The sequence below is a fragment of the Trabulsiella odontotermitis genome, assembly GCF_001297775.1.
Lineage (GTDB): Bacteria > Pseudomonadota > Gammaproteobacteria > Enterobacterales > Enterobacteriaceae > Trabulsiella > Trabulsiella odontotermitis.
The window spans coordinates 343,896-400,112 of the sequence record NZ_LIFX01000003.1 but is presented as its reverse complement, the minus strand read 5'-3'; the positions used below and the strand labels follow the sequence as shown (position 1 = coordinate 400,112).

Genomic DNA, 56,217 nt, shown 5'->3' with positions numbered 1-56,217 from the left:
GGCGACTGGTCACTCGGGCTTTCCGATAAAATTCTGTTCGGTAAAAACGACTACACGCTAAACGATGGCAGCAAACAGCAAATTGCAGGTATGGCGTCACATCTCGCCGCCACCGGCATTACGCATGCGCGCATGGACGGTCACACTGATAATTACGGCGAAGACAGTTACAACGAAGCGCTTTCTCTCAAACGCGCCAACATTGTGGCCGATGCGTGGGCCGAAGGCGCACACATTCCGCGCAGCAATCTGACCACCCGAGGGCTCGGCAAACAGTTCCCGGTCAGCAGCAACAAAACCGCACAGGGCCGCGCCGAAAACCGCCGCGTCGCCATTGTCATCAGCGAACCATAAAACGCAGAGACAAAAAAAGGGCCAGCCTTTCGGCCAGCCCTTTTTAAACAGGATGTCGCCTGAGCGAATCTTAGTTAAGGCGCTCTTTGATACGAGCCGCTTTACCAGTACGCTCACGCAGGTAGTACAGTTTAGCTTTACGAACGGCACCACGACGTTTAACAGCAATGCTGTCAACTACCGGTGAGTGAGTCTGGAAGACACGCTCAACACCTTCGCCGTTGGAAATCTTACGAACAGTGAATGCAGAGTGCAGACCGCGGTTACGAATAGCGATAACCACGCCCTCGAATGCCTGCAGACGTTTTTTGGAACCTTCAACAACCCATACTTTCACTTCCACGGTATCACCCGGACGGAAGGAAGGTACGTCCTGCTTCATCTGCTCTTGTTCAATTTGCTTAATAATGTTGCTCATAATTTAATCTCTTATCCTGGGTAAACTGATATTCGGGGGCGTTATGCCAACCCATCATGTTTATGTTGCTGTTGCGCGTGTTCCGTTTTGAACTCCGCCAGCAACTTTGCTTGCTCTTCAGTCAGAGCCAGGTTTTCCAGAAGTTCAGGTCTTCTAAGCCAGGTACGGCCCAGCGACTGTTTCAAACGCCAGCGACGAATCTCAGCGTGGTTGCCTGACAGTAACACTGCCGGGACTTCCATGCCTTCTAACACTTCAGGACGAGTATAGTGTGGACAGTCCAGTAATCCATCAGCAAAGGAATCTTCCGTTGCTGAAGCTTCATGCCCCAGTACCCCCGGAATGAACCGGGAAACCGAGTCAATCAGCGTCATTGCTGGTAACTCACCACCACTGAGAACGTAATCGCCGATAGACCATTCTTCGTCAATCTCGGTCTGGATTACGCGCTCATCTATCCCTTCGTAGCGACCACACACCAGAATCAGCTTTTGATTCGTGGCCAGTTCGCTGACGCCTGCTTGATCAAGCTTGCGCCCCTGAGGTGACAGATAGATCACCTTTGCGCCTTCACCTGCCGCGGCTTTTGCTGCATGAATGGCATCCCGTAAGGGTTGCACCATCATTAACATCCCCGGTCCGCCGCCGTAAGGACGATCGTCCACGGTACGGTGCCGGTCGTGCGTGAAGTCACGAGGACTCCAGTTCTGGATGCTCAGCAGGCCATTTTTTACTGCCCGGCCAGTTACCCCGTAGTCGGTAATCGCGCGGAACATTTCAGGAAACAGGCTGATTATGCCAATCCACATAGCGCCGTCTTTTACCGGTAATCCGGAGGTTTAAAAACCAGGATCCCAATCTACTTCAATCGTTTGAGTAGTGAGATCGACTTTCTTGATAACCTGCCCATCGAGGAACGGAACCAACCGCTCCTTGATACCAAACGCATCTTTCAGGTTTGCCTTAATGACGAGAACGTCATTCGACCCGGTTTCCATCATATCGATGACTTTACCGAGGTCGTAGCCTTCGGTGGTCACTACCTGGCAGCCCATCAGGTCTTTCCAGTAGTAGTCACCCTCTTCCAGCGGTGGCAACTGCGAGGAATCTACGACAATTTCACAATTGGTCAGCAGATTCGCGGCATCGCGATCGTCAATGCCTTTCAGCTTAATGACGATATCCTGATTGTGGTGACGCCAGCTTTCCAGCTCGACTTCTTGCCACTGACCCGCCTTCTGGATAAACCAGGGCTGATAGTCAAAAATGCTTTCGGCGTCTTCGGTGGAGGAAAACACTCTGAGCCAACCACGAATACCGTATGAAGACCCCATTTTCCCCAATACGATCGGTTCGACGGGTGCTTGTGCGGTGTGTTGCTTGCTCATCATGACCACCGTGACAGATTAAGCTGCTTTGTTTGCTGCTTTGATAAGCGCTGCAACGCGATCGGAAACAGTAGCGCCCTGGCCAACCCAGTGAGCGATACGATCCAGATTCAGACGAGTTCCTTCTTCCGCGCCAGAGGCGATCGGGTTGAAGAAACCAACGCGCTCAATGAAGCGACCGTTGCGTGCATTACGGCTGTCGGTGACAACAACCTGGTAGAACGGACGCTTTTTAGCGCCGTGACGTGCTAAACGAATAGTTACCATAACATCCTCTTGTGTGAATAAAACAACCGGGCCCCATCGAGGAACGGAGCCCGGTGTCATATTAAAAGCCCGAAAATTTTACTGATTTTTGGGAAAATTGCAATCAGCAGTTAATAAACCGTGATCTCAAGGGCCGTCGGCGGTGCAGGCCAGTTAACGTCCAGGGAAGCCGGGAGGCATCATCCCTTTCATATTCCGCATCATCTTCGCCATTCCGCCCTTCTTCATTTTCTTCATCATGCGCTGCATGTCGTCGAACTGTTTCAGCAGGCGGTTAACGTCCTGCACCTGCATACCGCAACCGGCAGCGATGCGGCGCTTACGGGAACCTTTGATGATTTCGGGTTTGGCGCGCTCTTTCATCGTCATGGAGTTAATAATCGCCTCCATCCGTACCAGCACTTTGTCGTCCATCTGCGCTTTTACGTTGTCCGGGATCTGCCCCATGCCGGGCAGTTTGCCCATCAGGCTCGCCATGCCGCCCATGTTTTTCATCTGACGCAGTTGCTCAAGGAAATCGGTCAGATCAAAGCCGTCGCCTTTTTTCAGCTTGCTCGCCAGCTTCTCCGCCTGCGCGCGGTCGACTTTGCTCTCGATATCTTCGATCAGCGACAGTACGTCGCCCATGCCAAGAATACGGGAGGCGATACGATCCGGGTGGAACGGCTCCAGCGCTTCGTTTTTCTCGCCAACGCCAAGGAATTTGATCGGCTTACCGGTGATGTGACGGATAGACAGCGCCGCACCGCCACGGGCGTCGCCGTCGACTTTGGTCAACACGACACCGGTCAGCGGCAGCGCTTCGTTGAACGCTTTCGCTGTGTTTGCGGCATCCTGGCCGGTCATGGCATCAACCACGAACAGCGTTTCTACCGGGTTGATCGATGCATGAACCTGCTTGATTTCATCCATCATCGCTTCATCGACGTGCAGGCGACCGGCGGTATCCACCAGCAGCACGTCGTAGAATTTCAGCTTCGCCTCTTTCAGCGCCGCGTTAACGATATCAACCGGTTTTTGCCCCACGTCCGAGGGGAAGAAATCCACGCTGACCTGCTGCGCCAGGGTTTCCAGCTGCTTGATCGCCGCCGGGCGATAAACGTCCGCAGAAACCACCAGCACTTTCTTTTTATGCTTCTCGTGAAGGAATTTACCCAGTTTCGCGACGCTGGTCGTTTTACCGGCCCCCTGCAGACCCGCCATCAGCACGACTGCCGGTGGCTGTGCCGCGAGGTTCAGGCTCTGGTTTTCCTCACCCATCGCCGCAACCAGTTCGTCACGAACGATTTTGACGAACTCCTGTCCTGGCGTCAGGCTTTTGTTGACCTCGTGACCCACCGCTTTTTCTTTCACGCGATTGATAAAGTCACGCACGACCGGCAGCGCAACGTCAGCTTCCAGCAGCGCCATGCGCACTTCGCGCAGGGTCTCTTTGATATTGTCTTCAGTAAGGCGTCCGCGACCGCTGATATTACGCAGCGTACGCGACAAACGATCGGTTAAATTATCAAACATTGTCTCTCGCCTGAGGTGGAAACGTTCAGTCGCTGATGCGACATAAAGCCAGAAATTTGCCGCAGTATAACACGACACATCCTGAGATGTGATGCAACGGTTGGAGCGGACGTCTCCTGACGGTATACTGATTCTCTTTCTTATCCAGCAAACCGTTGACACCTATATGCCTGTTTTTGCCTTGTTAGCTCTGGTCGCTTACTCTGTCAGCCTCGCGTTGATCATTCCCGGTTTGCTGCAAAAAAACAGCGGCTGGCGTCGCATGGCAATTATTTCCGCCGTTATCGCGCTCATCAGCCACGCCTTTGCCTTGCAGGCGCGCATATTCCCCGGTGGCGAAAGCGGACAGAATCTGAGCATTCTGAATGTCGGGTCGCTGGTCAGCCTGCTGATCTGCATCGTGATGACCATCGTCGCCTCGCGCAATCGCGGCTGGCTGCTGCTGCCGATTGTCTACGCCTTTGCCTTGATCAACCTGGCGTTAGCCACGTTCATGCCCAATGAGTTCATCACCCATCTTGAAGCCACGCCGGGCATGATGATCCACATCGGCCTGTCGCTGTTCGCCTATGCGACGCTCATCATTGCCGCGTTGTATGCCCTGCAGCTCGCCTGGATCGACTATCAGCTGAAAAACAAAAAGCTGGCATTCAGCAGCGAAATGCCACCGCTGATGAGCATTGAGCGAAAAATGTTTCACATCACCCAGGTCGGCGTCGTGCTGCTGACGCTCACGCTCTGCACTGGCCTGTTTTATATGCAGAATCTCTTCAGCATCGAAAATCTCGATAAGGCGGTCCTTTCCATCATCGCATGGTTTGTCTATATCGTATTGTTGTGGGGCCACTATCATGAAGGCTGGCGCGGTCGTCGCGTCGTCTGGTTTAACGTAGCGGGTGCCGGATTGCTGACGCTGGCCTATTTTGGCAGCCGTCTTATCCAACAATTCGCGGGTTAAGCGATAAAGGAATTCCGTCTTGGAACATATCTCAACCACTGCGCTGATCATCACACTGATCATCATGGTGGTCATTTCCGCCTATTTCTCCGGTTCTGAAACCGGCATGATGACGCTGAACCGCTACCGGCTGCGTCATCTGGCCAAGCAAGGCAACCGCCCGGCCAGGCGCGTCGAAAAGTTGCTGCGCAAACCCGATCGTCTCATCAGCCTGGTTCTGATTGGCAATAACCTGGTGAACATTCTGGCCTCGGCGCTCGGCACCATCGTCGGGATGCGCCTGTATGGCGATGCGGGTGTGGCGATCGCCACCGGGGTATTGACCTTTGTGGTGCTGGTATTCGCCGAAGTGTTGCCAAAAACCATCGCCGCGCTGTACCCGGAAAAGGTCGCCTTCCCGAGCAGTTTTCTGTTAGCGCCATTGCAGGTATTAATGATGCCGCTGGTCTGGCTGCTGAACACCATCACCCGCATGCTGATGCGCCTGATGGGGATCAAAGCCGATACGGTGATTAGCGGCGCGCTCAGTAAAGACGAACTGCGCACCATTGTTAACGAATCACGCTCGCAAATCTCCCGCCGTAATCAGGACATGCTGCTGTCGGTACTGGATCTGGAAAAAGTCAGCGTCAACGACATCATGGTGCCGCGTAATGAGATTGTCGGCATCGACATTAACGATGACTGGAAATCCATCGTCCGCCAGCTCACCCACTCCCCGCACGGGCGCATTGTGCTCTACCGCGATTCGCTGGACGACGCCATCAGCATGCTGCGCGTGCGGGAAGCCTACCGGCTGATGACCGAGAAAAAGGAGTTCACCAAAGAGGTGATGCTCCGCGCGGCAGATGAAATCTACTATGTGCCGGAAGGCACGCCGCTCAGCACACAACTGGTGAAATTTCAGCGGAATAAAAAGAAAGTGGGGCTGGTCGTTGATGAATATGGCGATATTCAGGGACTGGTCACTGTGGAAGACATTCTGGAAGAGATCGTCGGTGATTTCACCACTTCCATGTCGCCGTCGCTGGCGGAAGAAGTCACGCCGCAGAATGACGGCTCGGTGATTATCGACGGCAGCGCCAACGTGCGCGAACTCAACAAGGCGTTCAACTGGCGTATGCCGGAAGACGAAGCCCGCACCATCAACGGCATGATTCTGGAAGCGCTGGAAGAGATCCCGGCGGTCGGCACCCGCGTGCGCATTCATCAGTACGATATCGATATTCTCGACGTACAGGACAACATGATTAAGCAGGTGAAAGTAGTGCCGGTGAAATCGATTCGGGAGAGCGTGGCTGAATAAATGTAACAGGCCGGGTAAGGCGAAACCGCCACCCGGCCCTATGGCAGCGAATTACGCTTTCGCCTTCGCGACGGTCACCATCGCGGCGCGGATCGTACGACCGTTAAGGGTGTAACCTTTCTGCATCACGCCAAGCACGTTGCCCGGGGTAACGTCGTCAGATTCCACCATCGCAATCGCCTGATGCACGTTGGGATCCAGCGGTACGTTCGTTTCCGCGATGACGTCAATGCCAAATTTGCGTACCACATCCAGCATCGATTTCAGCGTCAGTTCAATACCTTCCACCATCGCGGACATCTCTGGATTAGCCCTGTCGGCCACTTCCAGCGCGCGATCGAGGCTGTCGATGACCGGCAGCAGCTCGTTGACGAATTTTTCCAGCGCAAACTTATGCGCCTTCTCAACGTCCAGTTCGGTACGACGACGCAGGTTTTCCATCTCTGCTTTGGCACGCAGCAGCGCGTCACGTTCACGATTCTGTGCTTCAGCAAGCTGAGCTTCCAGATTCGCAATTTGTTCATCGCGCGGATCCACCTGCTCAGCCGATGCATCAGGCTCTACGGCCTCAACCTCATCATGCTGTTCCTTGATAATTTCTTCCGGGGCTTGCCCGTCAGGCGTTTTCTGTTCTTTACTACTCATGAATTTCTCCGCGTTTTTTCGTATTCGTCTCGCTAACATCGCTTATTATGGGGATCAGTTTCCGGGATTCAAGGGAAGCGGGCATATTGTCATCATACATTTGGTACAAGGACTCGAGAAAATGAACAATCATTTCAAGTGTATTGGGATTGTAGGACATCCGCGTCACCCTACCGCGTTGACGACACATGAAATGCTGTACCGCTGGCTCAGTACTAAAGGGTATGACGTCATCATTGAGCAACAGATCGCACGTGAACTGCAACTGAAAGATGTCCGCACCGGTACGCTGGCGGAGATCGGCCAGCAGGCCGATCTGGCGGTGGTGGTCGGTGGCGATGGCAATATGCTGGGCGCGGCTCGTACGCTCGCACGTTACGATATCAAAGTAATTGGCATCAACCGCGGCAATCTCGGTTTTCTGACCGATCTCGACCCGGACAACGCCCATCAGCAACTCGCCGATGTGCTTGAAGGCCATTACATCAGCGAAAAACGTTTTTTGCTGGAAGCGCAGGTGTGTCAGCAGGACTGCCAGAAACGCATCAGTACCGCCATCAATGAAGTGGTGCTCCACCCCGGTAAAGTGGCGCACATGATTGAGTTCGAGGTGTATATCGATGAGACCTTTGCGTTTTCGCAACGCTCCGACGGTCTGATTATCTCGACGCCCACCGGCTCAACTGCCTACTCGCTTTCAGCGGGCGGCCCGATCCTGACGCCGCAACTTGATGCCATTACGCTGGTGCCGATGTTCCCGCATACCTTGTCGGCGCGACCGCTGGTTATTAACAGCAACAGCACGATTCGTCTGCGCTTTTCCCACCGCCGCAGCGACCTTGAAATCAGTTGCGACAGCCAGATAGCCCTGCCGATTCAGGAAGGTGAAGACGTGCTGATCCGCCGTTGCGACTATCATCTCAACCTGATCCACCCTAAAGATTACAGCTATTTCAACACATTAAGCACCAAACTGGGCTGGTCAAAAAAATTGTTCTGATTTTGAACAAGGGGCTTTACTGTATAAAAAACCTGTTTATACTGTATGAAAACACAGTTATGGTTTTTCATACAGGAAAACAACAATGCTGGCACAACTGACCATCAGTAATTTCGCCATCGTGCGTGAGCTTGAAATCGATTTTCAAAGCGGTATGACGGCAATCACCGGCGAGACCGGTGCAGGTAAATCCATTGCTATTGATGCCCTGGGGTTATGCCTGGGTGGGCGCGCCGAAGCGGATATGGTCCGCGCTGGCGCCAGTCGTGCCGACCTCTGCGCGCGCTTCTCCTTAAAAGACACCCCTGCCGCCCTGCGCTGGCTCGAAGAGAATCAACTCGACGACGGACGTGAGTGTTTACTTCGCCGCGTCATCAGCGCCGACGGGCGTTCACGCGGCTTCATCAACGGCACCGCGGTTCCCCTGTCGCAATTGCGGGAGCTGGGTCAGTTGCTGATTCAAATTCACGGCCAGCATGCACACCAGTTGCTCGTCAAGCCGGAACATCAGAAAGCGCTGCTGGACGGCTATGCCGGTGAGGCCACGCTGATTCAGCACATGAGCGACCGCTATCATCAATGGCATCAGAGCTGCCGCGATCTGGCGCAACATCAGCAGCAAAGCCAGGAACGCCTCGCCCGCGCGGAACTGCTGCAATACCAGTTGAAAGAACTCAACGAATTTCACCCACAGCCGGGCGAGTTCGAACAGATCGACGAAGAGTACAAACGTCTGGCGAATAGCGGCCAGTTACTGACCACCAGCCAGCACGCGCTGGCGATCCTTGCCGATGGCGAAGAGGTGAACCTTAACAGTCAGCTCTACGCGGCAAAACAGCTGGTCAGTGAACTGGTCGGCATGGACAGCAAACTCTCCGGTCTGCTCGATATGCTGGAAGAGGCGTCCATTCAGCTCAGCGAAGCCAGTGACGAACTGCGGCATTATTGCGACCGTCTGGATCTCGACCCGAACCGTCTGTTTGAACTTGAGCAGCGCCTTTCCCGCCAGATCTCACTGGCGCGTAAACACAATATCAGCCCGGAAGAACTGCCCGCGTTCCACCAGTCGCTGCTGGATGAACAACAACAGCTTGACGATCAGGCCGATTCACAGGAAACCCTGAGCCACGCCGTCGCGCAGCATCACCAGCAGGCGCTGGAAGCCGCCAAACAGCTGCATACACTGCGGCATAACAGTGCGCAGGAACTGGCGCAGCTGATCACCGAGAGCATGCACTCGCTGTCAATGCCGCACGGCCTGTTCACCATTGATGTCGAGTTTGATGAAAAACACCTCACGGCAGAAGGTGCCGATCGCATCGAATTCCGCGTCACCACCAACCCCGGGCAGCCGTTACAGCCGATTGCGAAAGTAGCTTCCGGCGGCGAACTGTCGCGCATTGCACTGGCGATTCAGGTGATCACCGCCCGTAAAATGGAAACCCCGGGGCTGATTTTCGATGAAGTCGATGTGGGCATCAGCGGCCCGACCGCCGCCGTGGTCGGAAAACTGCTGCGCCAGTTGGGTGAATCCACTCAGGTGATGTGTGTGACCCATCTGCCGCAGGTGGCAGGTTGCGGTCATCATCATTTCTACGTCAGCAAAGAAACCGACGGCGAAATGACGGAAACACACATGTTACCGCTCGATAAACGCGCGCGTTTGCAGGAGCTGGCACGTCTGCTCGGTGGTAGCGAAGTCACCCGCAACACCCTGGCAAATGCGAAAGAGTTGCTGGCAGCGTAAACTTTTTTTGCTTCTCAGAGTCTGAGTTCACAATAAAAACGCCGTTAGACCTGCCGGCAGAGGTTTTAAACTGACTAAAGGTCTATTATCATCGGCATATTACATATGAGCCGCGCGCTGCTCGGGCCCGAAAAGGAATCAAATCACTATGCGCTGTAAAATGCTGACTGCTGCCGCAGCCGTTCTTCTGATGATGACCGCAGGCTGTTCCACTCTGGAGCGAGTGGTTTACCGTCCTGACATCAACCAGGGTAACTATCTGGCACCTAACGACGTATCAAAAATTCGTGTCGGTATGACGCAACAGCAGGTTGCTTATGCTCTGGGTACACCGATGATGTCTGATCCGTTTGGCTCAAATACCTGGTTCTACGTGTTCCGCCAGCAGCCAGGTCATGAAAACCCGACTCAGCAAACGCTGACCTTAACCTTCAGCAGCGCAGGCGTGTTAACAAACATCGATAACAAACCTGCCCTGACCAGTCAGTAAGATTCAGAAATGCAAAAAGCGCTCATTGAGCGCTTTTTTTATGTTCGGTAAACCTGAGTTAAGCATTACTGCCCGGCGGATTTCTCTGCGCGCTGGCGGCGTAACTCTTTGGGATCAGCAATCAACGGGCGGTAAATTTCCACACGGTCGCCGTCGTGCACTTCGTCATGCAGCTTAACCGGTCGGCTAAAAATACCGGTTTTGTTTTTACTGAGATCGATATCCGTGCGCAGTTCAAGGAGCCCGCTGGCGATGATCGCCTGCTCTACTGTCGCCCCTTCATCCACCGTCACGCGCTGCAAATATTGCTTTTCCGGCAGCGCATAGGCGACTTCCACCGTAATCTTACCCGGCACTGTAAACCTCTTTTGCACGGACCGTGAATGCCTGCACCATATTGGCGGCCAGCTCTTTGAAGATGCGGCCAAACGCCAGCTCAATGAGCTTATTGGTGAACTCAAAATCGAGATGAAACTCAATTTTGCAGGCTTCCTGACTTAACGGCGTAAACTTCCAGCCCCCCATCAACGACTTAAACGGGCCATCGACGAGATGCATCAGGATACTTTGATTGTTGGTCAGCGTATTACGCGTTGTAAATGTTTTGCTGATCCCAGCCTTCGAAACGTCCACCGCCGCTGTCATCTGCGTCGGGCCAGATTCCAGCACGCGACTGCCGGTACAACCCGGTAAGAACGCAGGATAGGATTTCACATCATTCACAAGCTGATACATTTGTTCCGCGCTGTAAGGCACCAGTGCAGTCCGGCTAATCTGAGGCATAGCAATTTCCATGATCAAACACCGGCCAAATTGTAGCATTTATCCCGTGTTAAAAGCACGTTCAGCCTTAACTCGTGCTAAGATAGCGCATCACACCTCGCAGGAAAGATCGGGGTAAATCTGTATCAGAATAGCGATGACTTCAGGACATTATGACCAAGAAAAAAACCCACAAACCTGGATCAGCCACCATTGCGCTGAATAAACGCGCCCGTCACGAATACTTTATCGAAGATGAATTCGAAGCAGGCCTCGCATTACAGGGCTGGGAAGTGAAATCTCTGCGCGCAGGTAAAGCGAACATTGGCGACAGCTACGTGCTTCTTAAAGACGGTGAGGCTTACCTGTTTGGCGCTAACTTTACACCGCTGGCGGTGGCTTCCAGCCATTACGTCTGTGACCCAACCCGTACCCGCAAGTTGCTGCTGAATCAGCGTGAGCTGGATACGCTCTACGGCCGCGTTAACCGTGAAGGCTATACCGTCGTGGCGCTGTCACTGTACTGGAAAAACGCCTGGTGCAAAGTCAAAATCGGTGTCGCTAAAGGTAAGAAACAGCACGATAAACGTTCGGATATCAAAGAACGCGAATGGCAGGTGGATAAAGCCCGTATTATGAAACATGCCGGTCGCTAAAAAACACACATTTATTTTCCGGCTATCTCTATTTTGAGGGATAGCCACCTCTCCCTAACTAAAATTAATTAATAATACCTTCGCTCCAACGCTGTTTTTACACCTGCCATTTCTTCCCTGACGAATTGCATAATTCAGTGTTATTAAATATACGATATATCACCCGTCTGTTGTCAGTCATATTCTCGTCTTTATTTTGCACTGCCCGCTTTTTATTTCGATCGATGTCACAACACTAATCACATGCAGAATACAGGGATATACGGAAATAATTCAGTATAGTGATTAGCCGACACTGCCTGCAATGATGATAAATAATCCTTAAAAATCAAATCGTTAACTTATCCATAATATAATCAATAAGAATAATCCTTATTAATAAAGCGCGAATTCCACACTTATTTCACTGCTGCTTAACTCATCAGGTACCTTATTTAATTTCAGCTTCATTTGCGCTTTCTATATTTTCTGGCTATATCATTTTTAACCACCAATATTAAAAGAAAAATCTATGCCTCTGACACTCATATAGCGTTAGTTATTCATCACATAAATGCTTCAGCAAAATGCAAAAAACCACCCTGTTCCGGGCGGTCGCTCTCTTATTGCTATTTGCTTACCGAAGTGAATATCGCGCGTGTTGTTTTTACGGGCTTTTGCTCCTGAAAACACAGCAATAACAGAACCCAGCGTTCATCAGATTGGAGTGATAACGATGCGTCCAGTATCCATTATCTCTAAAGTGACCGGTGTCTCTCAACAGGTTGAATCCTCAGTCATTACTTTGAATTCGTCTTCGATCGTTAAACTCCGGCTTGAACGTTCGGATATCGCCAGTATTGCCCGTGCAAATCAGGACATGATCATCACCCTGCATTCTGGCGAGACGATCACCATCCGGAATTTTTACGCATCGTCAGAACTGGGGGGTAGCCAGCTGGTGCTGGAAGACTACCAGGGCGCACTCTGGTGGATACAGGATCCCGATACTGCACTCCAGTTTGAACCTATTGCCGATATCAACACCCTGCTCGTTACCGAATCCGGCAGCGAAGCCGGTGGTGCGTACTGGCCCTGGGTGCTGGGAGGCATCGCCGCCGCGGGTGGCGTGGCGGCGGTAGCGGCCACCAGCGGGGGTGGCTCGGATGACAGTGGTTCCGGTAATAGCGGTGGCGCCTCGGGTTCAGGTGACGCCAACGACACGACACCGCCCGATGCGCCGAAGAACATGAACGTCTCCAGCGAAGGGACAACAGTGACTGGCAACGCCGAGCCGGACAGTATGGTGGTCATTAAAAATGCTGAGGGTACGGTATTAGGCAGCGGCAGAACGGACAGCGACGGCAATTTCTCCATTGAGCTAAGTAAACCGCATGTGAGCGGTGAGCAACTGACCGCCACGGCGACCGACAACGCGGGCAACGACAGCCCGTCCGCCAACGTCAACGCACCTGACATTCCGTTTCCACAAACACCAGCCATCGACGGCGCGCAGGACGACGTCACCTCACAAACAGGTGAGTTAACGCAGAGCCAGTTTACGAACGATGCTCAGCCAGCGCTGTACGGCACCGCAACCGCGCTCTCCGTCGTTCACATTTATGACAATGGCACCGAAGTTGGTTCCGTCCGGGCGGACGCTGACGGCAACTGGAATTTTACGCCATCAACACCGCTGAGCGACGGCAGCCACGCCTTTACGGTTACCGCGACCAACGTGAAAGGGGAAAGCCAGCCTTCCGGTAGCTTTACGCTGACTATTGATATCGATGTACCGGATGCACCAGCCATCACCGCACTCACGGACGACGCGGGTTCTAGTACGGGTGCCATCACGGCGAATACCATCACCGACGACAACACCCCGACGCTTTCCGGTACTGGCGAAGCGGGCAATATCATCACGATTTATGACAATGGTCAGCCCATCGGCAGCGTCACAGCCGACAACCAGGGGAACTGGAGTTTCACGCCAGGGACAGCGGTAGCCGAGGGCACGCATCAGTTTGGCGTCTCGCAAACCGATAAAGCGGGTAATACCAGCCCGATAACCAATGGCGATACGTTCTACGTCTACACCACGGCGCCTGCCGTACCGACAATGAACACGGTTCAGGACAACGCAGGCAGTGTCACCGGCCCGCTGACAGACAATCAGCCCACCGATGATAACACCCCCACCTTCAGCGGCACCTCGCAGCCTGGCGTGACGATTCAGATTTACGATAACGGCACCGCCATTGGCTCAGTGGTCGCTGACAGCAATGGCGCCTGGAGCTTCACACCGCAGCCGCCGCTGGCGGAGGGAAGCCATGAAATCACTGCCACGGCAACCAACCCGCTCGGCGAAAGCGATCCCACAGACGAGTTCACGCTGATTGTCGATACTTTTTCCCCTGCCACGCCCGCGGGTTTCACCGTCACCGACGATGCTCCGGATACGGTCGGTCCGCTGCAGAACGGGCAGACGACCAATGACACGACGCCCACGCTGGCGGGGATCACCGAAGCCAGTGCCGTCATCAGGGTTTACGACAACAACGTACTGATCGGGCAAACCACGGCAGACGCGCAGGGCAACTGGAGCTTTACGCCCTCTCCCGGCCTGAGCCAGGGTTCGCATTCGCTGACAGTCACCGCGACCGATGTCAGCGGCAATGCCAGTCCGCCATCAGGCGCTTTCGTGGTGGTTATCGACACCACGCCGCCGCAGATGCCCACCATCACCCTGGTGACTGACGATATGCCTGGGGTTCTCGGTACCGTCGCGAATAACGGCCTGACCAATGACAATACGCCAATGATCAGCGGCTCTGGCGAACCGGGATCAGTAGTGAAACTCTATGATGGCGACACGCTACTCACCAGCATCACCGTAGGCATTTCAGGCACCTGGAGCTATCAGGTCACCACGCCACTGGACGATGGCGAACATCCGTTCACCGTGACTGCCAGCGACAGCAACGGCAACACCACCGCGTCCTCGGCAGCGTTTACGGTAACTATCGATACCGGCGCACCCGCAACGCCTGCCATTGATACGGTCAAAGACGACGCTGGCGCCACGCTGAATAACACGCAACTGACCGATGAAACACAACCGCAACTGAACGGTACCGGTGTCGCTGGCTCGACTATCACTGTTTACGACAACGGCACGCCCATCGGCACTGCCGTGGTCGATGGGGATGGTGCGTGGACCTTTACCCCGCAAACGCCGCTGGGTGACGGTTCGCATACCCTGACCGCCACCGCGACCGATCCGGCAGGTAACGAAAGCGGCGAAGCGAGCTTCACCTTAACGGTTGACGGCACCGCGCCGGACGCGCCGCTTATCGACTCGGCCACTGTGGTGGTTGGCGGCAATGGCGTGGCGCTGAACAGCGGCAACGCCACCAACGACCAGCGCCCCACGCTCTCAGGCGAAGGGGAAGTTGATTCTGTCATTACGATTTACAATAACGGCGATGAGATTGGCACAGCCATCGTCGGCAGTAACGGGCAATGGACTTTCCAGCCCCCCACCAATTTGCCGGAAGGCAACAACGTGCTGACAGCAACAGCGACCGACCCGGCAGGCAATACCGGAGACCTTTCCGGCAGCTACACCGTGGTGATCGATCTGACCGCGCCGGACAAACCAGCCATCCCGACGATCACCGATAATGCGGCGCCTGGCACCGGTAACGTGGGCAATAACGGCGCCACTAACGACACGACGCCCACCATCAGTGGCACCGGTGATGCCGGAAATCTGATCACCCTCTACAACGGCAACACGCCCATCGGATCAACGCAGGTCGACAGCAACGGCAACTGGAGTTTCACCCCCTCCCCGGCGCTGCCAGAGGACAGCTATACCCTGACGGTGAAAGAAACTGATCCGGCAGGCAATACCAGTGTGGCGTCAGACGCTATCACCTTTACCATCGACACTACGCCCCCTGCGGCGCCAGTCATTAGTAATGCTGATGACAACGTTGGTACACCCGCAACGATTACCAGCGGCGGTATAACCGACGACGCCACCCCGACGATAAACGGCACTGGTATCAATGGCAGTATCGTGACGCTGTACAACGGCACCACGCTGATTGGCGAAGCGACCGTCATCAACGGCGAGTGGTCGATTACCCCCACGACCCCGCTACAGGATGGCACCTGGACGCTGACCGCCGTGGCTCGTGATCCCGCCGGGAACAACAGCCCCGTCTCTGGCGACTTTACGCTGACCGTTAACACTGTACCGCTTGCTGCTCCGGAACTGATCGAGGTAGTGAGTCACGAAGAAACGACTTCCGACGTCCTGGCTGACGGGGCGTCAACCAACGACAATACACTCACTTTCAACGGTACTGGCACACCGGACAGCACGGTACTGATCTATGACACCGACACCACCACGCCGGTCGGCAGCGCCACGGTCGACCCGGACGGTACCTGGACATGGAGCAGTCCGGTATTAAGCGAAGGTGATCATACCTTCAGCTTTGGTGCGGAAAACAGCACCGGTAATACGGTGTCACCGTCAAATCCCATCATGCTGACCGTAGACACCACGCCCCCCGCATCTCCAACGGTGGGTACGGTTGATCCCAACGGCACGCTGGTGAGCGGAACCGCTGACGCAGGCAGCACCGTAATCATCACAGACAACGCCGGAACCGTGCTTGGCACCGGTGTGACAGGCAGTAACGGCAACTACAGTGTGACGATCTCCCCGGCGCAGGTGAACGGTGAGGCGCTGAACGCAACCGCCCAGGATCCGGCCGGCAATCAGAGCCAGCCGACTGGTTTCACCGCAGCCGACAATCCCGGAACCGTCCTGCCGCCGACACTGGTCATCACTGACGATATCGACCCGGTTTCCGGGACGCTCGTCAGCGGCGACAGCACCAACGATACGCTACCAACCCTCAGCGGTACCGCAGTGGCCAACGCCATCGTCACCATCTGGCTGGATGGCAGCAGACTGGATTCCGTCACCGCCGATGGTAACGGCAACTGGGAATACCAGCTCACAACGCCATTGAATGACGGTACACATCGCTTCGCCGTCAGCCAGACCGGCAGCGGCTCATCGCCGGACGTTACCATTACGGTAGATACGGCGGCACCGGGCGCGCCAGTGCTGGGCTCGGTCATTGACGATCAGTTGCCAGTCACCGGGGCGATCGCCAGTGGCGGCACCACTAACGATACGCATCCAACCCTGTCGGGTACCGCTGAGCCGGGATCGCTGCTGACAATTAACGATAACGGCACGGCCATTGGCTCTGTTGTGGTCGGCCCTGGCGGGAACTGGGTGTTCACACCGACGACGCCGCTCGGTGACGGGCCGCACAACATCACGCTGGTCGCGACCGACAGCGCAGGCAATGTCGGCGCTCCGTCGACCGGTTTTAACTTTAACGTCGATACGGCAGCGCCTGCCACGCCTGCGCTTCCCACCGTCACGGATGATACCGGCACCACACCGGTGACACTGACGACGGGCGATCCGACACGCGATACCATCCCGACGCTCAGCGGCACCACTGATGCCAACGCCACGGTGCAGATTTACGACAACGGCACGCTGATCGGCACGACCACCGCGGACGGCAGCGGCAACTGGAGCTACAGCGGCACCACCTTTGCTGATGGCAGCCATCCGATTACCATCAAAGTGACCGATCCGGCGGGCAACACCAGCGCCACTTCGCCGACCTTTACACTGGTGGTGGATACCACCGCGCCCGTAGCACCGACCATTACCTCGGTGGTGGACGATCGGCCTGGCGTCACCGGCCCGCTGACCAGTGGCCAGGTGACCAACGACACGCAACCGGCCTTAAGTGGCCGCGGCGAAGCAGGCGCCACACTGACTATCCTGGATGGCACGACGGTACTGGGCTCGGTCACCGTACAACCGGACGGCAGTTGGACCTTTACCCCCGGCACACCGCTGACGGGGGGCAACCACAGCTTTACCGTCACTGCCACGGATGCGGCAGGCAACACCAGCACGCCGTCCAGCGCCTTTACCGTGGTGGTCGATATCACCCCGCCAGCCGTGCCGGTGATTACCGGCGTGACGGACAACACCACACCCCACACTGGCGCGATAGCCGACGGCGGTACGACGAACGATACCCGCCCGGTGCTGAACGGCACAGGCGACGTTGGATCGATCATTACCATTTACAGCGATGGCGTGGCGCTCGGCTCTACCACCGTCGGCAGTGACGGCAACTGGACGTTCCGCCCGCCATCGGCGCTGAGCAATGGCGCTCATGATTTCACTCTGACCGCCACCGACACCGCAGGCAACACCAGCGGAACGTCAGCCGACTGGACCGTCCGGGTCGATACCACCGCACCCGCGGCGCCGGTGATCAGCAGCATTGTTGATAACACCGGTAGCGTCACCGGGCCCGTCACCGGCACCCAACCGACCAACGACACCACCCCGACGCTGAACGGGACGGCGGAAGCCAACGCCACCGTCACGATTTTCGATAACGGCACGCAGATTGGTCAGGTGCAGGCGGATGCCAACGGCAACTGGACCTTCACGCCAGGTACTGCTCTCGGTGAAGGCAACCACGCGTTCACCGCATCAGCCACCGACATCGCAGGCAATACCAGCACGCCTTCCGCGATAACCACTATCGCCATTGATACCACCGGACCTGCTGCGCCGGTCGTGCTGGCGGTAAACGATACGGCACGCAGGTGACCGGGACGGCGGAAGCAGGCAGTACGGTGACGATCACAGCTGCCGATGGCACTGTGCTGGGCACCACCACCGCTGACGGAACGGGCGCCTTTACGGCAACGATTACCCCGGCGCAGACCAACAGCGAAACGCTGTCAGCCACGGCAACTGACCGGGCAGGCAATAGCGGCGCCTCCACCAGCTTTACCGCACCGTCAACCGGGATCCCGGCCACACCGATCATCTCCAGCGTACTGGATGATGTCACGCCAGTAGCGGGCAGCGTGGCACGCGGCCAGAGCACCAACGATACCCTGCCTGAACTCCACGGGACCGCGCAGGCAGGCGTCATTGTTACCCTGTACGACAACGGAGCGCTGCTCGGCAGCACAACTGCCGATGCGCAAGGTAACTGGAGTTTTACGCCGTCAACCGCGCTGGATAACGGTGTGCACAGTTTCACCGTCACCGCCACCAACGTGAACGGCACCAGTGCACCCTCTCAGGCGTTTGGTATCAACGTGGACACCGTCGCCCCCGACGCGCCAACGGCGACGGTCAGTGCGGATGGCAGTTCAATCAGCGGTACCGCGGAAGCCAACAGTTCTGTGACCGTGACCCTGCCTGGCGGCGCTACCGTCACCGCAACCACCGACGGCAGCGGCAACTGGACGGCGAATCTGCCGACCCGACAGATTGACGGGGAAAGCCTCACCGTCACCGCGACCGATGGCGCGGGCAACGTCTCACCACCGTACACGGCTACCGCGCCTGACCTGCCGCTGGCGGCAAATGACAACGTCGTCAACCTGCCGCTGGTCACCGAGGCCGAAGTCACCACGCAGCATTACGATGATTACGGCGTCCTGCTGGTCGGCGCGCTGGGCAACGTGGCCTCGGTACTGGGGAATGACACCGCGCAGGTGGAATTCACCATCGCCGATGGCGGCAGCGGCAACGTCACCATCAACGCCGCAGGCACTGGCGTGGTGCTGTCGTTGTTAAGCTCCATGGAGATCCTGGTGCAGGTGTACGACACCAACCTGCAAATGTGGACCACCTACGCTGATTCCACCGATCCGCGCTTCCTCAACCTGCTGACGCTTGGCGCCTCCGGCGTCACGCTGAATCTGGAAGGCTTGCCGGGCGGCAGCTATCGCGTACTGAGCTATAACACCGATCTGCTGGCCACCGGCTCTTACACCAGCCTCGACGTGACGGTGAACCAGACCAGTGCCGGGACGATCACTGGCGGCACCAGCGAAACCGGCAACGTGATCACCGATGTCGATCCGAACAGCGGGCAGGATAACGCCCCGACTGGCACGGTGGTGACCTCCATCACCGATGCCAGCGGCGCGACTATCGCCGTGCCATCAGGCGGTATTGATGTGCAGGGGAACTACGGGACGCTGCATATCAATCAGGATGGCAGCTACACCTACACCCTGACCGATACCTCGGCGACGGTGCTCGGCAGAACAGAAAGTTTTACCTACACCATCAGCCAGAACGGCAGCAGTGCGTCGGCAAACCTTGTCGTAACCCTCGGCACAGGCGCGACGGCCAGCAGCGTGACAGCGGCAGATGACAACGCGTCGCTGATCTTTGATACCGACGTGTCGGCGGTGAATAACGGCGCTTCGTCGCAGGGCGGCTTTACCGTCGTCGGCGTCAACCTGGGCAATGTTCTGAATGCTAACGTGCTGGACGATCTCAGTAACCCGATCATCTTCGACGTTGAAGAGGGCTCCACCCGCACCATGACGCTACAGTCCAGCGTTGGTGGCGTGGCGCTCGCCTCGTCGTGGGATCTGCTGATCTATCGCTTCAACGATGTCACGCAGCAGTATGAACAGTACCGGGCGGTGGATAACTGGCTGAACGCGCCACTGCTTGGCGGTCAGTCCGATCCGCTCACGCTCACGCTGCCGGGCGGGAAGTACCTGTTCCTGCTCGACACGGCCAGCGGCATTTCGGTGCTGACGGGCTACACGCTGAATGTGCTCGCGGACCACACGTATAACGTCGACAGCGTCAGTGCGACGACGTCGGGGAACGTGCTGACCAACGACGCCCACAGCGGTGCCGCCACGGTCACCGAGGTGAACGGGCATCTCGTCTCCGCTACCGGCACCACCACTATCGACGGGCTGTACGGTACGCTGACGATCAATGCCGCAGGCAACTACACGTACACGCTGAAAAGCGGCGTCGGCGCCGACAGCATCAAAACGCCGGACAGCTTTGTCTATAAGATCACCGGCGCCAACGGCGATACCAGTACCGCGACGCTGAATATCACCCCGACGCCGCACGGTGTGGATGCAGTCAACGACACCAGCAGCCTGATGGCAGTCACCACATTGCAGGATACATCGCAGCCGTTTACCGACAGCAGTGTCGGCACCGTGACCTGGACGTCATCGCTGATTAACCCCACCACCGCCACCGGTAACGGCACCATTGACATCACCGCTGGCTCGGCGGTGAAAGATGTGGTCCTGCATTTCCAGATTGCCTCTGCGCTGGCGCTCGGTGGACTGACGGTGAACTGGACGATCAAAGACGGCACCACCACCGTCGCCAGCGGCAACTTCAGCGGCGGTTCGCTGTTGGGCGGCGCGATTGATGTCACCGTGCCGGGTCTGGAGCTGCACTCCGGCAGCTACACATTGACCTATACCGGCAATGTCGGCGCGCTGTCGATTGGCAACATCACCATCACCCCGAGCGTCAGAGGTACCACCATCGATCTCGATAACTTCGAGAGTTCGGGCACCAGTGCCGTCACCGGCAACCTCTTCGACGGCAGTGGTTCGACAGGCGCGGCGGATCAACTCGCCAGCGTACATACCCTGCTGACGGTCAACGGCGCAGGCGGCAGCACCGCCACGCTTGATCCGCTGACCAACAGCAGCGCAGAAGCCACCATTAACGGCCTCTACGGCACGCTGACCGTCGGCGTTGACGGCCATTACACCTATACGCTCAACAACGGCGTTGCCATTTCGACCATCACCCAGAAGGAGACGTTCACCTACACGCTCAACGATCAAAATGGTCACACCGACAGCGCCACGCTGACCATCGACATGAACCCGCAAACGGTGAGCACCGCCCAGGCCGACAGGGTTGTCGGCAGTATCTACGGCGATACGCTGATTTATCACCTGCTCAGCAGTAACGACGCCACCGGCGGCAACGGCACGACCGACAGCTGGAGCAACTTCTCACTGGCGCAGGGCGACAAGATAGACATTGGCGATCTGCTGGTGGGCTGGAACGGGCAGAACGCCTCACTCGGCAACTACCTGACGGTTTCCGCCAGCGGCAACAACACGGTGATTTCCATCGACCGCGACGGTACCGGCTCGACGTACCACGCGACTAACCTCGTGACGCTGGAGAACGTTCATACCACGCTCGATGAGCTGATCCAACAGAACCACATTGTGACCTGATAAGACCGACGGCAGCCCCGGACGCATGCACGTCCGGGGCGCTGAAAATAACGTACTCAGCTTTCTTAGGGACAATTTATGGGAAAATTACTGCCTGCCTGCCTGCTGCTGGCTGGCGAGCTGTCTGTGCGTAATGCCGGCGGCGTATGCCGATGACGAACCACAGCGAATTACGACGCAAGGGCTGGCCGGGCAAGAACTCCCCGCGCTGGATGGCTCCTCCACGCTAAAGCTGGATGCCGCGCCCCCGGGAACGCTGACGCTGAATGAGGCGGTAAACCGCGCGGTCAACTGGCACCCCTCAATCAACGAAGCGGTGGGTAAACTGTGGGCGCAAACCGAACAGGTGAATGTCGCGAAAGCGAAATACTATCCGCAGATCAGCGCCGGGATGAACAACGGTTACTCCAACACTTATCTCGATCACGGCTTCAGCCCGTCGCTGGTACTGTCGCTGTCGCAGATGCTGTATGACTTCGGCAAAGTCGACAGCCAGGTGCGAGCGGAAAGCGCTGGCGTCGCGCAACAGCAGGCCAACGTGCTGGTCAGCATCGACAGCGTCGGCCACGATACCGCCATCGCCATGGTGCAGGTACAGACCTGGCAGCAGATGGTGGCGATCGCCGAAGAACAACTGGCAGCACTGAACGCCATCGGCAAACTGACGCAGCAGCGCAATGACGAAGGCGCGACATCCCTCTCCGACGTGGTACAAACCGACGCCCGCATCGCGTCGGCCCGTTCTCAGTTGATTCAATATCAGGCCAGTCTGGAGAGCACACAGGCAACGCTGATGAGCTGGCTCGGTTGGGATAATCTCAACGCCATCAGCGACGAATTTCCGCAAAAACTCGGTAAAAGCTGCGATATCGCCCAGCCGGACGATCGCTTAGTGCCCTCGGTGCTCGCTGCCTGGGCGCAGGCCAACGTGGCGAAAGCCAATCTCGATTACGCTACAGCGCAAATGACCCCCACCATTTCGCTGGAGCCGCAGGTACAGCACTACCTCAACGACAAATACCCCAGCCACGACGCGCTCGATCGCACTCAGTATTCCACCTGGGTTAAAGTCGAAATGCCTATTTACCAGGGCGGCGGCCTGACGGCACGGCGCAACGCCGCCACCCACGCGCTGGAAGCGGCACAGTCCGGCATCAAACGCACTCGTCTCGACGTGCGGCAAAAGCTGATGGAATCCCGCAGCGAAGCGCTGAATCTACTTGGCGCGTTGCAGGTGTTGCAGCGCCAGGAGACGCTCAGCGAGCGCACCCGCGAACTGTATCAACAGCAGTATCTCGACCTCGGCTCACGCCCGCTGCTCGACGTGCTCAACGCCGAACAGGAAGTTTTTCAGGCGCGTTTCGCGCAGCAGCAGACGCTCAGCCAGCTCCATCAGTTGCAGCTTAACTGCCTCTACAACAGCGGCAAGTTGCGCAGTGCCTTCGGTTTAGAGAACCGCAGCATTCAGTCCGTGGAGATCCAGCCATGACCCACACCTCCCCGCCCGTTGAAGAGTTGCTGACCGAGCGCGCACTCAGCCACTGGGCGCTGGCGATAAGCCATGTCGCAGCGCATTACCGCGTGGCCTGTTCGCCCGGCACATTACAGGCCAACGCGCCGTGGTTTAAAGATAAAGGCATGCATTCCGCACTGACGCAACTGTCGCGCCAGGCGGGTCTGTCGTTCTATCAGTTAACGCCCTCAACGGAGGCGATTTCCCACTGGCGGCTGCCGGTGGTGGCTTCGCTGAACGACGGGCAACTGGTGGTCATCGAGCATTTTGACGGTCAGGAGACCGTGGATATCTGCCTCATCGACCACGAACAGCGCACTAACCGCCTGCCGCTCAACACGCTGCTGGCGGAGATCCGCTTTATCGCCGTATTGCGTCCGCTCTCGGCTTTACGGGACAGTCGCGTGGACGCCTACGTGACCCGCTTCAGCCCGGACTGGATGAAAGCCCTGGTGCTGGCCGACTGGCGCCCGTACGGTCCGGTGATGCTGGCGGCGTTTCTGGTGAACGTGCTGTCGCTCTCCGGGATCCTGTTTTCGATGCAGGTCTATGACCGGGTGATCCCGGCGCAGTCGTACCCCACGCTGTATGTGCTGGCGACGGGCGTGCTGGTGGCGGTGATTTTTGGTTTTCTGCTGAAAGTGGCGCGCAGCCACATTATGGATGTGATCGGCAAACAGGCGGACATGCGGATTTCCGATCGCGTATTCGGCCATGCGCTGCGACTGCGCAACAGCGCCATTCCGCGATCAACGGGCAGCTTTATTTCACAGCTACGCGATCTGGAGCAGATCCGCGAAATGATCACCTCCTCGACCCTGTCGACGCTCGTCGACCTGCCCTTCTTTTTCCTGTTTATCATCGTTCTGGCGATCATCGCGCCGCCGCTGGCGTGGATTGCCCCTGTAGCGGCGATCCTGATGATGCTTCCCGGTCTGCTGCTGCAAAAACGGCTGGCGCTGCTGGCGAACCAGTCCGCTCACGAAGCGTCGCTGCGCAATGCCGTGCTGGTGGAGAGCGTGCAAGGGCTGGAAGACATCAAACTGATGCAGGCGGAAAACCGCTTTCTGCAACAGTGGAACAGCTACATTCGCATCACGGCGGAGTCCGGCCTGCGCACCCGCGAACTGACGCAGGGGCTGATCAGTTGGGGGATGACCATTCAGAGTCTGGTTTATACCGCGGTGATCCTCTTCGGCGCGCCAATGGTGATCGACGGCGAGCTGACCACCGGTTCAGTAGTGGCCGCCTCGATGCTGGCGTCACGCATGATCGCGCCGATGGCTAATCTCTGTGGCGTGCTGGCCCGCTGGCAGCAGGTGAAAGCGGCCAAACAGGGGCTGGATGGCATCATGCAATTGCCGACGGAGACCGGGCGTGATGAAAACCTCGTCCATCAGGCGATTTTTCACGGCCATTATCAGTTTGAAAACGCGCAGTTTCGCTACCACAGCGAAGAGCAGCGCATTCCGCTGCGGATTTCACGCCTTGAGATCCTCCCCGGCGAACGAATTGCGCTGCTCGGACGCAACGGCGCGGGAAAATCAACCCTGTTGCAGGCGCTGGCGGGCGGCATGGAGATCGTCAGCGGCGACGTGCGGCTGGATAACCTCAGCATGGGGCACATCGACACCGCCGATCTGCGGCGCAACATCGGTCTGCTCAGCCAGAACGCACGGCTGTTTTACGGCACCCTGCGTGAGAACCTGACGCTCGGCGCGCCGCACGCCAGCGATGAGGCGATTTTTGAGGTGCTGGAAATCAGCGGTGCCGACAACTTTGTCAAACGCCTGGAAAAGGGACTCGACCACCCGATTATGGAGGGCGGCGCGGGATTGTCCGGCGGGCAACGGCAGTCGATTCTGCTCGCCCGCATGCTGTTGCGCTCGCCAAATATTGTTCTGCTTGATGAACCTACGGCGTCGCTCGACGACCATACCGAACGGGAATTTATCCAGCGCATCACCCCGTGGCTTGGCAATCGCACACTGATTGTCGCCACCCATCGTGTGCCGATATTAGACCTGGTCGAGCGCGTGGTGGTGCTGAAAGAAGGTCAGCTGGTGATGGATGCGCCGAAAGCGCAGGCGATGAACAACAGCCGGATGGCGGCGCAGTCCAGTGCACGGGAGTGGAAAAATGAAAACCAGTCTGCATGACGCCGCGATGGACACCCCCGACGCGCGCCATCACCACGAGCACGCCGGATCGAGCCGCATCATTCTGCTCAGCACGCTGCTGTTTGTAGTGGCGGGCGTCTGGGCATGGTTCGGCATTCTGGATGAGGTCTCAACCGGCACCGGTAAAGTGGTGCCTAGCTCCCGCGAACAGATTTTGCAGTCGCTTGACGGCGGTATCCTCGCCGAACTGACTGTGCGCGAAGGGGATCAGGTGCAGGTGGGAGAGATCGTCGCGCGGCTCGATCCGACTCGTTCTGAGTCTAACGTCGGCGAAAGTGCCGCACGCTATCGCGCGTCATTAGCCTCCAGCGCGCGCCTGTATGCGGAAGTGAACGATCTTCCCCTCACCTTCCCGACATCGCTCAACGCGTGGCCGGAACTGATCGCCTCCGAGACGCGGCTGTTCAACTCCCGCCGCGCGCAACTGAAAGACTCAGAAGCGGAACTGCGCACCGCGCTGGTCTCGGTCAATAAAGAACTGGCGATCACCGAACGGCTGGAAAAAAGCGGTGCCGCCAGTCATGTGGAAGTGCTGCGGCTGCAACGGCAGAAGAGCGATTTAGGCCTGAAAATTACCGATCTGCGTTCACAATATTACGTGCAGGCGCGGGAGTCGCTGTCAAAAGCCAATGCCGAAGTGGATATGCTCTCCGCCATTATTAAGGGGCGTGAGGATTCGGTGACGCGGCTGACCGTCCGTTCGCCCGTCCGCGGGATTGTGAAAAACATCCAGGTCACCACCATCGGCGGCGTGATCCCGCCCAACGGCGAGATGATGGAAATCGTCCCGGTTGACGATCGTTTGCTGATTGAAGCGCGGCTTTCCCCGCGCGATATCGCCTTCATCCACCCCGGCCAGCGCGCGCTGGTAAAAATCACCGCTTACGATTACGCCATCTACGGCGGGCTGGAAGGTGAAGTTGAAACTATTTCGCCGGACACCATTCAGGATAAAGTGAAACCGGAGATCGTCTATTACCGGGTGTTTATCCGTACACATCAGGATTATCTGGTCAACAAAGCGGGACGTCACTTTTCTATTGTGCCGGGGATGATTGCCAGCGTGGATATCAAAACCGGTGAAAAAACGATCGTCGATTACCTGATCAAACCGTTCAATCGCGCAAAAGAAGCGCTACGTGAGCGATAAGTGAGCAGAACCCGGCTGGCAAAGGGCTTCACAAATCTGTTATAATCGACAGAACACATTGGGGCTGATTCTGGATTCGACGGGATTCGCGAAACCCAAGGTGCATGCCGAGGGGCGGTTGGCCTCGTAAAAAGCCGCAAAAAAATAGTCGCAAACGACGAAAACTACGCTTTAGCAGCTTAATAACCTGCTCAGAGCCCTCTCTCCCTAGCCTCCGCTCTTAGGACGGGGATCAAGAGAGGTCAAACCTAAAAGAGATCGCGTGGATGCCCTGCCTGGGGTTGAAGCGTTAAAACTAATCAGGCTAGTTTGTTAGTGGCGTGTCCGTTCGCAGCTGGCAAGCGAATGTAAAGACTGGACTAAGCATGTAGTACCGAGGATGTAGGAATTTCGGACGCGGGTTCAACTCCCGCCAGCTCCACCACTTTTGATAGGACTGCAACCGGACAGCGGCAATAAAAACAGCCACTTACGGACACTGACCAGACAGTACGCAGACCGTGAAAAGACAAAAATATGCACGTGAAATGCACGTGCACTTTATAAGAACCCCAGATTTCACGGTCTGGGGTTTTTCTATTTGTAACTAAGGGTAACAAAAATACATCACCTCTTCGCGCTGCTCTCGCCTTGACACTGTTTATTTTTACAGTAAAGATACTGTATACAATCACAGCGGTTTCCGGAGGCTTTTATGTTCGTTGAACTGGTTTATGACAAGCGTAATGTTGAAGGGTTGGCGGGCGCAAGAGACATCATTCTGAATGAGCTGACAAAGCGAATTCATCGCATCTTCCCTGACGCAGAAGTCAGGGTCAAACCGATGATGTCACTACCGGCGATCAACACCGATGCAAGCAAGCACGAAAAGGAACGGATCAGCACAGCTGTTCAGGAAATGTTTGAAGAGGCTGACATGTGGCTCTGCGAAGGCTAACCATGCTAGCACACTGTATTAATTCACAGTAAAATGTTGAAACTTAAAAAATTATTGAAAGGTAAAACCTAATTGACGCAGCCTTGTCGATAATCAACAATCCTATTGTAATATTGGGATTATTTTAATTGGTGGATTGATGGCCGTAGTCGAATTTCAGTTATCTAGAAAGATGATTGACTGGATTGCAGATTCTCAAGGACTTTCTCTTGAAGCCCTTGCGGATCAGGTCATGCCAAAAAAAATTAACAAATTTTTTAATGGCATTGTCACCAAAAGCGGCGCTGAGAAATTAGCCAAAATTGGAGGAATTCCGTTTGGCTTCCTTTTCCTGGATAATCCCCCTAAACCAGTTAAACCTAAAATTCCAGATCTTCGCCAAGCCGTTGATACTCGTGAGCTCGGTAGAAACTTTTTTGATGTTTATAATGATATTGAATACAAGCTGGAATGGTATAAAGAATATCTGAAAGAAAATGGTAACGACCAACACCTTGATTTTATTGGTAAATTTAAATACACACGTAATTTACTCCCAGAAACGGTAGCGCAGGATATTATACAAAAAATCAACTTCAACGTTCAAAGAGAAATAAAAGGTGTAACAGTTGAAAGCTACTTCACAAAAGTAGCAAAATTAATCGAAAACGTTGGAATACTGGTTTTTAAAAATGGGGTGGTTGGTAACAATAACTCTCGTAAGTTAGACACTCGGGAGTTCAGAGGTTTTTGTATTTCTGATAATGTTGCACCTATTGTATTCGTCAATGGTTCTGATGCGTTATCTGCTCAAGTTTTTACATTGTTTCATGAGGTTGCCCATCTTTGGCTTGGTGTCGATGGTGTTTCTGGATGGGATACAGAAAAGAGCATAGAAGCGTTTTGCAATAAAGTATCTGCAGAAATCCTTATGCCCCAATCTTTGTTCTTATCCACTTGGGAAAGCGGATTTAACGAAAATGATCTTTATCGAGTAAAAGAAGTTTCCCATAAATTTAAGGTTAGTGATTTTGCTTGTGCAATCAGAGCAATCCAACTTGGGCTTATTGATGGTAGTACTTTAGAGGTTATAAAGCAGGAAGCAAACAAAAAGCCTAAAAAAGAAAACAGCAGCGGATCTTTTTTTAATACACTCCCTGTTCGAAATAGTCATAAGTTGACAAATATCATCATTTCCCGTGCTATGTCTCAGCAACTTCCTTTGAGAGAGGCTGGTGTACTGTTAAATGTCAAAGCAGATACTATTGTTGAATTTCATAAGAAAAGAGAATCTCTATGATTTCTAATGGAAAATTTTTAGTAGACAGTAACGTCTTCATAGAGGCAAAAAACTTTGCATATAACTTTAATTATTGCAAACTTTTTTGGGATTTTCTTTTAGCTCTTCATAGTAAAGGTCTTGTATATAGTATAAATGCTGTAAAGAAAGAGCTATGCGTAAAAGAAGATCCATTGTGCCAGTGGGTTAAAGAAGAACTCCCATCTTCTTTTTTTGAAAGTGAGGTCAGCTCGATTGCTAACTATGCAAAACTTATTAATTGGTCCATGACGTTAGATGTCACTGAAAAAGCTCGAACAGATTTTGCAAGTCAAGATAAAGCTGATGCATTTTTAATTGCACACGCCATGACTCATGGATTTACCATAATCACCCATGAAAGGCCATCAGGCGGCGCTCCCAAAAAACGCATAATGATTCCAGACGCAGCTGCAATTCATGGAGTGAAAACGCTTACCCTATACGAGTTTCTTCCAAGTTACGCGAGTCACAATTTTTCAATCAAATAAGTGCCCAAGTTTAATCTGGGCACAATTGAATCCACTACTCTTTCATTCCAAGCATCTTTCGCAATTTTTTATTCACTTCTTTCTGCCGTCGAGTGAACTCCACATCAACTTCAACCTTTTCCTCTTTGTTCCTTTGCTTGATGGGCTCGACTTCCACAGCTAACAGGGCTGCCTGACAATCTTCTTTTGTAAATAAGTACGGTGACTTTGGCCTGTCGCTGACCCGGTAAGCCTTAAGCCTGCCTTCAAGAACCCACTGTGTTACGGTAGCCGTAGAGATACCAAGTAGTTCAGCGGCTTCCTTTCGTGTCAATGTTAGCTTTTCCAAGAAGACGTCCATTTATCATTCACTGAGGAGAGCATAACTTGAACATATATTTGATGGATCTGAAAGAAGTTTGTAAAGCTGTTGGGTTCAAAAAGGGATCCATTTACAGTTGGATGAACGCGGGCAAATTCCCAAAACCCATTAAGATAGGTAGGTCAGTAAGATGGGTATCAACGGAAGTGGAAGAATGGATAGCTGAAAAAATTCGTGCAACGAGGCAGGAAAATAGCGATATTTGAAAAGGCCGATATGTGGCTTGTGTCTGAGTTTCCGACAGTCCGTCAGGTTGGGCTGTAAAATTTTGCAGGCTGCCAGTCTCAACAATCACCGGCGGCCTGCATCGTGTCTAACCACTACCTACCGGGAATTTGCGATACAGTGTCGATACTCCGACATCGTAAATTATTGCCACACGCTGGCGCGATTCCCCTGCTGCAATTAACCTTCCGGCCTGCGCCCACTGCTCATCCGTTAATTTTGGCCTGCGGCCACCGATCCGCCCTTCTGCGCGCGCAGCTGCCAAACCTGCCCGGGTACGCTCAATTATCAGCTCCCTTTCCATTTCGGCTAGCGCGCCCATGACATGAAAGAAGAATCTCCCCATCGGCGTAGACGTGTCTATGCTATCGGTCAGGCTGCGAAAATTTATCCCCCTCTCCCGCAGTTCCTCCACCAGAACGACAAGATGTCGCATGCTCCGCCCGAGGCGGTCCAGTTTCCATACCACCAGCGTGTCGCCTTCTGATAGTGTCCGGAGTACTTTTTTCAGCCCCGGTCTTTCAGACGTTTTACCGCTGATCTTATCCTCGAAAATTAGCTCACAACCTGCGCTATCCAGTGCATTTCGCTGCAGCGCCGTATTTTGGTCATTTGTTGACACCCGTACATAGCCGATAAGCATGGTCAATGGTCCTGATAAAAGACGTGATCATGCCATCTGAACGGTAAATGTGCATTTTCTCAAACGTTGGTATAGGAGAAGCGGCAAAACTTGGTGTTGCAAAAAATAGTGATATGCAGACCTCCCCCGGTTCTGTCGAGCTTTTAACAACGGTAGCGGCGGTAATGAGCGTGCTGCCGACAAGGGCAATGAGCCCGACAGATTATGTACGAATCCCGGACAAGCCAGGTGGTTTGATAATCCAGTGGGGAACAACTCCGATAATCCCCAAAGCCAGTTGGGTCGATGTAACTTTCCCCATCCCGTTCCCGTCCAGTTTTTTGAGTCTAATGGCGATATTCAAAGAGGCTAACTCCGGGTGTATTGAATACAGGCCTTACTCTGGAGCGTCACTGTTGACGGGATGCCAAATTGGTGAGGGTGGGGCTGCGCATTACAGTGGCTCGAATCGCGCGATATATATCGCCATTGGACAATAAGGAATAAGGCTATGAATGCAAAATTTAGCCCGTCACTAAACGCAATATATCCAGAAAATATGATTGAAGACGGAAGTTATGGGGACTCATTGCCTTCTGACCTGACAGAACTGTCCGAAGAGGAAATGCGTTCTTACTGGAAAGTTTCACCACCTGATAATAAAAGGTTAGGGAGTGAAAATGGACGTCCCGCGTGGGTTAATATTCCCCCACGCACAGCGGAAGAACTGATTGCTATGGCTGAGCTGGAACGCAGTAGTTTACGCGCTATTGCTGACGCAGAGATAGTCTGGCGACAAGATGCAGTTGATGTTGGTATCGCGACGGATGAGGAAACCGCCGCGCTGGCTGAGTGGAAAAAATACCGGGTTCTGCTGATGCGTGTTGATACAGCAAAACCCATATGGCCTACGCCTCCGGGGGAACAGGCCAGTTAATATCCGGTGCGGTTGCTGTATCGGTTGCAGTAACCGCATCAATATAATCAAGCGTCGCATTGAGTTTATTTTTTTCTGCGTCACTCAACGCTCGCCCTGCCTGCAATTTCAACTGAATGATACTGATAGACTGCATCGCAGAACTTATTAATTGTTGACGCTGTAGTTCCGCTTCGGCTTTAGCAGCGGCCTGCTGCGCCTCAGTATCTGTTACCCACTTTTTCCCGTCCCATTTATCAAATGCTGACACTGGCGCGGCAGTGGTGAATCCCTCTTTGACTGGCCCGATGTAATCCACGACTGACCCTTGTTTATTCTCAACCGAATAGACTGTATCCCCACGGTGATCTTCTTCCTGTCTCCAGTCAGTGCCGGTGAATAGGGAGACCTTTTCTGCAACTGTTTCACCCGGATCAATATCGGTGGAGTTACCTGGCATGCTCACGCCAACATTAATAAACTCATCTGACCAGCCAGTATATTCCCCTGTTAATTCATCGTAATAAAAACAGCGAATATCACCGGCCTGTGTCGCCAGGCCATTTTCATCAAATACAGGTTTCATTATTTAGCCCTTACCAGAAAGTTAAATGCAATGTTACGAGAGCGGGTTTCTGTTGAAGTTCTTGCAACTCGACCTGCATCGAAATACATAGTGTTAACCCGATCATTACCGGTGGTAGCCGTAGCGTTAGGAGGAGATGTTGTCTGAGCGCCAGGATAAAATGCACCGCCCTCACCGTTAACAAGCACACTTAATTGTGCTGCCCCGGCAGTTGCTGCGCTAAAAGAACCAGTAATATTTTGTAGTGCATCGAGTTGAGCTGACAGTAATCCTCGCCCTACATCCACCCCGCGCCCATCATCCGCTATTCGAATAAACTCACCACGCGATTCTGTAAGAACGAGACCAGGCCAAACAAGCGCCAGTTTAGGGTAAGTGGCCGCTGAGAACGTCGCGCCGTTGAACTTCAGAAACAACATATTTGACCATTCATCCATCACCGTATTAGGCATCGCCGCCAGCGGCCAGAAGAACGGAATTCCTATCGGCGGCGCGCCTGCTCCCAAACCAAGGTTTGAGAGAGCCGTTGCAATAGCAGCCGGGCCATCTGATGCAATATCGCCAAACGGATTCGAGCGACTTAAATATTGTGCCGCAAAGCCGGCAGTCAGTTTTTCAACAAACCCAGGCAAATCCCCGTCATCGAGAACGTCCTGATCCGTTTTCTCGCTGACAAACTGCGCCAGTGCAGCAGCGATAAAACTCACCTGCCGAAAAGCTTTGTTAATTTGCGCACTGGACGCCTTACCAGACATAAAGCCAGATAAAAGCGCGGGCAGGTTTTCCCAGTCCGCCTGGGATGTTACGTTTGCGCCAGGACCAGCCGCGAACGGTTTAAAATCGTTAATAGGCATTAGAGCAATTCTCCCCATGCGCCGTCATCAAATCCGGCGATATATTCATTGTCCATGTCGAAACCGAAGAATCGGTTACCTTCTGACGGTGTTTCTACCGCCGGGATTTCTATACTTCCTCCCCATACCCCTGCTGCTTTCACCGTCAGATACCCCTGTCGAATGGCCGCAATAAGTTCAAGAGAAACGTTTGAAATGTCAGTCTCCGGGAATACCCAGATGCTGATGGTCATGTCCTGGTTGTCGACGATCTGCATTTTCAGACCTGAACCTTCCAGCGCAGCGTCAAGGATTGGCGGGAGCGAGTCGTTACGGCCGTCCCAGTTGTTAATTGCAATTTTCGCTTTAAGGATTATTCGGTAGGTTTCATCACTCAGGGTCGTGTAACCTGAATCAGGGTCATACGGCCCCTGCCATACCCCCTGATCGAAACCAAGACCATCAATATCCAGGCTGAAATAAACTCCACTGATTGGCTGGCTGACAATGCGGCTTCGTCCGATCCACAGACCGAGAATGTCGAGTTGCACACCGACGGCTGTATCGATATCAAAGGCACTTACCAGCCCTCTTGTGGCGGTAGAGATATCAATCAGTGGTCGGGTGCTGAGATCGATATGGTCAAAAAATTTTGGCTTCGTCGCGTGGTAGTTGGTGATTAACCCGGTGTACTTGCTCATGACGTCACCGTGATAGCGATGTTTGTCGGGTTACAGGACGCTGATTCGTTGTAGGCAATATCGATATTTGCCGCCGCTAATGATCCGGCCGATTTGCCGATCAACAGTTCCTGAATGTCGTAATAGCTCGCACTGCCACCACTGACTACGCCAAGGTTCGCCGGCGAGTAAATGCGGCTCAGCAACACTGAATCACCAATCGTCAGCCCGTTGATATAATCAGCGACCGCCTGCTGGATCTGCACACCGATTTGAGATGTATAACCCGCGAAGGCTTTCAGCGTGATACGCCCGTAGACCGGGACATCGGTCGACCGGGAAAAGCTGATAACGTGCGGATTGCCGTAAGTGTCCGGCACCGTAACAGAGGTGGTCCCGTAGGTTGACGTCCCCTGCCCTTTACTGCCCCTGATGGTCTGGGCTATTTCTGTAATGTCACCACCGTCAACAATGGCAGAAATTGAATGCGGAGGAAGACCGTTAACGTCAACAGCACCAGTATCGTTCTCGTAGAGCTTGTGTCGCGTCACGCCAGCAACATTGGCGATCGCACCGTCGACACCCTCAAACGGTGTGACGGACGGTAGCGCTACGCTCTGCCCCTGCCGGATACGCAGCTCTGCATCGGTTTCTGCCGGTGCGCCAACAGTGGCCGCCGCAGGATTTGTTACCGATGTCCAGCCACGGGTGGGCGTGTTGATGGTGGTGATAGTTCCGGCCAGTGCGGCAATCGCTCCGCTGTTAGCGCTCGTTGCAGTCGCCAGTACCGTTCCGTCGACACTGATTGACACAGACGTCGGGAGATTCCAGATAATGTTATTCTGGTCCCGCACGGATCCGTTTGCAATTGTCGTGCCGGCAGTGCCAGTAAGCAGCAGATCTACAGTCGAGTTCGTCGCCCCTTTGCGCGCAATACCGTTAATTTTTACATTGCTGGTTAGCGCTGCACCGTACCCGGTTGCAGGAGAAAAGCAGTTATAGACGGAAATGGCTGTGTTGTTGGCATCGTGAATCGCCAGTGCCACCAGCGCCACCATCTGGCCGTCTTTGCTGTCCGGTTCCAGATAAGCATCACTGCCATAAATCTGCTGGAAATAGCTTGTCAGGGTATCGAGTATCGTCTGATAATCGGGCGCACTAATACCCTCAGCGGTTACCGTTGCCGATAAGCCGAGTGTGTCCAAATTGAGGGCCATTTATGCCTCGCTGGTTACTGTCGTTGTTCCGTAGATGGTGTCGACTGTAGAGGTGAACTCAACGCGGCGCGTCGTGGTGTTCACTGTCGTATTGAAAGAGAGGATAGATTTCACGCCCCGCGTTTCGAGGATGCGCTTGCGGATCGCCAGATTATAGGTTTCCGGTTTCTGTTTACCGAGTACGGATTGAATCCACGGTGTCCCTTCTGTCGTATCGAGGAACCATTGCCCGTACCACAATTCGAATCGCGTTTTTACTGCCTGCGCCACGGCCTCAGGTGAGTTAACCAGCCAGGTATCATCACCACTGCCAAAGGTATATTCACCGTCGGCGTCTTCACGTCTGTATCGCATCAGTTCACCTCGTCAGTGTTGCTTGTGCCGTGCTGCACACCGCCGTGAGTGTGCGTATTGTCGATTGTTTTGCCGTTCGCTTTCACACTGCCGATAAACTCAACAGCGCCGGTGATTGTTGATGCTACGCCAGAAGCGATAGAACCGATCATGCCGCCCATCCACGTTAACAAACCATGAATAGTGACTTTATCCGAGAAGTCAGCCAGCGGGGTAACCACCTCAACCCCGCCAGGGGCAACTATCTTAATTTTCTGGGTGCTGGGGTTGAGCTCAAAGAACGTGCTTCCGTCGTCGCTGCGCAGTTGCGCCGCACTGGTGCTGATACCACTGATTTTTTTGGCCTGTGACATCGGACCGAGAAACGCGACCGCATCTCCTATGTGGTGCTGGCGAGGGTGCACCGGCTCCTGTTCGCCGCCACTCTGCCACCAGAAATCAATGCAGCGATCGTTAAATATCAGTTCACACTCATCGCCGGGCTTAACCGGAAATGTGAGGGTGACACCGCCGCCACGCGGAAATGTGACCGGAACATCCACCAACTGAGGCATTGAGATAGAAATCTGGTTGCCATTGGCGTCTGGTTCATAGCCTTTAATCGCTGGCTGAATCACTGCAGTAACCGCATCACTATCAAACGAGACCACAATGCCAGGCATCGCCACACGGATCCCAGCGCTGATGGCCTCTTGAATCGCGAGCATGAATTGCTGATCGCCGCTGATTTGCGACGAGAGAGGGATAGGCATAAGGAAAACTCCGGGCATAAAAAACCCGCTCGGCAGCGGGTGAGTGATCAAAGCATAGATTGAAACAATCGGCTATTAATCAGCCATTCAACATTCGTTTGACAGCATCAAGGATTGCAGGCAGCGCAGGTATTAATTGAGCGAAAATAACCGCACCTACAACCCACATAATGATACTGTTCTTGGCGTTGCTTACATCTTCTTTTGTAGCGTAATTTGATTTCATGACAGCCAAGTCTGTCTTGATAGACTGGACGTCTTTTTCAAGCTCTCTTACCCGCTGTTGCATGTCATCGTCTCCAGTTGGTGGTTCGCCACCCTCTCTTTTTCTGAGCGGCGGAAACCTTCCCATTGTTACGTTATCACTCTGCCTTTGAGCCACTGCCACCCTCCTGATCTTCAATCCATTTGAGTACAGGATATACGGCAAAGCTATGTACAAATCCGCAGTTATTGCATGGCAACCGATATTCATAGTTAAAAAGCGAGTGAGGAGGGCCACCGCCATCAACTTTAGAATAATTCAAGAATTCACTATGCCCCGCATGGGTGGTGAGCGGAACACCTATATCACCACTACCACATATCCGGCAAGTTAACCCTTCAATCCCTTTATCAACGAGAAAGTTAGAAAATTTATCCAATGTAACCACGGATAACATCTTCATTAAGTCGTTTTCAAGATCCCTCTCAATCTGCGTTCTGGTCTCTTTATCCATACATCTAGCTCAGTTGGCATTTTCCGGCATTGTAACAGTGGATAATTAAATAAGAATACTGGTTATTTTAACACGCTCAGGATTATTTCACCTTCACACAATCATACGTCCCATATACTCGCGGCGCGTTCATGTTGGCCTGCACCAACTGGACGTTGAGGATCGCTTTACCGTTTTTTTTCACATAGTCCATACCGTACCACTTGCCAGGGGCATCGGTTGGCACCATCCATTGCATTTTGACGTTGTCATAATCACCTTGGGATTTCAGGAACGTGAATTTTTGAGACTCCGGCTTAGCTCCGTTAATCCGCGCCCACCCATCATCTTCTTTACTGGTTCCAAGGTGGAATGGACCGCACTGAGAATCAGCAAACACGACGGACGGAAACAAGCACACCGCAAATGCCAGGGTTTTTATTCTCATGTTCAAAAAGTCCTGTTGAGTGAAGCATTCGTCTGCAAATCTCGCGCACCACGTGCAAAGCACATCATATCCATGTACCACGACTGGCCCCGCGTCTCGCCAGTATAGTCGATCGCTTTGACGATATAAACGCCATCTGCAGCGATACTGGCTGCCTGCGTTCTACTGGGTAACATATCAGTTTCGATATTACCGTTAACGGTCGACGTGCCTATTCTTGATGGCGTTTGAGCAATGTCCGAATTACCCGCTGCGATCCGGTAAATCGATGCCTGATCAATCTGTACCAGACCGTTTATTTTGATGTTCGGATTTATCAGACACCGCACGTTTACTCCACCGCCCATCGTCTGTTGTGGCATCCCAATCAGCCCGGTGTCGGCATTCAATACGATCGCTTCCTGCACATACTTATCAGACGGCACAACATGCACCTGACCATCGACCATCTGCCACGTACCGCCGCACATTTTGGCGATATCGTCCATGATGTCGCGGTTTGAGTGGTACAACGGCAACCCGCGAGGAAATACCGTAGTCGGCATATCACCAATGATACCCGGCGTGATCCCGTAGGGGTTGAATCCCCTCATCGTCAGGTCGAGCAGATCTTTCGTCGTATACCCGGCGGCAAGCGTTGTCTTCGTGCTGGCGAACAGGAACGCGTTGTAATCGCTGGCGGCCTGTACCAGCACCCAACTATCGGTGATATTGTCTTTGCCGTTGATGGTGAAGCGGATATCGCCAGTGAAAATCAGCCCATAATTGGTGCCGGAAAATTTACCTTCGTCGCCTGGTGCTACCGGGTGAGCAACACCTACCTCGCTGGCCGGGACAACCGGCATCGCGCCATCGTACCCGGCGATAATGCGGATTTTGCTGAATTCCTCCCCCATGATACGTGCCTGCGTCTCCTGCGACACATTATAAATTTTGACGTTTGCCACGCGTGGAAACCGCGTATCCGCCCACTCGATGCGAAATGTCACCTTAAAATCAGACAGGCTGATCCCGGTCCCGTTCTCATCGACAATTTGTAACTCAAAATGCCGTATCCAGTTTTGAGACATGGCTACTCCGTGACGATGTAAAGATGACTGTGAAATCCGAGATCGGTTTTCGTAGGTTCCTGCCCGGCAGCGTCCGTACCAATGTAGAGTGAAAACCCCAGATCCAGATACGCATATTGCCCTAGCAAATCAGCGCCTGTAAAAAGAGGCAACGAGAGCACTATTGGAGTCTGGTCGCTGTTCAACAGATCGAGACACCAGAAACTTTCCCGCCAGACCAGACGCATCCTGTAGGCAGTACCGGCAGTAGTGATCGCAAACTGCTGGTTATCGGCTGATAGAGGAATTTCGCTGATGGTCATTACAGTTCTATCCCCCAAAGATTTGCGAAAGGAAACTTTCATTTTTCGGTACCGGAGACTTCACCCCGGCATTCTGTGTCCCTGCCGTACTCACACCTTCTTTCATATCGGCTTTATCAGCAACCTTGACCGCCTTCGTTTCGGTGATAGTCAGCTCTCGCAGCGTCAGCACCGCCGACAGCACGTTTTCTGTTGTCTTGTCTGTAACCACCTCCAGCGCACGAATCAGCATGTTGCTGTACAGTCGTTTACCCGTAGTAACATCTAACAGTTCGCGATTTCTCTGCAGCTCCAGAAATTTCTCATAAACCTCACCGGGAGAAAGGCCGAGACTCAGGCCAATGCTGCTGGTATTGAGCAAATCGAGAAGTGAACCACCACCAGAAAACCCCACCTGCATCACTACCTCGCTGGGGCGTCGGTATGCGTGATCAGCAACGAACCCGGTACCGGATGATGTCGGTTTCTCTACCGGGTGTTCCGTGATTTCCAGCGTGTCGCTGTGCTTCTCGCTGACAACCACACTCGGTACCAGCACCCCTATGCGGCGGCTTTGCTGATGGAAAATTGTTGAGAGAATATCCATCAGCGTGGCCCCGTCTGAAGTTGCTGAATACCGTTGGCCTGAATACTGGCCTGTTTGTCGGCAAGAATATTCCCCGCTTCCTGCGGGTTAGAAACACCATGAATGTTGATGTTGACTTCCTGGTTGAGCGACGGACCACCTATCGCAGACATGCCGGCACTGCGAACCATTTCATCACCATACGGATTGCGACCGTTCTCCTTCTGGATGATGCCATTCATCATGGCGGTCATCACATTGGGGTCGCGCATGTTGATCTGTGCATCCGGCGATACACCCAGCATCTGAGAGATATGCGCGATGTAGGCCAGCGTGTCATTCTCGACCTTTCCATTTTTTGTGGGTGGCGCCCAGGTACTGACAATATCGGAAACAGTACGCAACTGCTTGCCCGTCGTTTTCCCGTCGTAGTAACGCAGAAGCTGGCGGGAAAGAGCACGCAGCCCCTCGAACGGTGTGCGGAACTGCGCAAACCGGCCGTCGGAAGTTGCGCCTTCCTGTCCGGCAAATTCGATATTGCCAGGGTTATTGTTGCGGATACCGCGCTCATTACCAGGAACATAAAGCTCTCCCGGGTGATTCTTTTGCCACTCCTGGGCCTTTTGAAGTTCAGCGGGGTCGATATTTGAACCAACACCACCAATCATCGCCATCTCTTCTGAGGTAGTAGGCGTGTTGTTCGTCGGGACAAACATCAGCAGCCACGGATTGCGCAGTGCAATATCAGCAATTGCTTTTGTGAGATTCCCCAGACCGCCCAGCACACTACCGATTGCCCTAGCTACACCACCAAACGCGCTGCTGATTTTCCCGATACCACCGAGAAAACTCGCCAGTTTTGCACCCACCATGAAACCAAAAATCAGCTCCAGTGTGTTTTTCCACCCACCGAGATTATCTTTCAGCCCGATTAGCGTATCGCGCAGCCAGGTGAATACCTTTTTCGCCTGGTCAATCTCAGGCTGCCATTTCGACCAGTCGATCAGCGATTTCCCACCTTCCTTCCAGGTCTGGTAGTCATCCCAGAGCAACAGAAGCGCGCCCACCAGCGCCAGCACCCACGTAACGGGAGATTTCCACATCTCCGCATTCAGTAGTCGCCAGACCACCAGCACGGCGCCCAGCGTCTCAATGAGGGATTTGCTGTCATCGTCCAGGCTCTGCCACCATTCAGAAACTTGCCCGACGACCTGAATCAGTCGCATCACCGCCCGACCAATAACGTCTGACAGCCACAAAATCCCGTTGATGACCGCCATGATACCGCGCTCAATGGAAGGGAAATTATCGAGGATTTGCTTACGCAGACGATCGAGCGAGCCAGCAAGTCCATCCGTCAGGCTGGTGCCGATTTTGTCCCGCGCCATGCCCGCCATCATTGTAAACTCGCGCATGGAGGTCATGAAGCGGTTGGAACTTTTCGCGGCCACATCAGCATTAAAACCGATTGCTTTCGCCGTGGCGTTGTATTGTGCGCCAAATTCACCCATGCCGCGACGCATCGCCATCAGCGTATTTTCGTCAATACCGAGCATGGAAGCGTACTGATTAGCCCGGTAATAAGGCATGTTGCTGAGGCGCTGACCCACGCCAGCAAAGATTGACTCCATGCCGCGCATCTGGCCGCTGGCATCGCGAGTCTGCACTCCCAGACGATTCAGAAAACCTTCCGCCCCAGGACTGGTTCGCATGAAATGCGCCAGGCTCTCCAGAGAGCTGCGCGCCGCGGCGGCACTGCTGCCAGTTTGCGATGCCGCATAGCCGATAGCCTGTATACCCGCCACCGTTGCACCGGTACGCTGGGAAGCCCAGTAAAGCTCATCAAGGCCGCTGGCGGTTTTGGTCGTGAATGCCATCACTGAAAGCGCGGCGGCCTCCGCCGCAACACCGAGAGCAATAGCCTTTTTTGTCGCACTGACCAGTGTCGCATCGAATTTTGCCGCGCCAGCGCCATCAACATCGAACCCAAGAGAGACCAGGAACGATTTTATTGTTTCAGCATTCACTGTTCTTTCTCCCATTGCTGGATGCGGGCTTTGTTGTCGGCGTTGATATCAAGCCAGTCATTCATGCGTGCGATATCAGCCAGATCAATAGATCCGTCCTTTAACGCGGTATAGGGGATATACCCGGCATGTACCGGGCGCATCAGAAAGTCCTCACCATCTGGCAAGGCGTTTAGCGTCAGGCCTCTTGCCCCGACGTATCCGTCTCTTTCGTATGGAGTGCGTGCAAAAAATTTCCCAGGTTGTCTCCCACTACGCGAGCAGCAATACCGAGCATAGTGAAGAGGTCTATATCCTCAAACATCAGATCGCCTTCGCTGAAAATAGGCGTCCAGTTGCCCATCGCGCTTTTGCGGGAGACCACTCTCAGGCATGGGTGCAGGATCGCATCCACGCTTTCATCCGGCATTTCCGCCAACACATCGGCAATTTTCGGGAGCACCGTTTCCAGTGTTTTAAAAATCTGATCACGGCCAGGTTCTTTATCTTTCAGCGCATTTTTCAGCAAAGATACATCGGCAATGACTTTTGCGATTAGCGGGAGCACCTTACGGGAGACCTTTAACTGGTCAAATACGCTGAGCTTGTCGGCGTGGTATTCCACGCCGTTAAGGGTAAATTTCATCGGTTAAAACTCCCCGAGTAACGGATCGATTTTACCAGCATCAAACACCCAGGCGTTGTTGTTGCCGACTTTGGCGTTAACCATGTCCGGGTGTTTCTGGAATGCGCAACTGCGCGCGGTAATGATGTCGCCGCTCACCTTGTTGCGGATAACAATGACGTTATTCCCCCAGGTGGCAGACGAAAGCGACTGCGCGTTATATGCCAGGTTAAGTTTTTTATTCACCGGCGAGGTTTTCAGCAGGTTTACCGTGATGGTTCCCGATTTTCCGGCGTGAAGGCTGTGCATAACTTCGCCGTCCGCGCCAGTTGTCATGGTATTTTTTGCCTCAGAGAAGGTAACCGTGATCCCCTCGTCAGAGTTTGCGGAACCGTACCCCAAATCGATGGAGCCAGTCGGCCCCACAAGCGTGGCGGTCACGTCGATAAAAGAATAAGTAGCCATGTCGCCCCCTTAGCGCACGACAGTGATTGCCACGGTACCGTAATGCACGGCACCGGCCAGCTTGCCAAGCACCTGAATAGGTACCCCTTTGCGTGCCTCACGGTCGACCTGCAACTGGTCATCCACACTCTCGGCATAGGTGTAATACCCCTTAGTCAGGGTATCACCCGTCGAAATTACGCCCAGAGGCCCACCAGTCCAGATGCCCGGCGCGAACAAACCGTTGTCGACAGCCTGATCCAGCACCTTCTCAATATTCGCAATACGGGTAGTGGTACCGGCATCTGTCTGCGGAATTTTTGTGGTGCTGGTGTAGAGCGTATTAAAGTCTGCGGTTTGTACCGCGTTTTGCAGCCAGTCAAGGCCGTGGCGTTCATCGAAGAAATCGCCGTTCGACATCACACCCTGTTCCAGAATTGCCGTGTCGTTTTCGTAGTACACGTAAACGTTGCAGTTCTTCGCTTCCAGGTTGTTGGCCTGGCTGGTTGTCATCGTTTCATAGGTAACACCCGGCTCCTGTTTGAATTTCAGAGTGATAGTGGTGTTACTGGCGCTAAAGTCGACAGTAAACGCGCGGGCAAACGCGGACAGCGCTGCGTAGCGTGAACTGGTCGAATACTGGATAAATGTGCGGCTGTATTTCGCAGCTTTCAATTTCGACGACAGGTCGGTCGTGGTGGCAGCCACCAGCGTATCGGCTTCATCTGTAGTAATACCGAAGATGCGGGATACTGTCGCCGCCTCAATGGCTGCAGCCACACTTATAATGTCCGCATCAGAAGGGTAATCAACCTCTGGCACGGCAAGGTGTAAGCCATACCAGCTGTTGTAGTCCATCAGCTCATTGACGGCCTCCAGCAGGGTCTCCGGTTCACCGGTTTCCGCAGACTCGAGGGTTTTCACCCAACGCCCAACGTAGACTTGAGTCGGTCGCGGCGACTGGGAAAACCAGATAACCGCAGCTTTATATTCTTCACTGTCCACACCGAAATCATCGCCGATATCGTCCGGGGCTGAATACAGGCGCAGACGTTCGGCAATCGGAATAACAGTCGAGTTACCCAGAATCAGCATAGAGCCAAAGTTTCGGCCCTGTGCTGCTCTGGCTGAAAGCGTCACAGTCACGTTGGTGACGCGATTTAAAGGCAAGCCTTTCGCCATGATCAATCTCCGGTTGAAATTGTAACGTTGGGTTCAACGATGGATTTAATGTTGTAGGTGCGGATGGTTTTACGGGTCAGCGTGACAGTGATGTCATAGCGCCTCACCCACTGCTTATTAATCAGTTCAGGCAGGTTATAAATTGTCCCGGCATCGCTGATGGATAACCCGGCGCGGTTAAGCTCTGTGTTGTTTTGTTCAACAAAGAGACCGGCTCTGAACGTCGCCGCCGTGCTGGCTCCCTGCGGACCGTAAAAGCATAAAATGACCGTCACGCTCTCCCATGCCCACTGAGCAGAGGTATTTTCATCCACCTGGACATTCGCGGGCATGCCGGAAAGCGGTACGGTCGTGATGCCGAATGCACACCATGTATTCCCGTTCTTCGGGATCTGCGGTTGCGGGTCAGTCCACCGGGGAAAAACCGCTTTAGCCGGTAACCCGGTGACGCCGCGGATCCACCGACTGATTTCCCTTTCCAGTGCCTCATCGTAGGCAGGCCCATCAGCGACAGGTGTCAGGTATCCGCGCGTGGTGCTGTCGTTACTCAACTGGCGTCCCTCCGTCAAAGTCCACCAGCTCACAATGCGCCTGGACGAAACCAGCACCGTAGCGGGTGTACGGGTCAACAAATGTCACGCGATAATCACGCCCGCTGTATGTCACGATATCGGCATCCAGTCGCGGACTGGTATCCGTTCCGGGTTGCCCCTGCGTCAGCCTGAACTGTGTCACGATGAGGATCGCACCACTGATGTTCTGACCTGCGGCCATACGTTTCGCCTCGAGGGAGCGGTCGACAGTCACCACTCCGGAAAACGGAATATCCTGCGGGGTATTTGTCGCGAAATTATCCTCATCAGCCGTCTGAATCTGTCGGTGACAAACCAGACTGGTGTCCATGAAGTCAGGATCGAGAAGAACCTCGCTCACATCGAGAAAAGGCATTATTTTTTCCTCACGACGTAGTTAATGGAGCGCAGCAGGTAACCGTGGGCATACAGCGGCTTCTCACCGGGAATGCCTTCGGCCCGCCTGCGTTCAAGGGTTTTCTCAGAAAGAGGATGCAGCCGATCACCAGCACCGATAACGGCTTTTGCAGCGTCACGGGCAATCTGTCCGGCGCTTTCCAGTTCACGCATTGCCGCTTCTGTCTGCCCTTCCAGCGCAGCAGTTGCCGCCGCCTTCAGGTGCGCAGTAGTCCGGGGTTTTGAATCCTCGATCCCCATATCAAGAAATGGCCTCGGCGGTAACGTAACGGTCTCACCGTCAATTTCCACCGTTGCGCCCGTTGAGTGGAGGTAGCCCAGTTCCGCGTTGCTTATCGGAGAGTCTTCGCGCGCGGCCTTGTCTTGCGGGATCCCCACCAGCACATCCATACCGGATAACTGGCGCAGGGATTCCAGGACAGACTCAGCATTGTCCGTACGTACCGTCAGGCCACTTTTCATTACGGCGTCCCCAGTTGAATAGCCCCGGCACCGAAAATCATCAGATATTCCCAGAACTCAGAGCCGTAACGGGTGTTATTCCAGAAACCTGCATCAGGATTCATGGTCATGCCGGCGTCGTAGCTGACAGAAACCTTGTCCACTGATTTTGATGTCTGCACCCCGCTGTTCGCACCACCGGAAGAACCAACCGCGGCGCCACGCTGATCCGCTGCGTACAGCGCCATGTAGTGCGCCACGAATAACTCAACGACATAAGGGAAAATATCTTCGCCAAACCGTGACTCGCTCATCAGCACATCTGCCAGGGCGAGACGGGCCTGAATCATCGGAGTGGGGTATTTTGTTTCATCAGAAAACTGCGGGAAGTCAGCGCGGAACTTCTCAGGCGTCGGCAGACTTTTGTTTTTTGCCATTAGCTTTTGCCTCTGCGAGTTGCGTTTCGAGCTCTGCAATACGGGTAGCCTGTTCCGCCGCCAGCGTTTCGAGCTCTGCAATACGCGGATCAGCTTCCAGTGCCGGAGCTTCACCATCAGGCGAACAGTGCGCCTTCACGAACCAGTGATCAGCCACATCGCTTTCGACGTCATGAAAACCAGGAGTAAACGCCCTGATGCTGGTGCCGTCGTTGAAGTTGAACGCGGTCAGTACATAGATTTTCTTCATTGGAATTCCTTAGAAAAAAGCCCCTGAGAAGGGGCTGTATCTGGATTAAATGCCATCCATGTAGTTCAGGGTTTCCGGGTATACCGGTTCAACTGCGCCCAGCTTGCCGTAATAAGTTACGAGCTGGTAGATGCCACGGTACTGAATCGGAACGCTCTGCAGAGGAACCATCGGGAAGCGCACAAACTTTTTATCGTTCGTGTACGCGACCATACGGTCTTTACCTGCCACACCGCGACCGATAGCCCATTTAACCGGGCGAATGTTCAGCGGCTTGCCGTTCTGGTGGAAGGCGATCGTGTTGGTTTCAAGGTAGGTCAGCAGTGACTGATTACCTGCAGAAGAAACGATGGTGCTCGCCAGGAAGGAATACTGTTCCGGCGGGATCAGCAAATCTTCCGGTACTTTCGAGTACGCTGAACGGGTCCATGCATTACTCAGTACCTGGTTAATGGCAGCGCGGATTTCGTCCGGAGTGGATGTCGCAAAGGTTTTCGCTGCGTTCGTCGGTGTAACCTGTGACAGGTTCAGCAGACCTTTAGCACCTTTCACCGCATCCCCGATATACACCTGCTCATCAGTATCCATGTTCCACTTCAACTGCATACCGTCGTATTTCTGGGTGTCAATTGGGCGCCCGACCTGTGCCGCTGCGGCCAGTTCAACAACGGTCCAGCCCAGCTCCATCCCCCACAATTCCAGAGGAAAACCCGTTTTAGCGATATCCACATTCAGCCCGGCGATAGCTGTGGCAAGCTGGTTAATCCAGTTTTTGCCGTTCGCGTTCGGTGTACCTGCCGCAGCAAACGTGGTGTTGGTGAAAGAACTCACCTCATCCGCAATAGAGACGTCTTCGCGCAGCTCGATATCACGGCTCCACGTCTGTGATGTCAGCGGAAGGTTCAGCGTCTGGTCGAGTCGCTCCAGCTCGTGAACAAGGAAAGCACCAGTGCTGTCGACTGTTGCCTGATCAAAGGTCATTGGCATTTTTAGTGCTCCCTTTAAATGTTGTATGCCAGTTCAATGTTGCCGTCGGCGTCGCCGGGACCATTGAAATAGGCGTTGGTGATCTGTACGGTGTTTGCACCATCAGCCGCCGCGAGGAAAGCGCCGAGCGGGCTGGCTTCGGTCGGCGTATCAACGCGCATAAATACCGGGGCATAGAGAGCAACAGAAGATGCGTCCCCGCCGATATTGACCGTGACATAGCCGCGCTTCAGGTTGTCACCGCTAAAGTTGAAACCAGATCCAATCTGGCGAATCTTGTCGGGCTGTGAGGCGGTCGGATAAGGACGAACAAAAATACCCGCCAGCACAGTAGCCTCATCGCCCGTTTCGACAGGAACGAATTTGCCGCCAGAGATTTTCCCGCCCAGACCATACGCCGCGAATGGCTTTGTGGAATCGAGTACATGAGGCTCGACGGTTAAATCCTGCGGGCGTGAAATAGCCCCGGCGATGCCCGAAGACATCCGGTAAAGAATGGTGTTAGCCATGTTTTAGCCTCGTTTAGCCCAGATTTCTTTCGCGGCTTTGTTGATCTCCGCGATAGATTTTGTGGTGTTGGTGGTCATCGTGCGAAAACTGTCGACAGTCTGCGCGGAGGTGTTGCGGTTTTTCGCCAGTTCAGAAACGGCGTTGAATGCCATATCCACAGTGGCTTTTTTCAGACTGGTGACATCCGCATCGCCCACGATGGGACGAACCAGCGACTGATCGGCAGCGGCAAGGATCTGACGTTTGAATGCCGTAGGTTTCGCTTTCGCTGGCAACTGAATGCCTGGCTGAATCAGGTCGGCGCGGTAAGCGGCATCACCTGTAACAGCCCCTTCCACCTCGCCTTTTTCGTCCTCATCCTCGTCGACTGTTGTTGGTGCTGCCGGGGTGAGTTTTGCCACTGCGGCAATCAGCGCCTTGCCCCATTCCGGAATATCTTCTTCCGAATCGGTCGTGACGGGCAGCGTCGGTGCAGGCATTGGGGCTTGTGGTGCAAGGTTAATAACCACCCCACCAGGCGTCATGGATGACGTCACATCGTCGTTATCACCAGTCATATTGTCCGGCGGGTTATCGATCAGGTTCGCCATTTCGGCGGCGTCGTTGGTTTTACGGGCCTTTAAAAGCCGGGTAAACCAGTTTTTAGTCGTGCTAGGCATAGCATCCCCTATTTTGCAGCGGAAACCGGCCCGCCCGTTTGGGACAAGGGCCAGATGGTTACCGGTTATCGCAGACTGATTTGCGAGGCCGGGTGAGATTTGTTCATAATCAGCGTCATACCCACAACTGACCTCATCGTCACCATCGTCGATGGCCTGTAACCCCTCTGGGGTTTTAACGATGACATCAGCAAGCAACAGGTCGGATTCTGAGCCTTGCCCGCGCCTGACGTTCTGAATGTGCCCGTTGGCTAACTGGCGCCAGTTCTCCGGGGTGACAAAGATAATTTCCCCGTTGAAGTCGCGAGGGTGTCCGATGGTCACCGCCATACTTTCAAAGGAAGCCATCGCACGCTCGCTAAAGACCTCTTCCGGCGTGCGTCTGACAATCACCTTCCCTCGGGCATCCGGCACCAGCTCCGGGCGTTCGGTGGCGTCATACTCCTGTTCACCGGTGCGCCCTATCGGCACATCTTTAAAGAGCACTGAGCCATCAGCCAACTGGAAACGGGTGTTCCCCAGGCGGGCTTTAAAGAAATATTTCATCCTTCTACCGCCTGCGTTGATTTAATGAATTCTCGTAGCAGGTGTTTAATCTGGCGCGCGTTACCGCGACCACATACACAACACCGACGCTTATCACCTACGCGTTGATGGGTTGCCGAGATCCCGTTATAGGTGGCGGTTATCTTCTCGATATCGCCATTCTTTAGCTTGAGGAAATAGATATTCTTTTTCATGGGTTACCTGCTGTTGTCAGGCAAGAAAAAAGGCCGCTCAATGGCGACCCTGTCAGATGGGAAAAATGTTCAAAATAACGGGCTATTTAACATAAGGGTTCTTACCCGTACCGACGAAAATGGACTTGATTAAAATGTCCCCTCAAAGCCGTAAAAGTAGCGATTAACCAGGCTGAAAACGGACTTTTTTGAATACAACATTTCCATAACATTTCGCGGGTATTGCAGTTCACATAAAATGAACGTTCAAAGCCGTATTTTTTACTTTCTCGGCTCTGGTATCTGTACTTCCGGCCAGCATTTGCAGTTCGGTAAACATCCGGCGTGTCCGGTCATACCGTCCAGCGTCGGCGGGTTATCCCAGCGAACGAATTTATCTTTCATTTTCCGATGAGAATCACGCGTCCCTGCGCCTTCAATACGCCACCAGTACCCTTCTGAACCAACCGACAGGGCCCGGGCCTGAGTCAGCGCGCCGGTAGCGCGACCAATCTCTGTACGGGCAATCAGTCGCGCCCTGCTGGCGGACACATCACCAGAGGCCATGATCATTTCGTAAAGCTGTTCCGGCCGCTCGCCGTTGATAACGGCCTGTATCGCACGTTCCTGAATGTCTTTGACCCGGTCTGCGGCTTCCAGTGGCAGGGACTTCATCAGTTGGATCTGACGATAAACGATATCTTGCGCCACCTGCCCGACAGGAGTGTTACCCACCACATCGCGCAGACCAGCGGCAATCTCTTCCGAGACAGATCGCCACTGGTTCCACTCTTCGCGCTCGACCTGGGCAAACATTTTGCGACCGACCATTTCTGCCCAGTCACTGATGACGTCCGAATAGTCCACAAGGATGCTGGCGGTTTTGTCAGCGCTGGCCTGTGAACCATCGTAAGAGCCTGCTACGATTTCCCCGATCTGGTTTGCTATCGCCAACAGGCTTTTGCGGTACTGTATTTCCGAACGTCGGCGGAGGGCTGGTTTCAGATTCATCCTCCGACCACTGGGCCTTCGCATGGTCGATATCCTCATCGGTAATGGATGCGCCAATACCCGTCACACGCGCCGTTTCCCTGAGGTCGGTTAATGCGGCGGCAGGAGGCATTCCCAGTTCACGCACAGCAGTCGCCAGTGCGGTAGTGGTATTGCTTGCCACAGTCGAACGATCAACATCTGACATCTGCCAGAGTGGGTTAAATTCGAATGTAAAATCGTCAGGCAGCGGCTCACCAAACTCAGAACGATGAAGCACGTCATAAAGCAGCCGAACCGGTGCTCTCAGGGTGTTTTCCTGTAGCGCACCAATATCGTCGTAGTAGTTAGCCAAGTCAGAATCGCCCGTTGAAAAACCCTTCGGCGACTGTCGAAACAGGCGGACCAGTGGAATACCAACGGCACCGGCAATGTCTTCTTTGAACTCGCTCAGCAGGTCGGATAATCCGGCGAACGAGTAGGAATGCGTTTCGAAGGTATCTTCAGCATCAAAGAGAGACATCCCCTCATTAGTCTGGAACTGACGTACCATGTCCATTTGTTTGAGCAGCGCTTCGTATGGCTTTCCGCCCATCGCAATAATTTTGCGCAGTTCCTTGATTTTTGCCGTGCGCAGATGCGCTTTGTAAGCGAGCTGTGCCGCACCAACACTCGTACTGTCATACGATGTCAGGCGATCGAAGATACGCTCAACAACAGACATTCCCCACTCGTTTTCCGTGAGAGCCTGCTGGTACGGAAGGGTTATGCCATCCATACGAATCAGCCGGCTGTAGTTCACCGTCCACGGTGGTATACCCTGCGCTGTGGTGACAATATCGTAAGTTTCTGGCTTACCAAGCTCAGGACCGAGCGTTTTGATACGGCGTCCGAGGTTCGGGTTAATCATCCAGCGGTCGAGCACGGCCAGGCCTTTAAAGCTGCCTTTCCCGACTTTATCCAGTACCAGCGGAGTAAGCGGAGCCTGCCCCTCAATGAGGATCAACCCCACGGCACCACCGTACAACCTTGACCATTTCAGTACCAGGTTAAGCCTTTCCCAGAGCTTCAGCTCTTCAAACCTGGCCTCCAGAATACCCCGGCGCTTCGGGTCGATTTCGCTGGTTATCCTGGCCCCTTTTTTCGTCATATCGTCAGGCTTGGCATCGACAGCAGCACCGATGATCCACGATGAACGATAGGCCCACTCCATCAGCAGGCGGTTGCGGCTGGTGTAATTGGCGCGGTACGTTGATGCTGCATGCTGATTTGGCTGCTGCAGGCCAACCCGCGCAACAAAGTTGTCGTAAGAGTCCGCTGTGGCGACTCTTCCTGTTTTTTTCGCCATAGCGGTTATGCTCCGAGTCTGGACCAGATATCGAGGGAGGAATCCATCGGTGCGTAGTTGATCATCACCGAGTCAGCCAGGTTAGGTGACTTCGTTCCTTCCGGTTGTTTATCCACGAGGATTTTACCGACGGCGTTTTTCGACCAGGTTGGCTGTGAAAGCTCCATCAGCAGGCGGTCTTTGTTTTCAATCTCGCTGCTTATCGAAATGATTTCATCAGGGTCATAATCCATCCCGTTCAGCGCGCGGAAGGTGTTACGAAACAGCTTGCGGAGATGCCACCAGCTCTGTGCCTTCGCATTTGCGAAGAAGTCTTTATTCAGGCGCGCCGCTTTACCGTTATCACCAGGAACGGCTTCATCTTCCGGATCGAATACGCTACCGCTACCACGGAAAGGCGTGGCTGTTATCGTTCCCCGGCCTTCAGCCTGCCTGAGCTCGTTTATCACACGGGCATCACCACGCGCACCGGCGCCCAGACCATCCTCATCAAAACGGAACTCATCCAGACCGTAATCGTCACAGTACCCAAAGGATTTAACGACAGAGGCGTAGATATCACTCCCCTCGCCAGACCATTCGTGGACGTTCTGCAGGAGGAAGCCATAACGGGAAGAAAAGCCGTTTTTGTCTTTCCCCTCGTCGGCGATATCCATTGCACCGAGGCGCTGGCCGCTGGGCTGAATACCCAGTTTGATATGTGCGTCGACGGCTGCCTGCACCCATTCAGAAGGAATGAGGATCCCCTCAGTGGATGCGCTGTAGTTCAGGTCCAGTTCCTGGGCAACGATAATTGGATCGTCAATTTTCAGACACTCGTTGCGGTACCATTCATCGTCCTTGCGCGGGTCGCTGCGCCAGTGGAACGTGAATACAGGGATTTTTCCACCATGCCGCTTGCGGGCGAACGGGTTGTTCATGCCGTTGACCGATGAGAGGTCTATACGGCAGCGGGTCGTCTGGGAAAGCGCCGCATCAATAAGTTTCGGGCGCTGCAGGAATGCTGACTCATCGACAAAATACATGGTAGTCCTGTCCCCGCGCCCGATATTGTCGCCAGCTTCACCGGTGATTACGGCGCCGCTGTCGGGGAACGCAATCCGCATGTAAGGCGCGTGTTTTTTCTCATTCCAGCTACCGCGAAATTCCACCGGCAACAGTTCAACGAATTTGCGCGCCTTCCAGAACAGCGCTTTCGGACTGCCTGAGCTGTCCACGTACTCTTCTTTACGGGAGCCAAACCCAATAACCATTTCCCGGTTAAACAGGCAAAGCGAACAGGCCAGGCCGATGGAGGTCCAACTAAGCCCCATCTCGCGGCTTTTCTCCGTAATGCCGTTCTCCATCAGCTTACGGCGGTCCATTATCCAGTGGATCCACTCCTCCTGTTTCGGGAACAGTAAAAACGGAATGGAGACCGGGAGCCCGTAGTCGAGATTGCGCGGGTCTGTGGTCATGCCCCAGTCAATAATGAACTGAGCCGGATTATCGCGGTAAAACTGGCGGAGCGCCGGAAGCACCTCCGGGTTCTGGCGAATGCGTTGCAGACGCTCCATACGCCACTCGAAAACCTGCGTATAGTCAGGTTTTTTGAAATCGAAGGGGAATGGGATCGGCACAGGTAAATTCCTTAAAAATGCCCCGATTTAACATAATGGTCGTTACCCGAACTGGCGTAACAGCCCTCATCGAGCAAACAGCGTGATGCCTCTGTTTTGAACAGAAATGTGGCTAAATCGGGATGAATAAAACGTGCATAAAACGGGTCAAAAAGTGCATAGCGTTTTTTCGCTTCGAAACGCCTGTTTTTGCATTTTCAGCCCAGAATATTTTTATAGACGTCTGCCGCTTCCTGTGGGGTAAGTTTTGCGGTGTCGGCTTTGGCTGCCTCGTCACTATTGGTGAACGGTTCGAATATTTTCGGCGCGCCAAGCTCCATAAGCAGAGTTGGAGGAACTTTTACCCCCTCAGCCTCAAGTAGCTGCGCTGCCTCCAGTGCGGAGTATTTTCCGGCAACCTTATGTTTCATGACATCACGCAACACATCACGCTGGCGTTCTTCCTCGCTATAGACGCTGGTACCAAGACCGAGCGCCTTCGAGAAAACAGCAATATCGTTGTGCGTGGGCAGCACATCTTCAATCGTAGTTTTCACACCGTCCGGCGATGTGGTGACAACCTTCCGTTTACGAACGTCCAGGCTCTTACCGGCGACGCGGTTAATTTTCTCTCTGAGAGCTTCGCGAGCCTCAGTGAAAGCGCGCTCAAACTCGATATTCTCTTTACGCCAGCGACGGATCGTCGTCTCGTCCACACCTAAGCGCTGAGCAACCATCCGATTGCTGATTTTGCTACGGGCTAATGCCATGTCCATAACGATACCGACGTAGGCTTTTCTGAAGCTTTTTTTAGGATCCATACTTCCGCCTAAGTCAATGTGATTATTTTTTGTTCAAAATCCAATTTTGCCGATCCGGGTGCGGCGTATCACCAACGGTGGAATGCGGGCTGCGTGTGCGCGATATGCCGCACTTCTTCAGGCTACAGACCGCGCCAATCCTCAATGCGCCGCATTTTGATGAGAAACTGTTTTGAGATCTCGAAAAAATGCGGCATTTCCTTTTTTTCGGGAAAACTGCGATTTAATGCCCGGAGGCCGCGCAGAATGGGGAGATAGTGGATCGCCCTAATATTTCCACTATGTGGATAACTCAGTCCAAATCCATCTCCACCACTTCACCGAAAAGGTGACCGTAAACGTCCATTGTGGTTTTGATGTTCGAATGCCCAATAAGTCGGGAAACCTTCAGAATATCGACTCCTTTGTTTGCCAGGCGAGACACAGCAAAATGGCGAAGATGATGGAATCGCTTAATGCCATAGTCGGTCAGGGTTCTGACGAGAACCCCCTGAGTGCCATAGCTGGTAGCGAGGCATGCGCCAGTAAACTGGTTGCAGATAAGAGGCTCAGAGGTACCTAGTTTACTTTTATCCAGCAACGCGAAAAGCTCACGCGGCATCCGTACCCGGCGCTCCACTCCTCTTTTCAGCCCCTCATGTATAACGCCGTCAACAACATGCCCCCGGATGTCGATCCAGTCGGCTGACACGTCGTTATAAGTAACCGCCAGAGCCTCACCGATGCGCAGGCCACAAATCCCGAGCCAGCACGCGATACGCTCACGAACTGGCGCGTTATTCAGTAGCTCTCTGACCGATGATGATGGCGGTATAGTGATGGGTCGACGCTTCCGGCGCGCGGGACGGTCAACAGGGTTAAAAGTGATGAGCCGCTTTTCCACCAGCAGGAAAAAAGCTGAGCGAATCCAGCGATGGCAGCCAGTGCGAACCGAATCACCGATATCGCGATGGCTGATATGGAGAATATTTTTTTCCAGTATCGGGCCGTCTACAGCGAGAAGATCGTGACGGCATTTCGTATATGACGACAGCCGTATGATATTTTTTTCCAGCTTGCCGGCCTGATACCCCAGATAAAACAGAATTAACTTTCGGAAAGTCCAGGAATGGTCTATTCCGCTCCAGCTGGCAGTTCGACAATCCAGCTCGATATTCTGTTTTTGCCAGAAAAGATGTGCAGCATCATCAATATTCTTAAAAATGCGACGGCGTCCATGACCGGATTTTTCATCCTTCCAGTGGACGTAATATTTTGATTGTCCATTGGCATCAGTGGATTCTTTTATCGAAGCCATACTGAACAATCCTCACTCAAAAAAACATTACAAAAACCACTCGGTGAATGCCTTTTGCAATGCACGTAAAAAAGGCCGCGAAAGCGACCTTTTGAAGTTATTAATCAGTGTTGCCAACAGTGTAAATAATGGAGCTACGAATAGCGCCCTCATCATCGCGCCATTGGGATTCTGATACTTTCAGCAGAACCCATCCCTGAGCGAGCAGCCTGTTGACTTGCGCGCTATCCTCGATCTGATTGACTTCTTTTACTTTAGTAATATCAAATTGTTGGTCGGACATGAAACCTCCTTGCTGAGTGAGACTTCATGATAAACGAATGAAGATAGAAATACTTCACTGTACTTTTCTATCAATAACCTCATGAAAGGATACGTATTCATTTATCCGCATCAGAGGATAGGGTTATTGTCGGTCCTGCTCGATTTGACGGATGCCCGCCAGCTGGTTATTCGCTTTTTCGATAGCGGCCAGCAGCGGCTTAATCCAGAGAACAGCCTGGCAATATGTCAGGGTGCTGGTGGCAACGGTACGATCATCGGCTTCGTCAGGTCCGACGGAATTGGTGTGCATGGCGCTGGAACGTATACGGTTCGCGTATTCGAGCAGCCCACCAGCAACATCATCAGGAACAGGCAGATCACAGTTTTTTTCACGTCGAAGAATCTCCCGGTATTCGATGACAGTCTTTTCGGTGCCTGCATCGATCAACGAATTAAGGCGGCTGGCATTCTCAGCCACCTGATTAAAGCGGTTGAAGTTGAAAGCCTGAATTGCAATAACCTGCCCCTGCAGCGTGTTGTCATTACGCAGGACGTCGTTGTCACCTTTCAGCGTAGCGACATCAGACCGGCTGTTTGCCAGCAAGACACACAGAACGGCGACAATCACTATAGACATCACGATTGCAATGAAAGCGGAGCGATTCACAATAAAATTACTCCCACACCGAGAAACCATGGCCATGCGTCGCTTCCTTTAGCAGCCAGAAGTCCAGCAACGAGCATACAGATTGCAGACGGTAAATATCTCACTGGTCTATCCCCCAACACGTCAGCGCGCTTTCCTGGTCACGACGGGATACCTGCCCGTAGCAGTTGTTAGAACGTATACGGCAATCCCGGCCACCGTCTTTTATCCACCAGCGGATCGCTTCGCATGCACCTTTACGGTCACCGGCATTGATTCGCTTATAAAACGTGGAGGGGAAGCACTTGCCGGGCCCGATGTTGTACGGACAGAACGACGCAATACCTGCTTTCTGTGGTTCTGTCAGCGGCACCTTGATATTTCGTTCAACCCAGGCCAGCGCTTTATCGCGCTCGATGGCGTTTACCTGGTCACATTTCGCCTGCGTCAACTTCATGCCCTTCACTACTGGCTTACCATCGACCATCGTGGCGCCGCGGCAAATGGTCCAGATTCCACCGCCATCCCGGTACGCTGTCAGACTGTTTCCCTCTTTCTCATCGAGAAACTGATCGAGAATCACCGACGCTGGCGCACCGGCAAGAACCAGACCCAGAACGGCGGCGCTAAGTTTTGCCCTGTTCCCCATCATTCACCAGCCTTAGTAAGCGCGTCGGCAACAACACTTACAGCAGCCGGACGCTCAGCAATGGGCTTATCACTGATGCCATCCAGGTAATTGCGGATCATGGCTGTGCGCTTCTCGTCTTCTTTGCGTTTACGACGAGCGTCAATTCGACCATTTACATAAGAGATAAGAGAAATAAGCAGGCCGACAGCGCCAAAGAACATGAACACAAGGTCCTGTGTGGTAAATCCAATTACAGATGCCAGAGCTGCCAGCCACGCAAAGAACTGCGTGAAAATGTTCCCTGAGTAGTCATTCATTCTCATGGTCTCTCACCTCCGATAGTTCGGATGGTGCTGTGTTGGAAATAAAAAAGGCCACGCAAACGCGCAGCCTGTGAATGATTGCCGCTCTATGGCGGCATACAACCACATCTGATATCGTTAAATCGCCAGAAATAACCACTCAGAAATGGAGTATTTTTTATGTCTCAACCAAAGCAATCGCAG

At 53.8% G+C, this 56,217-nt stretch carries 63 protein-coding genes and 1 other RNA gene (1 of these 64 cut by a window edge); 19 read left to right on the top strand and 45 right to left on the bottom strand.

Annotation, left to right across the window (positions count from 1 at the left end):
- Positions 1–354, top strand: the 3' portion of a protein-coding gene (locus AOY23_RS05485; protein ID WP_054177799.1) for an OmpA family protein. It extends 129 nt beyond the left edge of the window; 354 of the gene's 483 nt are visible here — the last part of the coding sequence; its start codon lies beyond the left edge, outside the window; its stop codon occupies positions 352–354.
- Between the two features lie 70 nt (positions 355–424).
- On the opposite strand, the gene rplS is transcribed toward AOY23_RS05485, so the two are convergent.
- The 5 genes from rplS to ffh all read right to left on the bottom strand — a co-directional run bounded on the left by rplS (position 425) and on the right by ffh (position 3,942).
- Complete coding sequence (gene rplS / locus AOY23_RS05480; RefSeq protein ID WP_002437770.1) at positions 425–772, bottom strand: 50S ribosomal protein L19; 348 nt, start codon at positions 770–772, stop codon at positions 425–427.
- A gap of 41 nt (positions 773–813) precedes the next feature.
- Positions 814–1,581: a tRNA (guanosine(37)-N1)-methyltransferase TrmD gene (gene trmD / locus AOY23_RS05475; RefSeq protein WP_054177798.1), complete on the bottom strand. Its 768-nt coding sequence runs from the start codon at positions 1,579–1,581 to the stop codon at positions 814–816.
- Between the two features lie 30 nt (positions 1,582–1,611).
- Complete coding sequence (gene rimM / locus AOY23_RS05470; protein WP_054177797.1) at positions 1,612–2,160, bottom strand: ribosome maturation factor RimM; 549 nt, start codon at positions 2,158–2,160, stop codon at positions 1,612–1,614.
- A gap of 18 nt (positions 2,161–2,178) precedes the next feature.
- Complete coding sequence (gene rpsP / locus AOY23_RS05465) at positions 2,179–2,427, bottom strand: 30S ribosomal protein S16 (protein ID WP_054177796.1); 249 nt, start codon at positions 2,425–2,427, stop codon at positions 2,179–2,181.
- A 153-nt stretch (positions 2,428–2,580) separates the two neighbouring features.
- Positions 2,581–3,942 carry a signal recognition particle protein gene (ffh, locus tag AOY23_RS05460; RefSeq protein WP_049847284.1) on the bottom strand — a complete coding sequence of 454 codons (1,362 nt, stop codon included), beginning with the start codon at positions 3,940–3,942 and terminating at the stop codon, positions 2,581–2,583.
- Between the two features lie 166 nt (positions 3,943–4,108).
- On the opposite strand from ffh, the gene AOY23_RS05455 reads away from it, so the two are divergent.
- Positions 4,109–4,900 carry a cytochrome C assembly family protein gene (locus tag AOY23_RS05455; protein WP_054177827.1) on the top strand — a complete coding sequence of 264 codons (792 nt, stop codon included), beginning with the start codon at positions 4,109–4,111 and terminating at the stop codon, positions 4,898–4,900.
- A 19-nt stretch (positions 4,901–4,919) separates the two neighbouring features.
- A complete protein-coding gene (locus AOY23_RS05450; protein WP_054177795.1) occupies positions 4,920–6,206 on the top strand; it encodes an HlyC/CorC family transporter in 1,287 nt (428 codons plus the stop codon).
- A 51-nt stretch (positions 6,207–6,257) separates the two neighbouring features.
- Here AOY23_RS05450 and grpE read toward each other — a convergent pair whose 3' ends face one another.
- Positions 6,258–6,851 carry a nucleotide exchange factor GrpE gene (grpE, locus tag AOY23_RS05445; RefSeq protein ID WP_054177794.1) on the bottom strand — a complete coding sequence of 198 codons (594 nt, stop codon included), beginning with the start codon at positions 6,849–6,851 and terminating at the stop codon, positions 6,258–6,260.
- Positions 6,852–6,972: 121 nt separating this feature from the next.
- Here grpE and nadK point away from each other — a divergent pair, with 121 nt between their 5' ends.
- The 3 genes from nadK to bamE all read left to right on the top strand — a co-directional run bounded on the left by nadK (position 6,973) and on the right by bamE (position 10,088).
- Positions 6,973–7,851 (top strand): NAD(+) kinase, encoded by an 879-nt coding sequence (gene nadK, locus AOY23_RS05440; protein WP_054177826.1) that lies wholly within the window; start codon positions 6,973–6,975, stop codon positions 7,849–7,851.
- A gap of 85 nt (positions 7,852–7,936) precedes the next feature.
- Complete coding sequence (gene recN, locus AOY23_RS05435; RefSeq protein WP_054177793.1) at positions 7,937–9,598, top strand: DNA repair protein RecN; 1,662 nt, start codon at positions 7,937–7,939, stop codon at positions 9,596–9,598.
- Between the two features lie 148 nt (positions 9,599–9,746).
- Positions 9,747–10,088 (top strand): outer membrane protein assembly factor BamE, encoded by a 342-nt coding sequence (gene bamE, locus AOY23_RS05430; protein ID WP_054177792.1) that lies wholly within the window; start codon positions 9,747–9,749, stop codon positions 10,086–10,088.
- A 65-nt stretch (positions 10,089–10,153) separates the two neighbouring features.
- On the opposite strand, the gene AOY23_RS05425 is transcribed toward bamE, so the two are convergent.
- A complete protein-coding gene (locus AOY23_RS05425; protein ID WP_054177791.1) occupies positions 10,154–10,444 on the bottom strand; it encodes an RnfH family protein in 291 nt (96 codons plus the stop codon).
- Entirely contained in the window at positions 10,434–10,871 is a 438-nt protein-coding gene (locus AOY23_RS05420; protein ID WP_200906033.1) for a type II toxin-antitoxin system RatA family toxin, read from the bottom strand. The genes AOY23_RS05425 and AOY23_RS05420 overlap by 11 nt, the downstream gene beginning before the upstream one ends.
- Positions 10,872–11,023: 152 nt before the next feature.
- On the opposite strand from AOY23_RS05420, the gene smpB reads away from it, so the two are divergent.
- The 10 genes from smpB to AOY23_RS05375 all read left to right on the top strand — a co-directional run bounded on the left by smpB (position 11,024) and on the right by AOY23_RS05375 (position 29,238).
- Positions 11,024–11,506 carry an SsrA-binding protein SmpB gene (smpB, locus tag AOY23_RS05415; protein ID WP_054177790.1) on the top strand — a complete coding sequence of 161 codons (483 nt, stop codon included), beginning with the start codon at positions 11,024–11,026 and terminating at the stop codon, positions 11,504–11,506.
- Between the two features lie 715 nt (positions 11,507–12,221).
- The gene (locus AOY23_RS23130) at positions 12,222–18,227 is read left to right on the top strand and encodes an Ig-like domain-containing protein (protein WP_054177789.1); all 6,006 of its coding nucleotides are present in this window, start codon (positions 12,222–12,224) and stop codon (positions 18,225–18,227) included.
- The gene (locus AOY23_RS23125) at positions 18,224–21,670 is read left to right on the top strand and encodes a beta strand repeat-containing protein (RefSeq protein WP_054177788.1); all 3,447 of its coding nucleotides are present in this window, start codon (positions 18,224–18,226) and stop codon (positions 21,668–21,670) included. The genes AOY23_RS23130 and AOY23_RS23125 overlap by 4 nt, the downstream gene beginning before the upstream one ends.
- Positions 21,671–21,803: 133 nt before the next feature.
- The gene (locus AOY23_RS05400) at positions 21,804–23,159 is read left to right on the top strand and encodes a TolC family outer membrane protein (protein WP_054177787.1); all 1,356 of its coding nucleotides are present in this window, start codon (positions 21,804–21,806) and stop codon (positions 23,157–23,159) included.
- Entirely contained in the window at positions 23,156–25,342 is a 2,187-nt protein-coding gene (locus tag AOY23_RS05395) for a type I secretion system permease/ATPase (protein WP_054177786.1), read from the top strand. Before AOY23_RS05400 ends, AOY23_RS05395 begins: the two co-directional genes overlap by 4 nt.
- Positions 25,343–25,349: 7 nt before the next feature.
- Positions 25,350–26,513 carry a beta-barrel domain-containing protein gene (locus AOY23_RS05390; protein ID WP_235501674.1) on the top strand — a complete coding sequence of 388 codons (1,164 nt, stop codon included), beginning with the start codon at positions 25,350–25,352 and terminating at the stop codon, positions 26,511–26,513.
- Between the two features lie 60 nt (positions 26,514–26,573).
- Positions 26,574–26,937: a transfer-messenger RNA gene (ssrA, locus tag AOY23_RS21565) on the top strand.
- A 270-nt stretch (positions 26,938–27,207) separates the two neighbouring features.
- The gene (locus AOY23_RS05385) at positions 27,208–27,450 is read left to right on the top strand and encodes a DinI family protein (protein ID WP_054177784.1); all 243 of its coding nucleotides are present in this window, start codon (positions 27,208–27,210) and stop codon (positions 27,448–27,450) included.
- Between the two features lie 139 nt (positions 27,451–27,589).
- On the top strand, positions 27,590–28,729 hold the full coding sequence (locus AOY23_RS05380; protein WP_054177783.1) for an ImmA/IrrE family metallo-endopeptidase: 1,140 nt from the start codon (positions 27,590–27,592) through the stop codon (positions 28,727–28,729).
- A complete protein-coding gene (locus AOY23_RS05375) occupies positions 28,726–29,238 on the top strand; it encodes a DUF4411 family protein (protein ID WP_054177782.1) in 513 nt (170 codons plus the stop codon). The genes AOY23_RS05380 and AOY23_RS05375 overlap by 4 nt, the downstream gene beginning before the upstream one ends.
- A gap of 34 nt (positions 29,239–29,272) precedes the next feature.
- On the opposite strand, the gene AOY23_RS05370 is transcribed toward AOY23_RS05375, so the two are convergent.
- Positions 29,273–29,578: an excisionase family DNA-binding protein gene (locus AOY23_RS05370; RefSeq protein WP_054177781.1), complete on the bottom strand. Its 306-nt coding sequence runs from the start codon at positions 29,576–29,578 to the stop codon at positions 29,273–29,275.
- Between the two features lie 41 nt (positions 29,579–29,619).
- Here AOY23_RS05370 and AOY23_RS05365 point away from each other — a divergent pair, with 41 nt between their 5' ends.
- A complete protein-coding gene (locus AOY23_RS05365) occupies positions 29,620–29,805 on the top strand; it encodes a helix-turn-helix transcriptional regulator (RefSeq protein ID WP_072170923.1) in 186 nt (61 codons plus the stop codon).
- 107 nt (positions 29,806–29,912) lie between these two features.
- Here the strand turns inward: AOY23_RS05365 and AOY23_RS05360 are convergent, their stop codons facing one another.
- Positions 29,913–30,467, bottom strand: coding sequence for a recombinase family protein (locus AOY23_RS05360; RefSeq protein WP_054177780.1), 555 nt, complete (start codon positions 30,465–30,467; stop codon positions 29,913–29,915).
- Positions 30,468–30,514: 47 nt separating this feature from the next.
- On the opposite strand from AOY23_RS05360, the gene AOY23_RS23190 reads away from it, so the two are divergent.
- Both AOY23_RS23190 and AOY23_RS05350 read left to right on the top strand, forming a co-directional pair.
- On the top strand, positions 30,515–30,946 hold the full coding sequence (locus AOY23_RS23190; RefSeq protein ID WP_054177779.1) for a gp53-like domain-containing protein: 432 nt from the start codon (positions 30,515–30,517) through the stop codon (positions 30,944–30,946).
- 11 nt (positions 30,947–30,957) lie between these two features.
- Positions 30,958–31,383, top strand: a complete 426-nt coding sequence (locus tag AOY23_RS05350) for a tail fiber assembly protein (RefSeq protein ID WP_054177778.1) — start codon at positions 30,958–30,960, stop codon at positions 31,381–31,383.
- On the opposite strand, the gene AOY23_RS05345 is transcribed toward AOY23_RS05350, so the two are convergent.
- The 35 genes from AOY23_RS05345 to AOY23_RS05180 form a co-directional block, all read right to left on the bottom strand.
- Positions 31,355–31,948, bottom strand: a complete 594-nt coding sequence (locus tag AOY23_RS05345; protein WP_046493927.1) for a tail fiber assembly protein — start codon at positions 31,946–31,948, stop codon at positions 31,355–31,357. The genes AOY23_RS05350 and AOY23_RS05345 overlap by 29 nt on opposite strands.
- The gene (locus AOY23_RS05340; RefSeq protein ID WP_054177777.1) at positions 31,948–32,802 is read right to left on the bottom strand and encodes a hypothetical protein; all 855 of its coding nucleotides are present in this window, start codon (positions 32,800–32,802) and stop codon (positions 31,948–31,950) included. The genes AOY23_RS05345 and AOY23_RS05340 overlap by 1 nt, the downstream gene beginning before the upstream one ends.
- Complete coding sequence (locus AOY23_RS05335; RefSeq protein ID WP_054177776.1) at positions 32,802–33,482, bottom strand: baseplate wedge 1 family protein; 681 nt, start codon at positions 33,480–33,482, stop codon at positions 32,802–32,804. The genes AOY23_RS05340 and AOY23_RS05335 overlap by 1 nt, the downstream gene beginning before the upstream one ends.
- Positions 33,479–34,678, bottom strand: a complete 1,200-nt coding sequence (locus tag AOY23_RS05330) for a baseplate J/gp47 family protein (RefSeq protein ID WP_054177775.1) — start codon at positions 34,676–34,678, stop codon at positions 33,479–33,481. The genes AOY23_RS05335 and AOY23_RS05330 overlap by 4 nt, the downstream gene beginning before the upstream one ends.
- The gene (locus tag AOY23_RS05325) at positions 34,679–35,032 is read right to left on the bottom strand and encodes a contractile injection system sheath initiator (protein ID WP_054177774.1); all 354 of its coding nucleotides are present in this window, start codon (positions 35,030–35,032) and stop codon (positions 34,679–34,681) included.
- Positions 35,032–35,778 (bottom strand): Gp138 family membrane-puncturing spike protein, encoded by a 747-nt coding sequence (locus AOY23_RS05320; protein ID WP_054177824.1) that lies wholly within the window; start codon positions 35,776–35,778, stop codon positions 35,032–35,034. The genes AOY23_RS05325 and AOY23_RS05320 overlap by 1 nt, the downstream gene beginning before the upstream one ends.
- An 85-nt stretch (positions 35,779–35,863) precedes the next feature.
- The gene (locus AOY23_RS05315; RefSeq protein WP_200906032.1) at positions 35,864–36,166 is read right to left on the bottom strand and encodes a hypothetical protein; all 303 of its coding nucleotides are present in this window, start codon (positions 36,164–36,166) and stop codon (positions 35,864–35,866) included.
- Complete coding sequence (locus AOY23_RS22495) at positions 36,147–36,503, bottom strand: hypothetical protein (RefSeq protein WP_054177773.1); 357 nt, start codon at positions 36,501–36,503, stop codon at positions 36,147–36,149. The genes AOY23_RS05315 and AOY23_RS22495 overlap by 20 nt, the downstream gene beginning before the upstream one ends.
- Before the next feature lie 82 nt (positions 36,504–36,585).
- On the bottom strand, positions 36,586–36,930 hold the full coding sequence (locus AOY23_RS05310; RefSeq protein WP_054177772.1) for a hypothetical protein: 345 nt from the start codon (positions 36,928–36,930) through the stop codon (positions 36,586–36,588).
- Between the two features lie 2 nt (positions 36,931–36,932).
- Positions 36,933–38,000 carry a hypothetical protein gene (locus tag AOY23_RS05305; protein WP_054177771.1) on the bottom strand — a complete coding sequence of 356 codons (1,068 nt, stop codon included), beginning with the start codon at positions 37,998–38,000 and terminating at the stop codon, positions 36,933–36,935.
- Positions 38,001–38,002: 2 nt separating this feature from the next.
- Complete coding sequence (locus AOY23_RS05300; protein ID WP_054177770.1) at positions 38,003–38,302, bottom strand: phage baseplate plug family protein; 300 nt, start codon at positions 38,300–38,302, stop codon at positions 38,003–38,005.
- Positions 38,303–38,309: 7 nt separating this feature from the next.
- Complete coding sequence (locus AOY23_RS05295) at positions 38,310–38,888, bottom strand: phage baseplate protein (protein WP_054177769.1); 579 nt, start codon at positions 38,886–38,888, stop codon at positions 38,310–38,312.
- Entirely contained in the window at positions 38,888–40,894 is a 2,007-nt protein-coding gene (locus AOY23_RS05290; RefSeq protein ID WP_054177768.1) for a hypothetical protein, read from the bottom strand. Before AOY23_RS05290 ends, AOY23_RS05295 begins: the two co-directional genes overlap by 1 nt.
- Positions 40,891–41,037: a DUF6889 family protein gene (locus tag AOY23_RS05285; protein ID WP_054177767.1), complete on the bottom strand. Its 147-nt coding sequence runs from the start codon at positions 41,035–41,037 to the stop codon at positions 40,891–40,893. The genes AOY23_RS05290 and AOY23_RS05285 overlap by 4 nt, the downstream gene beginning before the upstream one ends.
- Positions 41,038–41,072: 35 nt before the next feature.
- The gene (locus tag AOY23_RS05280) at positions 41,073–41,519 is read right to left on the bottom strand and encodes a phage tail assembly chaperone (RefSeq protein ID WP_054177766.1); all 447 of its coding nucleotides are present in this window, start codon (positions 41,517–41,519) and stop codon (positions 41,073–41,075) included.
- Positions 41,520–41,522: 3 nt separating this feature from the next.
- The gene (locus AOY23_RS05275; protein ID WP_054177765.1) at positions 41,523–41,963 is read right to left on the bottom strand and encodes a DUF3277 family protein; all 441 of its coding nucleotides are present in this window, start codon (positions 41,961–41,963) and stop codon (positions 41,523–41,525) included.
- 9 nt (positions 41,964–41,972) lie between these two features.
- Positions 41,973–43,124 carry a DUF3383 family protein gene (locus AOY23_RS05270; RefSeq protein ID WP_054177764.1) on the bottom strand — a complete coding sequence of 384 codons (1,152 nt, stop codon included), beginning with the start codon at positions 43,122–43,124 and terminating at the stop codon, positions 41,973–41,975.
- Positions 43,125–43,126: 2 nt separating this feature from the next.
- Entirely contained in the window at positions 43,127–43,675 is a 549-nt protein-coding gene (locus tag AOY23_RS05265; RefSeq protein WP_054177763.1) for a phage neck terminator protein, read from the bottom strand.
- A complete protein-coding gene (locus AOY23_RS05260; protein ID WP_054177762.1) occupies positions 43,668–44,072 on the bottom strand; it encodes a hypothetical protein in 405 nt (134 codons plus the stop codon). The genes AOY23_RS05265 and AOY23_RS05260 overlap by 8 nt, the downstream gene beginning before the upstream one ends.
- On the bottom strand, positions 44,072–44,575 hold the full coding sequence (locus tag AOY23_RS05255; RefSeq protein ID WP_054177761.1) for a hypothetical protein: 504 nt from the start codon (positions 44,573–44,575) through the stop codon (positions 44,072–44,074). The genes AOY23_RS05260 and AOY23_RS05255 overlap by 1 nt, the downstream gene beginning before the upstream one ends.
- Positions 44,575–44,991: a DUF4054 domain-containing protein gene (locus tag AOY23_RS05250; protein ID WP_054177760.1), complete on the bottom strand. Its 417-nt coding sequence runs from the start codon at positions 44,989–44,991 to the stop codon at positions 44,575–44,577. The genes AOY23_RS05255 and AOY23_RS05250 overlap by 1 nt, the downstream gene beginning before the upstream one ends.
- Positions 44,960–45,241, bottom strand: coding sequence for an STY1053 family phage-associated protein (locus AOY23_RS05245; RefSeq protein ID WP_054177759.1), 282 nt, complete (start codon positions 45,239–45,241; stop codon positions 44,960–44,962). Before AOY23_RS05245 ends, AOY23_RS05250 begins: the two co-directional genes overlap by 32 nt.
- A gap of 45 nt (positions 45,242–45,286) precedes the next feature.
- Positions 45,287–46,228, bottom strand: a complete 942-nt coding sequence (locus AOY23_RS05240) for a DUF2184 domain-containing protein (protein ID WP_054177758.1) — start codon at positions 46,226–46,228, stop codon at positions 45,287–45,289.
- Positions 46,229–46,242: 14 nt separating this feature from the next.
- Entirely contained in the window at positions 46,243–46,737 is a 495-nt protein-coding gene (locus AOY23_RS05235) for a structural cement protein Gp24 (RefSeq protein WP_054177757.1), read from the bottom strand.
- 3 nt (positions 46,738–46,740) lie between these two features.
- Entirely contained in the window at positions 46,741–47,943 is a 1,203-nt protein-coding gene (locus AOY23_RS05230; protein ID WP_054177756.1) for a DUF2213 domain-containing protein, read from the bottom strand.
- On the bottom strand, positions 47,940–48,137 hold the full coding sequence (locus AOY23_RS05225; RefSeq protein WP_054177755.1) for a hypothetical protein: 198 nt from the start codon (positions 48,135–48,137) through the stop codon (positions 47,940–47,942). Before AOY23_RS05225 ends, AOY23_RS05230 begins: the two co-directional genes overlap by 4 nt.
- 261 nt (positions 48,138–48,398) lie before the next feature.
- Positions 48,399–48,947 (bottom strand): phage head morphogenesis protein, encoded by a 549-nt coding sequence (locus AOY23_RS05220; RefSeq protein WP_054177822.1) that lies wholly within the window; start codon positions 48,945–48,947, stop codon positions 48,399–48,401.
- Between the two features lie 55 nt (positions 48,948–49,002).
- Positions 49,003–50,454: a DUF1073 domain-containing protein gene (locus tag AOY23_RS05215; RefSeq protein ID WP_054177754.1), complete on the bottom strand. Its 1,452-nt coding sequence runs from the start codon at positions 50,452–50,454 to the stop codon at positions 49,003–49,005.
- 5 nt (positions 50,455–50,459) lie between these two features.
- Positions 50,460–52,073, bottom strand: a complete 1,614-nt coding sequence (locus AOY23_RS05210) for a hypothetical protein (protein ID WP_054177753.1) — start codon at positions 52,071–52,073, stop codon at positions 50,460–50,462.
- 197 nt (positions 52,074–52,270) lie between these two features.
- Positions 52,271–52,873: a hypothetical protein gene (locus AOY23_RS05205; protein WP_054177752.1), complete on the bottom strand. Its 603-nt coding sequence runs from the start codon at positions 52,871–52,873 to the stop codon at positions 52,271–52,273.
- A gap of 292 nt (positions 52,874–53,165) precedes the next feature.
- Positions 53,166–54,170 carry a tyrosine-type recombinase/integrase gene (locus AOY23_RS05200; protein ID WP_054177751.1) on the bottom strand — a complete coding sequence of 335 codons (1,005 nt, stop codon included), beginning with the start codon at positions 54,168–54,170 and terminating at the stop codon, positions 53,166–53,168.
- 100 nt (positions 54,171–54,270) lie between these two features.
- On the bottom strand, positions 54,271–54,453 hold the full coding sequence (locus AOY23_RS05195) for a hypothetical protein (protein ID WP_054177750.1): 183 nt from the start codon (positions 54,451–54,453) through the stop codon (positions 54,271–54,273).
- Between the two features lie 123 nt (positions 54,454–54,576).
- On the bottom strand, positions 54,577–55,071 hold the full coding sequence (locus tag AOY23_RS05190; protein ID WP_152958446.1) for a hypothetical protein: 495 nt from the start codon (positions 55,069–55,071) through the stop codon (positions 54,577–54,579).
- A gap of 130 nt (positions 55,072–55,201) precedes the next feature.
- The gene (locus AOY23_RS05185) at positions 55,202–55,729 is read right to left on the bottom strand and encodes a lysozyme (RefSeq protein ID WP_152958443.1); all 528 of its coding nucleotides are present in this window, start codon (positions 55,727–55,729) and stop codon (positions 55,202–55,204) included.
- The gene (locus AOY23_RS05180) at positions 55,729–56,034 is read right to left on the bottom strand and encodes a hypothetical protein (RefSeq protein ID WP_054177748.1); all 306 of its coding nucleotides are present in this window, start codon (positions 56,032–56,034) and stop codon (positions 55,729–55,731) included. Before AOY23_RS05180 ends, AOY23_RS05185 begins: the two co-directional genes overlap by 1 nt.
- Between the last annotated feature and the right edge of the window lie 183 nt (positions 56,035–56,217).

What these genes read in the sequence shown, in the direction of transcription:
- AOY23_RS05200 (WP_054177751.1), bottom strand. Translation starts at nt 54,170, where the DNA reads ATGGCTTCGATAAAAGAATCCACTGATGCCAATGGACAATCAAAATAT.
- recN (WP_054177793.1), top strand. Translation starts at nt 7,937, where the DNA reads ATGCTGGCACAACTGACCATCAGTAATTTCGCCATCGTGCGTGAGCTT.
- AOY23_RS05325 (WP_054177774.1), bottom strand. Translation starts at nt 35,032, where the DNA reads ATGCGATACAGACGTGAAGACGCCGACGGTGAATATACCTTTGGCAGT.
- trmD (WP_054177798.1), bottom strand. Translation starts at nt 1,581, where the DNA reads ATGTGGATTGGCATAATCAGCCTGTTTCCTGAAATGTTCCGCGCGATT.
- AOY23_RS05350 (WP_054177778.1), top strand. Translation starts at nt 30,958, where the DNA reads ATGAATGCAAAATTTAGCCCGTCACTAAACGCAATATATCCAGAAAAT.
- AOY23_RS05335 (WP_054177776.1), bottom strand. Translation starts at nt 33,482, where the DNA reads ATGAGCAAGTACACCGGGTTAATCACCAACTACCACGCGACGAAGCCA.
- smpB (WP_054177790.1), top strand. Translation starts at nt 11,024, where the DNA reads ATGACCAAGAAAAAAACCCACAAACCTGGATCAGCCACCATTGCGCTG.
- AOY23_RS05370 (WP_054177781.1), bottom strand. Translation starts at nt 29,578, where the DNA reads ATGGACGTCTTCTTGGAAAAGCTAACATTGACACGAAAGGAAGCCGCT.
- AOY23_RS05285 (WP_054177767.1), bottom strand. Translation starts at nt 41,037, where the DNA reads ATGCGCCCGGTACATGCCGGGTATATCCCCTATACCGCGTTAAAGGAC.
- AOY23_RS23130 (WP_054177789.1), top strand. Translation starts at nt 12,222, where the DNA reads ATGCGTCCAGTATCCATTATCTCTAAAGTGACCGGTGTCTCTCAACAG.
- AOY23_RS05305 (WP_054177771.1), bottom strand. Translation starts at nt 38,000, where the DNA reads ATGTCTCAAAACTGGATACGGCATTTTGAGTTACAAATTGTCGATGAG.
- AOY23_RS22495 (WP_054177773.1), bottom strand. Translation starts at nt 36,503, where the DNA reads ATGGATAAAGAGACCAGAACGCAGATTGAGAGGGATCTTGAAAACGAC.
- AOY23_RS05240 (WP_054177758.1), bottom strand. Translation starts at nt 46,228, where the DNA reads ATGCCAATGACCTTTGATCAGGCAACAGTCGACAGCACTGGTGCTTTC.
- rplS (WP_002437770.1), bottom strand. Translation starts at nt 772, where the DNA reads ATGAGCAACATTATTAAGCAAATTGAACAAGAGCAGATGAAGCAGGAC.
- AOY23_RS05275 (WP_054177765.1), bottom strand. Translation starts at nt 41,963, where the DNA reads ATGGCTACTTATTCTTTTATCGACGTGACCGCCACGCTTGTGGGGCCG.
- ffh (WP_049847284.1), bottom strand. Translation starts at nt 3,942, where the DNA reads ATGTTTGATAATTTAACCGATCGTTTGTCGCGTACGCTGCGTAATATC.
- AOY23_RS05340 (WP_054177777.1), bottom strand. Translation starts at nt 32,802, where the DNA reads ATGCCTATTAACGATTTTAAACCGTTCGCGGCTGGTCCTGGCGCAAAC.
- AOY23_RS05180 (WP_054177748.1), bottom strand. Translation starts at nt 56,034, where the DNA reads ATGAGAATGAATGACTACTCAGGGAACATTTTCACGCAGTTCTTTGCG.
- AOY23_RS05345 (WP_046493927.1), bottom strand. Translation starts at nt 31,948, where the DNA reads ATGAAACCTGTATTTGATGAAAATGGCCTGGCGACACAGGCCGGTGAT.
- AOY23_RS05185 (WP_152958443.1), bottom strand. Translation starts at nt 55,729, where the DNA reads ATGGGGAACAGGGCAAAACTTAGCGCCGCCGTTCTGGGTCTGGTTCTT.
- AOY23_RS05330 (WP_054177775.1), bottom strand. Translation starts at nt 34,678, where the DNA reads ATGGCCCTCAATTTGGACACACTCGGCTTATCGGCAACGGTAACCGCT.
- rimM (WP_054177797.1), bottom strand. Translation starts at nt 2,160, where the DNA reads ATGAGCAAGCAACACACCGCACAAGCACCCGTCGAACCGATCGTATTG.
- AOY23_RS05400 (WP_054177787.1), top strand. Translation starts at nt 21,804, where the DNA reads ATGCCGGCGGCGTATGCCGATGACGAACCACAGCGAATTACGACGCAA.
- nadK (WP_054177826.1), top strand. Translation starts at nt 6,973, where the DNA reads ATGAACAATCATTTCAAGTGTATTGGGATTGTAGGACATCCGCGTCAC.
- AOY23_RS05270 (WP_054177764.1), bottom strand. Translation starts at nt 43,124, where the DNA reads ATGGCGAAAGGCTTGCCTTTAAATCGCGTCACCAACGTGACTGTGACG.
- AOY23_RS05390 (WP_235501674.1), top strand. Translation starts at nt 25,350, where the DNA reads ATGGACACCCCCGACGCGCGCCATCACCACGAGCACGCCGGATCGAGC.
- AOY23_RS05245 (WP_054177759.1), bottom strand. Translation starts at nt 45,241, where the DNA reads ATGAAGAAAATCTATGTACTGACCGCGTTCAACTTCAACGACGGCACC.
- AOY23_RS05235 (WP_054177757.1), bottom strand. Translation starts at nt 46,737, where the DNA reads ATGGCTAACACCATTCTTTACCGGATGTCTTCGGGCATCGCCGGGGCT.
- AOY23_RS05300 (WP_054177770.1), bottom strand. Translation starts at nt 38,302, where the DNA reads ATGACCATCAGCGAAATTCCTCTATCAGCCGATAACCAGCAGTTTGCG.
- AOY23_RS05365 (WP_072170923.1), top strand. Translation starts at nt 29,620, where the DNA reads ATGGATCTGAAAGAAGTTTGTAAAGCTGTTGGGTTCAAAAAGGGATCC.
- AOY23_RS05220 (WP_054177822.1), bottom strand. Translation starts at nt 48,947, where the DNA reads ATGGTCGGTCGCAAAATGTTTGCCCAGGTCGAGCGCGAAGAGTGGAAC.
- rpsP (WP_054177796.1), bottom strand. Translation starts at nt 2,427, where the DNA reads ATGGTAACTATTCGTTTAGCACGTCACGGCGCTAAAAAGCGTCCGTTC.
- AOY23_RS05360 (WP_054177780.1), bottom strand. Translation starts at nt 30,467, where the DNA reads ATGCTTATCGGCTATGTACGGGTGTCAACAAATGACCAAAATACGGCG.
- AOY23_RS05375 (WP_054177782.1), top strand. Translation starts at nt 28,726, where the DNA reads ATGATTTCTAATGGAAAATTTTTAGTAGACAGTAACGTCTTCATAGAG.
- bamE (WP_054177792.1), top strand. Translation starts at nt 9,747, where the DNA reads ATGCGCTGTAAAATGCTGACTGCTGCCGCAGCCGTTCTTCTGATGATG.
- AOY23_RS05195 (WP_054177750.1), bottom strand. Translation starts at nt 54,453, where the DNA reads ATGTCCGACCAACAATTTGATATTACTAAAGTAAAAGAAGTCAATCAG.
- AOY23_RS05255 (WP_054177761.1), bottom strand. Translation starts at nt 44,575, where the DNA reads ATGAAAAGTGGCCTGACGGTACGTACGGACAATGCTGAGTCTGTCCTG.
- AOY23_RS05205 (WP_054177752.1), bottom strand. Translation starts at nt 52,873, where the DNA reads ATGGATCCTAAAAAAAGCTTCAGAAAAGCCTACGTCGGTATCGTTATG.
- AOY23_RS05190 (WP_152958446.1), bottom strand. Translation starts at nt 55,071, where the DNA reads ATGTCTATAGTGATTGTCGCCGTTCTGTGTGTCTTGCTGGCAAACAGC.
- AOY23_RS05380 (WP_054177783.1), top strand. Translation starts at nt 27,590, where the DNA reads ATGGCCGTAGTCGAATTTCAGTTATCTAGAAAGATGATTGACTGGATT.
- AOY23_RS05385 (WP_054177784.1), top strand. Translation starts at nt 27,208, where the DNA reads ATGTTCGTTGAACTGGTTTATGACAAGCGTAATGTTGAAGGGTTGGCG.
- AOY23_RS05295 (WP_054177769.1), bottom strand. Translation starts at nt 38,888, where the DNA reads ATGGATATTCTCTCAACAATTTTCCATCAGCAAAGCCGCCGCATAGGG.
- AOY23_RS05280 (WP_054177766.1), bottom strand. Translation starts at nt 41,519, where the DNA reads ATGAAATTTACCCTTAACGGCGTGGAATACCACGCCGACAAGCTCAGC.
- AOY23_RS05420 (WP_200906033.1), bottom strand. Translation starts at nt 10,871, where the DNA reads ATGCCTCAGATTAGCCGGACTGCACTGGTGCCTTACAGCGCGGAACAA.
- AOY23_RS05215 (WP_054177754.1), bottom strand. Translation starts at nt 50,454, where the DNA reads ATGGCGAAAAAAACAGGAAGAGTCGCCACAGCGGACTCTTACGACAAC.
- grpE (WP_054177794.1), bottom strand. Translation starts at nt 6,851, where the DNA reads ATGAGTAGTAAAGAACAGAAAACGCCTGACGGGCAAGCCCCGGAAGAA.
- AOY23_RS05230 (WP_054177756.1), bottom strand. Translation starts at nt 47,943, where the DNA reads ATGAAATATTTCTTTAAAGCCCGCCTGGGGAACACCCGTTTCCAGTTG.
- AOY23_RS05455 (WP_054177827.1), top strand. Translation starts at nt 4,109, where the DNA reads ATGCCTGTTTTTGCCTTGTTAGCTCTGGTCGCTTACTCTGTCAGCCTC.
- AOY23_RS05250 (WP_054177760.1), bottom strand. Translation starts at nt 44,991, where the DNA reads ATGGCAAAAAACAAAAGTCTGCCGACGCCTGAGAAGTTCCGCGCTGAC.
- AOY23_RS23190 (WP_054177779.1), top strand. Translation starts at nt 30,515, where the DNA reads ATGTGCATTTTCTCAAACGTTGGTATAGGAGAAGCGGCAAAACTTGGT.
- AOY23_RS05225 (WP_054177755.1), bottom strand. Translation starts at nt 48,137, where the DNA reads ATGAAAAAGAATATCTATTTCCTCAAGCTAAAGAATGGCGATATCGAG.
- AOY23_RS05310 (WP_054177772.1), bottom strand. Translation starts at nt 36,930, where the DNA reads ATGAGAATAAAAACCCTGGCATTTGCGGTGTGCTTGTTTCCGTCCGTC.
- AOY23_RS05260 (WP_054177762.1), bottom strand. Translation starts at nt 44,072, where the DNA reads ATGCCTTTTCTCGATGTGAGCGAGGTTCTTCTCGATCCTGACTTCATG.
- AOY23_RS05395 (WP_054177786.1), top strand. Translation starts at nt 23,156, where the DNA reads ATGACCCACACCTCCCCGCCCGTTGAAGAGTTGCTGACCGAGCGCGCA.